The 56,802-nt window shown below is 45.1% G+C and carries 61 protein-coding genes and 3 tRNA genes (1 of these 64 running past the window's edge); 29 read left to right on the forward strand and 35 right to left on the reverse strand.

The features are described 5' to 3' along the window. Nucleotides 1-49 precede the first annotated feature (49 nt). Nucleotides 50-1,507 carry a peptidylprolyl isomerase gene (locus FD975_RS05070; RefSeq protein ID WP_215303629.1) on the forward strand — a complete coding sequence of 486 codons (1,458 nt, stop codon included), beginning with the start codon at nt 50-52 and terminating at the stop codon, nt 1,505-1,507. Nucleotides 1,508-1,509: 2 nt separating this feature from the next. Here the strand turns inward: FD975_RS05070 and FD975_RS05075 are convergent, their stop codons facing one another. Then, the gene (locus FD975_RS05075) at nt 1,510-2,103 is read right to left on the reverse strand and encodes an arylesterase (RefSeq protein ID WP_251371429.1); all 594 of its coding nucleotides are present in this window, start codon (nt 2,101-2,103) and stop codon (nt 1,510-1,512) included. Between the two features lie 81 nt (nt 2,104-2,184). On the opposite strand from FD975_RS05075, the gene FD975_RS05080 reads away from it, so the two are divergent. Genes FD975_RS05080 through FD975_RS05090 form a run of 3 tightly spaced genes read left to right on the forward strand, consistent with a single transcriptional unit; the run spans nt 2,185 to nt 7,701 of the window. Continuing rightward, on the forward strand, nt 2,185-2,865 hold the full coding sequence (locus tag FD975_RS05080; protein ID WP_215303633.1) for an ABC transporter ATP-binding protein: 681 nt from the start codon (nt 2,185-2,187) through the stop codon (nt 2,863-2,865). Nucleotides 2,866-2,886: 21 nt separating this feature from the next. Next, a complete protein-coding gene (gene purL / locus FD975_RS05085) occupies nt 2,887-6,921 on the forward strand; it encodes a phosphoribosylformylglycinamidine synthase (RefSeq protein ID WP_215303635.1) in 4,035 nt (1,344 codons plus the stop codon). Between the two features lie 3 nt (nt 6,922-6,924). Then, the gene (locus FD975_RS05090) at nt 6,925-7,701 is read left to right on the forward strand and encodes a spermidine synthase (protein WP_251371430.1); all 777 of its coding nucleotides are present in this window, start codon (nt 6,925-6,927) and stop codon (nt 7,699-7,701) included. A gap of 72 nt (nt 7,702-7,773) precedes the next feature. On the opposite strand, the gene FD975_RS05095 is transcribed toward FD975_RS05090, so the two are convergent. Further along, nucleotides 7,774-10,359 carry a bifunctional aconitate hydratase 2/2-methylisocitrate dehydratase gene (locus FD975_RS05095; protein ID WP_215303637.1) on the reverse strand — a complete coding sequence of 862 codons (2,586 nt, stop codon included), beginning with the start codon at nt 10,357-10,359 and terminating at the stop codon, nt 7,774-7,776. A 386-nt stretch (nt 10,360-10,745) separates the two neighbouring features. Here FD975_RS05095 and FD975_RS05100 point away from each other — a divergent pair, with 386 nt between their 5' ends. From FD975_RS05100 to ftsB, 4 genes are read left to right on the forward strand one after another with little or no spacing between them, the layout of a single operon-like run. Beyond that, entirely contained in the window at nt 10,746-12,407 is a 1,662-nt protein-coding gene (locus tag FD975_RS05100; RefSeq protein ID WP_215303639.1) for a CTP synthase, read from the forward strand. Nucleotides 12,408-12,416: 9 nt separating this feature from the next. Next, nucleotides 12,417-13,280: a 3-deoxy-8-phosphooctulonate synthase gene (gene kdsA / locus FD975_RS05105; RefSeq protein ID WP_215303641.1), complete on the forward strand. Its 864-nt coding sequence runs from the start codon at nt 12,417-12,419 to the stop codon at nt 13,278-13,280. Nucleotides 13,281-13,314: 34 nt separating this feature from the next. Then, on the forward strand, nt 13,315-14,601 hold the full coding sequence (gene eno, locus FD975_RS05110) for a phosphopyruvate hydratase (protein WP_215303643.1): 1,287 nt from the start codon (nt 13,315-13,317) through the stop codon (nt 14,599-14,601). Between the two features lie 21 nt (nt 14,602-14,622). Then, on the forward strand, nt 14,623-14,949 hold the full coding sequence (gene ftsB / locus FD975_RS05115) for a cell division protein FtsB (protein WP_215303645.1): 327 nt from the start codon (nt 14,623-14,625) through the stop codon (nt 14,947-14,949). A 9-nt stretch (nt 14,950-14,958) separates the two neighbouring features. Here the strand turns inward: ftsB and FD975_RS05120 are convergent, their stop codons facing one another. Further along, nucleotides 14,959-15,924, reverse strand: a complete 966-nt coding sequence (locus FD975_RS05120) for an Hsp33 family molecular chaperone HslO (RefSeq protein WP_215303647.1) — start codon at nt 15,922-15,924, stop codon at nt 14,959-14,961. Nucleotides 15,925-15,991: 67 nt separating this feature from the next. Between FD975_RS05120 and gltX the strand changes: the two genes are divergently transcribed. The 4 genes from gltX (at nt 15,992) to FD975_RS05140 (ending at nt 17,801) form a co-directional block, all read left to right on the forward strand. Then, nucleotides 15,992-17,395, forward strand: a complete 1,404-nt coding sequence (gene gltX, locus FD975_RS05125) for a glutamate--tRNA ligase (RefSeq protein WP_215303649.1) — start codon at nt 15,992-15,994, stop codon at nt 17,393-17,395. An 81-nt stretch (nt 17,396-17,476) separates the two neighbouring features. Further along, nucleotides 17,477-17,552 (forward strand) — tRNA-Ala (locus tag FD975_RS05130). Between the two features lie 40 nt (nt 17,553-17,592). Then, nucleotides 17,593-17,668: transfer RNA gene (locus FD975_RS05135), tRNA-Glu, on the forward strand. Between the two features lie 56 nt (nt 17,669-17,724). Further along, nucleotides 17,725-17,801: transfer RNA gene (locus tag FD975_RS05140), tRNA-Asp, on the forward strand. 47 nt (nt 17,802-17,848) lie between these two features. Here the strand turns inward: FD975_RS05140 and FD975_RS05145 are convergent. The 3 genes from FD975_RS05145 to FD975_RS05155 all read right to left on the reverse strand — a co-directional run bounded on the left by FD975_RS05145 (nt 17,849) and on the right by FD975_RS05155 (nt 20,449). Beyond that, on the reverse strand, nt 17,849-18,907 hold the full coding sequence (locus FD975_RS05145) for a PolC-type DNA polymerase III (RefSeq protein ID WP_215303650.1): 1,059 nt from the start codon (nt 18,905-18,907) through the stop codon (nt 17,849-17,851). Between the two features lie 77 nt (nt 18,908-18,984). Further along, nucleotides 18,985-19,713: a M48 family metallopeptidase gene (locus FD975_RS05150; protein WP_215303656.1), complete on the reverse strand. Its 729-nt coding sequence runs from the start codon at nt 19,711-19,713 to the stop codon at nt 18,985-18,987. Nucleotides 19,714-19,849: 136 nt separating this feature from the next. Continuing rightward, on the reverse strand, nt 19,850-20,449 hold the full coding sequence (locus FD975_RS05155) for a hypothetical protein (protein ID WP_215303658.1): 600 nt from the start codon (nt 20,447-20,449) through the stop codon (nt 19,850-19,852). A gap of 152 nt (nt 20,450-20,601) precedes the next feature. On the opposite strand from FD975_RS05155, the gene hyi reads away from it, so the two are divergent. The 4 genes from hyi (at nt 20,602) to FD975_RS05175 (ending at nt 23,971) form a co-directional block, all read left to right on the forward strand. Then, nucleotides 20,602-21,384: a hydroxypyruvate isomerase gene (gene hyi, locus FD975_RS05160; RefSeq protein WP_215303661.1), complete on the forward strand. Its 783-nt coding sequence runs from the start codon at nt 20,602-20,604 to the stop codon at nt 21,382-21,384. Nucleotides 21,385-21,471: 87 nt separating this feature from the next. After that, a complete protein-coding gene (locus FD975_RS05165; RefSeq protein WP_215303663.1) occupies nt 21,472-22,368 on the forward strand; it encodes a 2-hydroxy-3-oxopropionate reductase in 897 nt (298 codons plus the stop codon). Nucleotides 22,369-22,377: 9 nt separating this feature from the next. Next, on the forward strand, nt 22,378-22,962 hold the full coding sequence (locus tag FD975_RS05170; protein WP_215303665.1) for a YqiA/YcfP family alpha/beta fold hydrolase: 585 nt from the start codon (nt 22,378-22,380) through the stop codon (nt 22,960-22,962). 61 nt (nt 22,963-23,023) lie between these two features. Further along, entirely contained in the window at nt 23,024-23,971 is a 948-nt protein-coding gene (locus tag FD975_RS05175; protein WP_251371431.1) for a DUF3108 domain-containing protein, read from the forward strand. Between the two features lie 29 nt (nt 23,972-24,000). On the opposite strand, the gene FD975_RS05180 is transcribed toward FD975_RS05175, so the two are convergent. The 6 genes from FD975_RS05180 to mltG form a co-directional block, all read right to left on the reverse strand. Next, nucleotides 24,001-24,453 (reverse strand): ion channel, encoded by a 453-nt coding sequence (locus FD975_RS05180; protein ID WP_251371432.1) that lies wholly within the window; start codon nt 24,451-24,453, stop codon nt 24,001-24,003. A 168-nt stretch (nt 24,454-24,621) separates the two neighbouring features. Next, the gene (locus tag FD975_RS05185) at nt 24,622-25,323 is read right to left on the reverse strand and encodes an ankyrin repeat domain-containing protein (RefSeq protein ID WP_215303668.1); all 702 of its coding nucleotides are present in this window, start codon (nt 25,321-25,323) and stop codon (nt 24,622-24,624) included. Next, a complete protein-coding gene (locus FD975_RS05190) occupies nt 25,320-26,108 on the reverse strand; it encodes a TatD family hydrolase (protein ID WP_215303670.1) in 789 nt (262 codons plus the stop codon). The genes FD975_RS05185 and FD975_RS05190 overlap by 4 nt, the downstream gene beginning before the upstream one ends. Nucleotides 26,109-26,119: 11 nt before the next feature. After that, a complete protein-coding gene (locus tag FD975_RS05195) occupies nt 26,120-27,265 on the reverse strand; it encodes a DNA polymerase III subunit delta' (protein WP_251371433.1) in 1,146 nt (381 codons plus the stop codon). After that, nucleotides 27,266-27,904: a dTMP kinase gene (tmk, locus tag FD975_RS05200; RefSeq protein WP_215303672.1), complete on the reverse strand. Its 639-nt coding sequence runs from the start codon at nt 27,902-27,904 to the stop codon at nt 27,266-27,268. Between the two features lie 5 nt (nt 27,905-27,909). Then, nucleotides 27,910-28,986 carry an endolytic transglycosylase MltG gene (gene mltG / locus FD975_RS05205; protein ID WP_215303674.1) on the reverse strand — a complete coding sequence of 359 codons (1,077 nt, stop codon included), beginning with the start codon at nt 28,984-28,986 and terminating at the stop codon, nt 27,910-27,912. 45 nt (nt 28,987-29,031) lie between these two features. Here mltG and FD975_RS05210 point away from each other — a divergent pair, with 45 nt between their 5' ends. Both FD975_RS05210 and FD975_RS05215 read left to right on the forward strand, forming a co-directional pair. Further along, a complete protein-coding gene (locus tag FD975_RS05210; RefSeq protein ID WP_215303676.1) occupies nt 29,032-30,012 on the forward strand; it encodes a folate-binding protein YgfZ in 981 nt (326 codons plus the stop codon). Between the two features lie 27 nt (nt 30,013-30,039). Then, nucleotides 30,040-30,897 (forward strand): NRDE family protein, encoded by an 858-nt coding sequence (locus FD975_RS05215; RefSeq protein WP_215303678.1) that lies wholly within the window; start codon nt 30,040-30,042, stop codon nt 30,895-30,897. Nucleotides 30,898-30,916: 19 nt separating this feature from the next. Here FD975_RS05215 and FD975_RS05220 read toward each other — a convergent pair whose 3' ends face one another. After that, the gene (locus FD975_RS05220; protein WP_215300764.1) at nt 30,917-31,402 is read right to left on the reverse strand and encodes a PaaI family thioesterase; all 486 of its coding nucleotides are present in this window, start codon (nt 31,400-31,402) and stop codon (nt 30,917-30,919) included. Between the two features lie 54 nt (nt 31,403-31,456). Here FD975_RS05220 and FD975_RS05225 point away from each other — a divergent pair, with 54 nt between their 5' ends. The 8 genes from FD975_RS05225 to FD975_RS05260 all read left to right on the forward strand — a co-directional run bounded on the left by FD975_RS05225 (nt 31,457) and on the right by FD975_RS05260 (nt 36,973). After that, nucleotides 31,457-32,923, forward strand: coding sequence for a YdiU family protein (locus FD975_RS05225; RefSeq protein ID WP_215300766.1), 1,467 nt, complete (start codon nt 31,457-31,459; stop codon nt 32,921-32,923). Between the two features lie 18 nt (nt 32,924-32,941). Next, the gene (gene msrB, locus FD975_RS05230; protein WP_215300768.1) at nt 32,942-33,355 is read left to right on the forward strand and encodes a peptide-methionine (R)-S-oxide reductase MsrB; all 414 of its coding nucleotides are present in this window, start codon (nt 32,942-32,944) and stop codon (nt 33,353-33,355) included. Between the two features lie 26 nt (nt 33,356-33,381). After that, a complete protein-coding gene (locus FD975_RS05235; protein ID WP_215300770.1) occupies nt 33,382-33,930 on the forward strand; it encodes a septation protein A in 549 nt (182 codons plus the stop codon). Then, nucleotides 33,927-34,211 carry a BolA family transcriptional regulator gene (locus tag FD975_RS05240; protein WP_215300772.1) on the forward strand — a complete coding sequence of 95 codons (285 nt, stop codon included), beginning with the start codon at nt 33,927-33,929 and terminating at the stop codon, nt 34,209-34,211. Before FD975_RS05235 ends, FD975_RS05240 begins: the two co-directional genes overlap by 4 nt. Before the next feature lie 51 nt (nt 34,212-34,262). Then, a complete protein-coding gene (locus FD975_RS05245) occupies nt 34,263-35,057 on the forward strand; it encodes a peptidylprolyl isomerase (protein ID WP_215300775.1) in 795 nt (264 codons plus the stop codon). A gap of 90 nt (nt 35,058-35,147) precedes the next feature. After that, nucleotides 35,148-35,534 (forward strand): lactoylglutathione lyase, encoded by a 387-nt coding sequence (gene gloA / locus FD975_RS05250; protein WP_215300777.1) that lies wholly within the window; start codon nt 35,148-35,150, stop codon nt 35,532-35,534. Between the two features lie 15 nt (nt 35,535-35,549). Beyond that, complete coding sequence (locus FD975_RS05255; protein ID WP_215300779.1) at nt 35,550-36,722, forward strand: GNAT family N-acetyltransferase; 1,173 nt, start codon at nt 35,550-35,552, stop codon at nt 36,720-36,722. Then, entirely contained in the window at nt 36,719-36,973 is a 255-nt protein-coding gene (locus FD975_RS05260) for a DUF1289 domain-containing protein (RefSeq protein ID WP_215300781.1), read from the forward strand. The genes FD975_RS05255 and FD975_RS05260 overlap by 4 nt, the downstream gene beginning before the upstream one ends. Here FD975_RS05260 and FD975_RS05265 read toward each other — a convergent pair. Further along, nucleotides 36,970-38,577 (reverse strand): ABC-F family ATPase, encoded by a 1,608-nt coding sequence (locus FD975_RS05265; protein ID WP_215303873.1) that lies wholly within the window; start codon nt 38,575-38,577, stop codon nt 36,970-36,972. The genes FD975_RS05260 and FD975_RS05265 overlap by 4 nt on opposite strands. 101 nt (nt 38,578-38,678) lie before the next feature. After that, entirely contained in the window at nt 38,679-39,389 is a 711-nt protein-coding gene (locus tag FD975_RS05270; RefSeq protein WP_215300783.1) for a queuosine precursor transporter, read from the reverse strand. Nucleotides 39,390-39,485: 96 nt separating this feature from the next. On the opposite strand from FD975_RS05270, the gene FD975_RS05275 reads away from it, so the two are divergent. Further along, nucleotides 39,486-40,664, forward strand: coding sequence for an acyl-CoA dehydrogenase (locus tag FD975_RS05275; RefSeq protein WP_215300785.1), 1,179 nt, complete (start codon nt 39,486-39,488; stop codon nt 40,662-40,664). Here the strand turns inward: FD975_RS05275 and mnmH are convergent. The 17 genes from mnmH to FD975_RS05360 form a co-directional block, all read right to left on the reverse strand. Further along, nucleotides 40,661-41,734 carry a tRNA 2-selenouridine(34) synthase MnmH gene (mnmH, locus tag FD975_RS05280; protein ID WP_215300787.1) on the reverse strand — a complete coding sequence of 358 codons (1,074 nt, stop codon included), beginning with the start codon at nt 41,732-41,734 and terminating at the stop codon, nt 40,661-40,663. The two genes, FD975_RS05275 and mnmH, sit on opposite strands and share 4 nt — an antisense overlap. Before the next feature lie 8 nt (nt 41,735-41,742). Further along, the gene (locus tag FD975_RS05285) at nt 41,743-42,162 is read right to left on the reverse strand and encodes a thioesterase family protein (RefSeq protein WP_215300789.1); all 420 of its coding nucleotides are present in this window, start codon (nt 42,160-42,162) and stop codon (nt 41,743-41,745) included. Between the two features lie 27 nt (nt 42,163-42,189). Further along, on the reverse strand, nt 42,190-42,534 hold the full coding sequence (locus tag FD975_RS05290) for a TIGR01244 family sulfur transferase (RefSeq protein WP_215300791.1): 345 nt from the start codon (nt 42,532-42,534) through the stop codon (nt 42,190-42,192). 53 nt (nt 42,535-42,587) lie between these two features. Then, nucleotides 42,588-43,025 (reverse strand): DUF6691 family protein, encoded by a 438-nt coding sequence (locus tag FD975_RS05295; protein ID WP_215300793.1) that lies wholly within the window; start codon nt 43,023-43,025, stop codon nt 42,588-42,590. Between the two features lie 3 nt (nt 43,026-43,028). Then, nucleotides 43,029-43,466, reverse strand: coding sequence for a YeeE/YedE family protein (locus FD975_RS05300; protein ID WP_215300795.1), 438 nt, complete (start codon nt 43,464-43,466; stop codon nt 43,029-43,031). Between the two features lie 22 nt (nt 43,467-43,488). Further along, entirely contained in the window at nt 43,489-44,610 is a 1,122-nt protein-coding gene (locus tag FD975_RS05305; protein WP_215300797.1) for a YeeE/YedE family protein, read from the reverse strand. Between the two features lie 16 nt (nt 44,611-44,626). Beyond that, on the reverse strand, nt 44,627-44,944 hold the full coding sequence (locus FD975_RS05310) for a hypothetical protein (RefSeq protein WP_251371133.1): 318 nt from the start codon (nt 44,942-44,944) through the stop codon (nt 44,627-44,629). A gap of 60 nt (nt 44,945-45,004) precedes the next feature. Further along, nucleotides 45,005-45,976 carry an MBL fold metallo-hydrolase gene (locus tag FD975_RS05315; RefSeq protein WP_215303876.1) on the reverse strand — a complete coding sequence of 324 codons (972 nt, stop codon included), beginning with the start codon at nt 45,974-45,976 and terminating at the stop codon, nt 45,005-45,007. Nucleotides 45,977-45,991: 15 nt separating this feature from the next. After that, a complete protein-coding gene (locus FD975_RS05320) occupies nt 45,992-46,390 on the reverse strand; it encodes a DsrE family protein (RefSeq protein ID WP_251371449.1) in 399 nt (132 codons plus the stop codon). A 51-nt stretch (nt 46,391-46,441) separates the two neighbouring features. Further along, nucleotides 46,442-48,175 (reverse strand): thiosulfohydrolase SoxB, encoded by a 1,734-nt coding sequence (gene soxB, locus FD975_RS05325; protein WP_215300799.1) that lies wholly within the window; start codon nt 48,173-48,175, stop codon nt 46,442-46,444. A 46-nt stretch (nt 48,176-48,221) separates the two neighbouring features. Further along, nucleotides 48,222-48,827: a sulfur oxidation c-type cytochrome SoxX gene (gene soxX, locus FD975_RS05330; RefSeq protein WP_215300801.1), complete on the reverse strand. Its 606-nt coding sequence runs from the start codon at nt 48,825-48,827 to the stop codon at nt 48,222-48,224. An 18-nt stretch (nt 48,828-48,845) separates the two neighbouring features. Then, a complete protein-coding gene (gene soxA / locus FD975_RS05335) occupies nt 48,846-49,688 on the reverse strand; it encodes a sulfur oxidation c-type cytochrome SoxA (protein ID WP_215300803.1) in 843 nt (280 codons plus the stop codon). A 37-nt stretch (nt 49,689-49,725) separates the two neighbouring features. Beyond that, nucleotides 49,726-50,034: a thiosulfate oxidation carrier complex protein SoxZ gene (gene soxZ / locus FD975_RS05340; protein WP_015421154.1), complete on the reverse strand. Its 309-nt coding sequence runs from the start codon at nt 50,032-50,034 to the stop codon at nt 49,726-49,728. 54 nt (nt 50,035-50,088) lie between these two features. Next, on the reverse strand, nt 50,089-50,541 hold the full coding sequence (gene soxY, locus FD975_RS05345) for a thiosulfate oxidation carrier protein SoxY (RefSeq protein WP_215300805.1): 453 nt from the start codon (nt 50,539-50,541) through the stop codon (nt 50,089-50,091). An 85-nt stretch (nt 50,542-50,626) separates the two neighbouring features. Then, the gene (locus FD975_RS05350) at nt 50,627-51,706 is read right to left on the reverse strand and encodes a c-type cytochrome (protein WP_215303880.1); all 1,080 of its coding nucleotides are present in this window, start codon (nt 51,704-51,706) and stop codon (nt 50,627-50,629) included. After that, nucleotides 51,690-53,045: a sulfite dehydrogenase gene (soxC, locus tag FD975_RS05355; protein WP_371743402.1), complete on the reverse strand. Its 1,356-nt coding sequence runs from the start codon at nt 53,043-53,045 to the stop codon at nt 51,690-51,692. The genes FD975_RS05350 and soxC overlap by 17 nt, the downstream gene beginning before the upstream one ends. An 82-nt stretch (nt 53,046-53,127) precedes the next feature. Further along, nucleotides 53,128-53,469, reverse strand: coding sequence for a metalloregulator ArsR/SmtB family transcription factor (locus FD975_RS05360; protein ID WP_215300809.1), 342 nt, complete (start codon nt 53,467-53,469; stop codon nt 53,128-53,130). Nucleotides 53,470-53,570: 101 nt separating this feature from the next. Here FD975_RS05360 and modB point away from each other — a divergent pair, with 101 nt between their 5' ends. Beyond that, entirely contained in the window at nt 53,571-54,221 is a 651-nt protein-coding gene (modB, locus tag FD975_RS05365) for a molybdate ABC transporter permease subunit (RefSeq protein ID WP_215300812.1), read from the forward strand. Further along, nucleotides 54,221-55,330: an ABC transporter ATP-binding protein gene (locus FD975_RS05370; RefSeq protein WP_215300813.1), complete on the forward strand. Its 1,110-nt coding sequence runs from the start codon at nt 54,221-54,223 to the stop codon at nt 55,328-55,330. Before modB ends, FD975_RS05370 begins: the two co-directional genes overlap by 1 nt. Before the next feature lie 70 nt (nt 55,331-55,400). Here FD975_RS05370 and FD975_RS05375 read toward each other — a convergent pair whose 3' ends face one another. The 3 genes in view from FD975_RS05375 to FD975_RS05385 are tightly spaced (at most 48 nt apart) and all read right to left on the reverse strand, a layout consistent with a single transcriptional unit that may run on beyond the window. Beyond that, nucleotides 55,401-55,616, reverse strand: a complete 216-nt coding sequence (locus FD975_RS05375) for a DUF2892 domain-containing protein (protein WP_215300815.1) — start codon at nt 55,614-55,616, stop codon at nt 55,401-55,403. Nucleotides 55,617-55,664: 48 nt separating this feature from the next. Next, a complete protein-coding gene (locus FD975_RS05380; RefSeq protein ID WP_215300817.1) occupies nt 55,665-56,642 on the reverse strand; it encodes a sulfurtransferase in 978 nt (325 codons plus the stop codon). Between the two features lie 13 nt (nt 56,643-56,655). Beyond that, nucleotides 56,656-56,802: the 3' end of a hypothetical protein gene (locus FD975_RS05385; RefSeq protein WP_215300819.1), read on the reverse strand. Its footprint extends 477 nt past the window's final position; the window shows 147 of its 624 coding nt (coding positions 478-624); the start codon falls outside the window, past its right edge; it ends in the stop codon at nt 56,656-56,658.

Genomic DNA, 56,802 nt, shown 5'->3' on the forward strand with positions numbered 1-56,802 from the left:
CCAGCCTAGTACACTCGCGTTATTGACTTTATTTTCGAGCGATTAATCCATGTTTGATTCAGTACGTAAACACCGTAAGATTTTGCAGTTTGTACTCATGCTGTTTATTGTTCCCTCATTCGCATTATTCGGGATCTCAAGTTACTCCGAATTCATGGATAAGGAAACTGACTTAGTTAAAGTGAATGGCAACCCCATTACGCTCCAAGAAGTCGATATGGCGGCAAAGCGTCAAGCAGAGCGCGTTGGTGGAAATCTACAGATTGCTCAAAGCTTACCGTTTCGTCAGGCAATCTTGAACGAATTGCTGCAACAGCGCATCTTGGGATTTGCTGTGAGCGATCTGCGTTTACAGGTAGGAAAACAAGAACTTGTTAATAGCCTACAAATGATTCCGCAGATTCGTGCTTTGTATCGTGAAGACGGAAAATTTGATGATGCTCGTTTTAAACAGTTGCTGGCAAGCAATGGCATGAATGAAGAGCAGTTTTATGCCAGCCAAAGCTTTGACTTAAAAATTCAACAGTTAGTGAATTCGGTTGCACGTACGGAGTTGACTAACCCAAAACTGTCTCAAATTATTTTGTCCTTATATGAGACCGAAAGACAAGTTCAAACTTTGCAGTTCAATGCTAAAGATTATTTGTCCAAAGTAAACCCAAGCCCCGAAGAGTTACAAACCTTTTATGAGGCTAATGCCAAGCTATTCGAGCGCCCTGAATATATCGATGTGGAATACATCGTCCTGAAGGCTGATCCCAAAGAAGATTCGAAAGTGTTTAGCGAAAAGGCAGATCAGTTTGCAAACATCACTTACGACCAAGCTGATAGCCTGAAACCGGCTGCTGATAAATTAAAGCTCAGTATTCAAACTCAGAAGGGCGTAACACGTAGTGGTGCGCCTGGTGTATCCAGTGATCATCCATTGGCTAATCCTAAGGTGGTTCAGTCCCTCTATGGCGATGAGGCTCTTAAGAACAAGCGCAATACTGAGGCCGTCCAAACAGCGCCAGGTGTCTTTGTATCTGCCCGCGTTGTGACGCTACACCCAGCGCAAACTTTGCCTTTTAAAGAAGTTGCGGCTGAAGTGAAGCGCCAAGTTACTCAACGTGCTGCCGAGAAACTAGCCATTGCGGATGCCAGTGAAAAATTTCTTGCACTTGAAAAGGACCCGAAGAATGCTGCTGGTTTTGGAAGCGCTAGCTGGATCTCGAGAAATAAGCCGGGTAGCCTAGTAGGCGCTTCTATGGATGAGATCATGTCTGTTAACGCAAGCAAATTACCTGCCGTAGTTTCAGTGGCAAATCCCGGTGTAGGCACTACTATTTATCGCATTGACCAGGTTCGCCAACCAGCGGTCGTTGATGCTAAGGTGCGTAATGCGCAAGCACAACAGATTCAAGCATTGGCTGCACAGTCAGAATTTGCTGGTTTTATGGCTTACTGGCGCAATAGTGCTGGCGTTAAAGTCATTAACCCGCTCAAACAGGCAAGCTCGGGTAGTTAAATTTAAGGTAGCTTTTTTAGCAAGCTACTGTATGGGGCCATTGAGCCCCATACGTTTTGAAAGATAACGCTTTGTGCTTCAACATTTGGGTGTAAGCGATCCGCTTGAAATAATTCCGGCCTAGTGGCAACGCCTTCCAAGAAGAAGGGCAGCAACTCAATCCGCTCTTGTTTTGCCAGTTGCGCATAAAGCTCTTTAAATTGCATGGTGTAATTTTGACCATAGTTTGGAGGAATCTGTATGCCACAGAGCAAAACCTTGGCACCTGATTTCTTGCTCATCTGAATCATCTTGCGTAGATTCGTTTCTGTTTGATTTACAGGCAAACCACGCAAGGCATCATTTGCTCCGAGCTCTATCAGGACAATTCCCGGTTTCTTTTGATTTAATAGATTAGGGAGACGACTTAGTCCTCCTGAGCTTGTCTCACCGCTAATGCTGGCATTAAATACGCTCCATGGGCTCTTGTCCTTAATAAGCTGCCCTTCTAATAGGGTGACCCATCCACTTCCACGAGGCAGGCCATATTCGGCTGAAAGACTATCTCCTAAAATCAGGACCACCGGCTTGACCTGAGCCCAGGAAGAAATGCTCATTAAGAGGCAAAATAGACCTGTAATGAATTTATTACTAGTTAATAGTTGAATCCGCATTTTTCCATTCTAAGAAATTCCCACATGAACAAACAGTCTAATTCCATTGTTGCTGAGCGCGTGGGCAAGCTAGTAAACACTGCTGATGGCGACTTAGTCATTTTGCATGAACTCAGCTTTCAAATTGAGCAAGGCGAGAGTGTGGCGATTGTAGGTGCCTCAGGGTCTGGAAAAAGCACTTTGTTAAGTCTGCTGGCCGGTCTCGATCTCCCAAGTACAGGTCAGATATACCTAATGGGCCAAAACTTAAATCTACTAGATGAAGATGGTAGGGCCCGTTTGCGCGGCCAATCTGTTGGCTTTGTCTTTCAATCATTTCAGCTATTGCCGCATTTAACCGCCCTAGAGAATGTAATGCTCCCCCTGGAGATTGCTGGCGTTAAGCAATCTGAGGCAAGGCAGGCTGCCGCTGAGTGGCTCGATAAGGTTGGATTAAGTCTAAGATCAAACCATTTTCCAAAGACCCTCTCTGGGGGTGAGCAACAGCGTGTGGCTTTAGCTAGGGCCTTTATCAATAAACCAGCCATCCTATTTGCTGATGAGCCCACTGGGAGCCTTGATGAGGCAAGCGGAAATAGGGTGATTGAGCTCCTTTTTGAGCTGAATCGGGAGAATTCCTCAACCTTGGTTCTGGTGACCCATGATCCTGCCTTGGCCGCACGGTCAGGGCGCCAATTAAGCCTTCAGGGCGGTCGCCTAGCTTAATCAAAACCTTATAATCTTGGCATGTCATCATTCTGTTGCTTGCCCGGGGCAAATGCCCTTTCAGCCTTCCGCCAACAGCGACTTTTAGCTTCGCTCGCAGCCCAGGGAATCCAACTTGAGTCCATAGAGGCTCAATATCTTCATTTCATCTGGTCTGAGTCTGAACTCAATACCAAAGACAAAGAGGTGCTCGAAAGTCTTCTGACTTACGGACAAACTTTTGTGTCGCTAATCAAGGGTTCTGGTTCCTTATTTAGTAAAGCATCTGAGAAGCAATCTGCTATTGCCATACCGCGCTTTGGAACTGTATCTCCGTGGGCTAGTAAAGCAACCGATATTGCCCGCCAATGCGGTCTAGATGTTTTGCGCATTGAGCGTGGCGTTCAATTTGCATGGCAAAGTAAAAAATCCCTCAATGCACAAGAGGAACAATTGGTATTGGCAGCGCTTCATGATCGAATGACAGAGGCTGTGATTTCTGATGTGAATGAAGCCAGTGCCTTATATCAATCTCTGCCGGATCAACCTTTTGTACGCATCCCAGTTCTAACCGAGGGCAGATCTGCCTTAGATAGGGCGAACCAAGAGTTAGGCTTAGCGCTTTCTGAAGATGAAGTACTTTATCTTGTTGAGAATTTCATTCGCCTAGAGCGAAATCCAAGCGATGTTGAATTGATTATGTTTGCGCAGGCAAATAGCGAACATTGCCGCCATAAGATTTTTAATTCAAGCTGGACGATTGATGGCGATGATCAAGAGAAATCTCTATTTGCGATGATTCGCAATACGCATCAGCTTCAACCCGAGGGCACTATCGTTGCTTACTCCGATAACTCAGCAGTAATGGTCGGAGCTGAGTCAGAAACTTGGTCGCCAAAAGGTCAAGAACGTCGATATGAAAAAGACACGCGTCTAGTTCATACCTTAATGAAGGTTGAGACACACAATCACCCAACAGCAATCGCGCCATTCCCTGGAGCTTCTACAGGTGCTGGTGGTGAGATTCGCGATGAAGGTGCGACTGGTATTGGTGGGCGACCTAAAGCAGGTCTCACTGGTTTTTCTGTGTCCAACCTCAATATTCCTGGAACTGATTTGCCATGGGAATCAGAAAAGTACGGAAAACCTGAACGTATTGCTACGCCACTTCAAATCATGATTGATGGGCCATTGGGTGGCGCTGCATTTAATAATGAATTCGGTCGACCAATATTGGGTGGCTACTTCCGCGTTTTTGAACAAACTTTAGAAGGTGTTCGTCGCGGATATCACAAGCCAATCATGATTGCAGGTGGTATCGGTAACATTGATTCAATTCATACAGCAAAGAAGCAAATTAAAGCAGGCCACTTGTTTATTCAATTGGGTGGTCCTGGTATGCGCATTGGTATGGGTGGAGCAACCGGCAGTTCAGTTGCGACTGGTACTAACACTGCAGATTTAGATTTCGACTCCGTTCAGAGGGGTAATCCTGAAATGGAGCGCCGTGCACAAGAGGTAATTAACTCTTGTATTGCTATGGGTCAGAGTAATCCGATTGTTTCTATTCATGATGTGGGTGCTGGCGGTATCTCTAATGCATTTCCAGAGCTAGCAGATGGTGCTGGCTTAGGTGCACAATTTCAATTACGCAAAGTCCCACTTGAAGAGAGTGGTATGAGCCCAGCAGAGATCTGGTGTAATGAATCTCAAGAGCGCTATGTTCTCGCCATCGAAGCTAAAGATCTAGAGTTGTTTAAATCACTCTGTGAGCGTGAGCGTTGTCCATTTGCAGTAGTTGGTGAAGCAACAACTGAGCGTCAACTCCAGCTAAGTGATAGCAATGAAGTTTCTGGTAGTGATGCAGCGATGCCGATTGATATGCCGATGGAAGTATTGCTTGGCAAGCCGCCCCGTATGCATCGCGATGTGACGCGTATTCCGCAAGAGTTTGATGAGTTAAATGTCACTGACGCTGATCTTGCCCAATGCATTGCATGGGTTCTTCAACAGCCAACGGTAGCTAGCAAGTCATTCTTAATCACGATCGGAGATCGTACTGTTGGCGGCCTTAACGCCCGTGACCCATTTGTGGGGCCATGGCAAGTTCCTGTTGCAGACTGCGCAGTTACCTTGATGGATTACAAAGGCTATCGCGGTGAAGTGATGACGATGGGTGAACGCACTCCACTAGCCGTCATTGATGCACCAGCCGCAGCCAAGATGGCGGTAGGTGAGGCTATTACTAACTTATTAGCAGCAGATATTCACCGATTGGAAGACGTCAAACTTTCCGCTAACTGGATGGCCGCTTGTGGTGCGCCCGGCGAGGATGCCAAGTTGTATGACTCAGTTCAAGCGATTGGTATGGATTTATGCCCAGCACTGGGTATTTCCATTCCAGTTGGTAAAGACTCTTTATCTATGGCAACTTCATGGCAAGATGGTGATCAAGCCAAGAAAGTGGTTTCTCCAGTCTCACTCATTATTTCGGCATTTGCTGCAGTTCAGGACGTTCGCAAAACTACAACACCTTTACTAAAACTCAAAGATGAGTCTGGAGCAGCTCTAGAAACTGAATTAATTTTGATTGACTTAGGTCGCGGTAAGAACCGCATGGCTGGAAGTATCTTGGCTCAAGTTCTTAATCAATCCGGTAAGTCGGCTCCAAATGTAGATCATCCTGAAGATCTGCAGGCACTTGCTAATGCAATCATTGAGCTGCGTAAAGCAGATCAACTACTGGCATATCACGATCGTTCTGATGGTGGTTTATTTGCTTGTATTGCAGAAATGGCTTTTGCATCACACATTGGCATATCCCTCAATGTTGACATGATTGCAGTAGATATTGGTCAAGAAGCAGATTGGGGTGATGCTAAGAACTGGGCACAACAAGTTTCTGGTCGTCGCCATGAGCAAACCATGCGCGCATTATTTAATGAAGAGCTTGGTGCTGTAATTCAGATTCGTAAGTCTGATCGTGATGCGGTATTTGCGGTTTTGCGTAAATTAAATCTGAGTGCTTACAGTCATGTGATCGCTAAGCCTAATACCAATGGTCGTATTGAAATTTGGCGCGACGCTAAAAATATCTTTGCAGAGCCGCGTGAAGTTCTCCAGAAAATGTGGACAAATACCAGCTATCAGATTGCGCGCTTACGCGATAACCCAGATTGCGCAGATAGTGAGTTTGCACAACTCGATAACGTTGCCGATACTGGAATGTTACCAAAGCTGACATTTGATATTGCGGACGATATTGCAGCACCATTCATAAACAAGAATGCTGGACCTAAAGTTGCCATCTTGCGTGAGCAGGGTGTTAACTCCCACGTTGAAATGGCTTACGCCATGAACTGGGCTGGTTTTGATACCTATGACGTGCACATGTCAGATTTGCTTTCCGGTAAATCCAAGCTAGATGATTTCCGTGGGCTGATTGCTTGTGGAGGCTTTAGCTATGGAGACGTATTGGGAGCTGGTGAGGGTTGGGCAAAAACTATTCTCTTTAATGCTCAATTACGCGATCAATTCACCTCATTCTTTAATCGCCAAGATAGCTTTGCTTTAGGCGTCTGCAATGGCTGCCAAATGATGAGCAATCTCTCTGGAATTATTCCAGGTGCAGAGGCTTGGCCTAAATTTACCCGTAATCAGTCTGAACAATATGAAGCTCGCCTTGTGATGGCTGAGGTAATGGCATCGCCTTCTATCTTTACGCAGGGCATGAGCGGCAGTCAATTGCCGATAGCTATTGCCCATGGCGAGGGCTTCGCTAACTTTAGTCAACAAGGCAATCTAGAAGCTCTTCAAAAGCAGGGCTTGGCTACTTTACGGTTTGTGGATCACCAAGGCAAGTCAACTGAAACTTATCCAATGAACCCGAATGGTTCACCTGGTGGTTTAACCGGTGTCACTACACCCGATGGTCGTTTCACCGTAATGATGCCGCATCCTGAGCGTGTCTTTAGGGCTGTGCAGATGAGTTGGGCGCCAAAGGAATGGTTGGATACACCCGATGGTGCGAGCCCTTGGATGCGCTTATTCCGCAACGCTCGAGTCTGGGCAAAATAGTTCGTGTCAGATTTATCTATGGCGATGGAGCCGGTGACATTTTCTGAGAGCGGTGGGGTACGCTATTTACACTTTGGTAGCGAATTAATTCAGGGTGCGATGCGTATCCGTGATCCGGATGAAATCTATCTGGAATACAACCAGCAAATGATGGCTTGGCTACTCTTTTTGGAAACTAAGCCAGGAATGCGTATTGCTCAACTAGGCTTGGGTACTGGTGCTCTCACAAAGTTTACGCATCGCTATTGCCCAGCAGTTAAAACTACTGTTGTTGAACTTAATCCAGCCGTGATTGTTTCTGCTAGAAGCATGTTTTTCACGCCAGATGATGATCGCCGCTTAGAAACTTTGCAAGCTGATGCAAAAGCTTTTGTACAGAGCGCCAAGCATCAGGGTCACTTCGATGCAGTACAAGTGGATCTTTATGATGCGATTTGTGATGGCCCGGCAGCTAGCTCTCTCGACTTTTATAAGGGCTGTTACGACATCCTGAAATCGCCTGGCGTGCTAACTGTGAATTTATTCTCCCGCCATAAGAGTTTCGATATTAACTTGAACAATATTTGTGAGGCATTCGATAATCGTGTGCTGCTCTTTCCAGAGTCTCATGATTGCAATGTAGTTGCGATTGCTTTCAAAGGCCCGCAATTAGATGTTGAGTGGAAGGAAGTCTCCAAGCGTGCCAAATTGATTATGGAAAAAACAGGTTTACCTACCAATACATGGGCATCTGGCTTAAACCGTGAAAATGCCAATCAAGAGAATAAACTCCGTATTTAATAAAACCAGAATAAGAAAAAGGCGATCAACCGATCGCCTTTTTTATTGCCCCAACTTCAGGGCTGCTAATGCTTAAATTGTTACTGTGTCAGCAACATCGCTGAATGACTTAATCTTGTCAAAGTTCATGTACTTATAGACTTCACCAGATTTAGCGTTCAATGACTCAACTTGCTCGAAATATTCCTGTGGAGTTGGCAGGCGACCTAAGAGTGCAGCAACGGCTGAAAGTTCAGCAGAAGCTAAGTACACGCGTGTATCGATACCTAAGCGGTTCGGGAAGTTACGAGTTGAAGTAGAGACTGCTGTGGAGCCTTTACGGATCTGCGCCTGGTTACCCATACAGAGTGAGCAACCTGGAGTTTCCATGCGAGCACCTGTAGCGCCCAGAATGCCGTAATAGCCTTCTTCGGTCAAAATCATCTGGTCCATCTTAGTTGGAGGCGCCACCCATAAGCGGGTAGGCATATCCTTCTTGCCCTGAAGAACTTGTCCAGCTGCACGGAAGTGACCAATGTTGGTCATGCAAGAGCCGATAAATACCTCATCGATTTTCTCACCAGATACTTCAGATAAGAACTTCACATCATCCGGATCATTAGGGCAGGCCAAGATTGGCTCTTTAATTTCGCTCATATCGATTTCGATCACTTCGGCATAGTCTGCATCTGCATCAGCCTTAAGCAAATCCGGTTTAGCAATCCAAGCTTCCATCGCCTTGATGCGACGACCTAGAGTGCGCTTATCTTCATAGCCATTTGCAATCATCCACTTCATCAAAGTGATGTTGGAGCGCATGTACTCAATGATTGGTTCTTTACTTAACTGAATAGCGCAACCAGCGGCAGAGCGCTCAGCAGAAGCATCAGACAATTCAAAAGCTTGCTCAACTTTGAGATCAGGCAAACCTTCAATTTCTAAAATACGGCCAGAGAAAATATTCTTCTTGCCTTGTTTTTCAACAGTAAGCAAACCTTTTTTAATTGCATACAAGGGGATTGCATTAACCATATCGCGCAAAGTGATGCCAGGCTGCATTTTTCCTTTGAAGCGAACCAAGACTGATTCAGGCATATCCAATGGCATAACACCGGTAGCTGCAGCAAATGCAACTAAACCAGAGCCAGCAGGGAAGGAGATACCGATTGGGAAGCGAGTATGACTATCGCCACCAGTGCCGCAGGTATCAGGTAGAAGTAAACGATTCAACCAGCTATGAATCACGCCATCACCTGGACGTAATGCAACACCACCGCGGTTAGTCATAAACGCTGGCAACTCATGGTGTGTACGAATATCAACTGGTTTTGGATAAGCGGATGTATGGCAGAAGGACTGCATGACTAGGTCAGCAGAGAAGCCTAAGCAAGCCAAGTCCTTTAATTCATCACGGGTCATAGGGCCAGTCGTATCTTGGGAGCCGACTGTAGTCATGTGTGGCTCGCAATAAGTGTCTGGGCGTACGCCTTGACCTTCTGGCAATCCACAGGCACGGCCAACCATCTTTTGAGCCAAGCTGAAGCCTTTTTTATTATCGGGCGGGCTAACAGGGATACGGAATTCTGTAGAAGCTGGCAAGCCAAGCGCAGCGCGCGCTTTAGCTGTGAGGCCGCGGCCGACGATCAAAGGAATGCGACCACCTGCACGAACTTCATCCAAAATGACTGGGGACTTGAGTGAGAAAGAAGCGATTTCTTTACCATTCTTAAATGCTTTACCTTCGTATGGACGTAATTCAATTTCATCGCCCATATTCATATCTGAAACATCGAGCTCAATTGGCAATGCACCAGCATCTTCCATGGTATTGAAGAAAATTGGAGCAATCTTGGTGCCTAAGCAAACACCACCAAAGCGTTTGTTCGGTACAAATGGAATATCTTGACCCGTCCACCACAATACGGAATTGGTAGCAGATTTACGTGAAGATCCTGTGCCAACAACGTCTCCAACGTAAGCAATTTGGTTGCCTTTTTTCTGGAGAGCTTCAATTTGCTTCATTGGGCCGCGAACACCTGCCTCGTCTGGCTCAATGCCTGGACGTGGGTTCTTCAACATAATGGTTGCATGCAGTGGGATGTCTGGACGACTCCATGCATCAGGGGCTGGAGATAGGTCGTCGGTATTAGTTTCACCAGTGACTTTGAATACGGTGAGCTTCATGCTCTCTGGGACGGCAGGGCGGCTTGTAAACCATTCTGCATTTGCCCAGCTTTGTAGCACTTCTTTGGCTTGTGCATTGCCTTTTTCTGCTAATTCCTGAACATCATGGAAATAGTCGAACATCAATAAGGTTTTTTTCAAGGCCGCTGCTGCAGTAGCTGCACACTCAGAGTCAGAGAGCAATTCCACTAAAGGCTTGATGTTGTAGCCACCAAGCATTGTTCCCAGGAGCTCTGTTGCCTTGATGCGAGAAATCAAAGGAGTTTTCTCGGTGCCCTTAGCAACAGCATCCAAAAACTCTGCCTTTACTTTAGCTGCCTCATCAACACCTGCAGGCACGCGATTCGTAATGAGCTCAACTAACTCAGCCTCTTTTCCCTTAGGAGGATTTTTCAGTAAGCCAACGAGTTCGGCTGTTTGATCTTTAGTTAGTGGGAGGGCTGGAATTCCAAGGGCTGCGCGTTCGGCAACTTGGGCATTGTAGGCTTCTAGCATCGTGTTTCCTATTGGGTAAGAGTTATCAACAGTAAGGCTAAGCAGGGCTTGTTTCCCTTTACATCTATTGTAATTGCTAATTCATGTCTTATATAAGACTTAATTATCAAAATTCATCAAAATGCTCAAAAAACAGGCAAATTACGATATGTATGATGGATTGCAAAAGATTTAAGCAATTTTCCTGATGTTGTAAGGGGTTATTAGGAGTTGTTTAGAGAGATTTGAAATCACAAATAAATGCCCAATAGGAAGAAAAATGGGCTCAAAAACTATCTAAAAATTGAATAGCAAGCTCTGGAGCTTGGATGCAGTTGGATGAGGAAAGAATTTATGCCTACAGAGTAGCTATCGTTATAATTACTGTTTCCAACAGAGCTTAAGCGATGACCAAATACGTTTTTGTCACTGGTGGTGTGGTTTCTTCTTTAGGGAAAGGAATCGCAGCTGCCTCGCTTGCCGCGATTCTTGAATCCCGCGGCCTGAAAGTCACCCTCCTAAAATTAGACCCTTATATCAACGTTGACCCTGGGACCATGAGCCCACTTCAACACGGTGAAGTCTTCGTAACCGAAGATGGCGCTGAAACTGACCTCGATCTTGGGCACTATGAGCGCTTTGTCTCTGCAAAGATGCGCAAGAGTAATAACTTCACGACTGGCCAGATTTATGAGTCCGTGATCAGTAAAGAGCGTCGTGGCGAATATCTTGGTAAAACCGTCCAGGTAATTCCTCACATTACGAATGAGATTCAAGCATTCGTAGAGCGTGGCGCAAAAGCGAGCCATGATGGCAATGCTGATATTGCGATCTGTGAAATCGGCGGAACGGTAGGCGACATTGAGTCTTTGCCGTTTCTTGAGGCAGCGCGCCAGATGAGCATTCGTCTGCCAAGACACAGTTGCGCCTTTGTACACCTCACTTTGGTCCCTTACATTGCTAGTGCCGGGGAGTTAAAAACAAAACCTACTCAGCACTCGGTACAAAAGTTACGAGAAATCGGCATCATGCCGACCGTACTGTTATGCCGTGCGGATCGTCCCATCCCAGAAGACGAGCGCTCTAAGATTTCCCTGTTCTCTAACGTGCGTGAAGAGGCTGTGATTTCAGTATGGGACGTTGATACCATTTACAAGATTCCCGAGATGCTTCAAGCGCAGGGAATGGATGATTTAATTTGTCGCGAACTTGATATTGAAGCTAAGCCTGCGGACTTATCCGTTTGGGCAAACTTGGTTTATGAGTTAGCCAACCCACAGCACGAAGTAACTATTGGCATGGTTGGCAAGTACGTTGAGTTAACCGAATCTTACAAGTCTCTTATTGAAGCTTTGCGTCATGCAGGCATCCACAATCACACACGCGTCAATATTAACTATATTGATTCCGAAGTCATTGAAAAAGATGGCGTAGATTGTCTGCAGAATTTAGATGCTATTTTGGTCCCAGGCGGTTTTGGTAAACGCGGCACCGAAGGTAAGATCGCTGCCATTCGTTATGCCAGGGAGAATAGCGTTCCGTACCTTGGTATTTGTTTAGGTATGCAGTTGGCTGTGATCGAGTTTGCTCGCCATGTTGCCAATATTGCTCAGGCTAACAGTACTGAGTTTGACCCAGATACTGAGAGTCCAGTAGTTGCTTTAATTACTGAGTGGGTTGACCGTGAAGGTCGTGTTGAGAAGCGTACTAACGATTCTGATCTAGGTGGAACTATGCGCTTAGGTTCCCAACGTTGCCCTGTAAAAGCCGGTACCTTGGCACATGAAATCTACGGTCCTGAGGTAAATGAGCGTCATCGTCACCGCTATGAAGTAAATAATCTTTATGTACCGCGCTTAGAAAAGTCTGGCTTGATTATTTCTGCTAGAACACCAAACGAGTCTTTGCCTGAAATGATGGAGTTACCAAACTCTATTCATCCGTGGTTTTTTGGCGTGCAATTCCACCCTGAATTCACTTCAACACCGCGCGACGGCCATCCATTATTTTCTGCGTTTATTAAGGCGTCCTTAATTCATCAAGCCGCTGCTCAAGAGCAGGCAGCCTAGGAGATCGTCATGAGTGCATTTAAGTTATGCGGTTTCGATGTTGGTTTAAATCAGCGCTTCTTTTTGATTGCTGGACCTTGCGTCATTGAGTCAGAGCAATCTGCCTTAGATATTGCTGGCGAGCTTAAAGAAATTACCACCTCGCTAGGCATCCCATTTATCTACAAATCTTCTTTTGATAAAGCCAACCGTTCATCTGGAACCTCTTTTAGAGGTTTAGGCATGGAGAAGGGTCTTGAGATTCTAGCCCGTGTGAAGCGAGAAATTGGTGTGCCAGTATTGACCGACATTCATGACATTAGCGAAATTGCGCCGGTTTCAAAAGTGGTTGATGTGCTTCAGACGCCAGCTTTTCTATGCAGGCAAACTGATTTCATTCGTGCCTGTGCTCAAAGTGGTAAGCCAGTGAATTTCAAGAAGGGTCAATTTTTATCCCCTCATGAAATGTTGAATGTCATTGATAAAGCTCGTGCAGCTGCAGTAGAAGCAAATCTTCCAGATCAATTTATGGTCTGTGAGCGTGGTGCCTCATTTGGCTACAACAACTTAGTTTCTGATATGCGTAGCTTAGCCATTTTGCGTGAAGCAAAGGCTCCAGTTGTGTTTGACGCTACCCATTCAGTTCAATTACCTGGTGGTCAAGGCAATGCCAGTGGTGGGCAACGCGAGTTTGTGCCAGTGCTGGCCCGTGCCGCCGTTGCAGTTGGCATTAGTGGCTTATTTATGGAGACACATCCAGATCCAGCTAAAGCGCTTTCAGATGGTCCGAATGCCGTACCACTCAATCGTATGAAAGAGTTGCTTGAGTCTTTGGTGGCGATTGATTCGGTTGTTAAGAAGCCTGGATTATTTTTAGAAGATAGTTTCAAGTAACACCCCAAATTCATTTTTACTTAGGAGAAGGTGCATGAGCGCCATTGTTGACATTATCGGTAGAGAAGTTTTAGATTCACGTGGAAATCCCACGGTTGAGTGCGATGTCTTGCTTGAGTCTGGTGTTATGGGGCGTGCAGCAGTTCCTTCAGGCGCTTCAACTGGTTCACGTGAAGCCATTGAGCTTCGCGATGGAGATAAAGAGCGTTACTTAGGCAAAGGCGTTCTTAAGGCCGTTCAGAATATTAATATTGAGATTGCTGAATCAATCTTAGGTCTTGATGCAAGTGAGCAAGCATTTCTTGATCACACCTTAAATGAATTAGACGGGACTCATAACAAGGCCCGCTTAGGTGCTAACGCGACTTTAGCTGTTTCTATGGCGGTAGCACGTGCAGCCGCAGAAGAAGCTGGCTTGCCTTTGTATCGTTATTTTGGCGGATCAGGCGGTATGCAGTTACCAGTCCCAATGATGAATATCGTCAATGGTGGTGCGCATGCAAATAACAGCTTGGATATCCAAGAGTTTATGGTGATGCCTGTCGGCGCTCAAAGTTTCCGCGAAGCCCTTCGTTGTGGCGCTGAAATCTTTCATGAATTGAAGAAAATCATCGGCGCACAAGGTATGCCAACCACCGTTGGTGACGAGGGTGGCTTCGCTCCGAACTTTAAGAGCAATCAAGAGTGCCTGCAGACGATCATGAAGGCCATTGAAGGCGCCGGCTATCAAGCAGGTGAGGATGTCTTATTGGCATTGGATTGTGCTGCTAGTGAGTTCTATAAAGATGGCAAGTACCACTTATCTGGCGAAGGTTTACAGTTAAGTTCGAGCGAATTCTCAGACTACCTCGGCAACCTTGCTGATCAATTCCCAATCGTGTCGATTGAGGATGGTATGCATGAGAGTGACTGGGATGGATGGGCTGACATCACTCAAAAATTGGGTAAGAAAATCCAATTAGTTGGTGATGATCTCTTTGTTACCAACACGCGCATTCTTAGAGAGGGTATTGAGAAGGGTATTGCCAACTCCATCCTCATTAAGATTAATCAGATTGGTACATTGACTGAGACCTTTGCTGCAATTGAAATGGCAAAGCGTGCTAATTACACTGCAGTGATTTCTCATCGCTCCGGTGAAACAGAAGACAGCACAATTGCTGATATTGCTGTTGGCACCAATGCTGGCCAGATCAAGACTGGTTCTTTGTCTCGATCTGATCGTATTGCCAAGTACAACCAGTTATTGCGTATTGAAGAAGACTTGGGTGATGTTGCAAGCTACCCAGGAAAATCAGTTTTCTACAATCTCAAGCGCTGATCATTGGCTAGCTTTTAGTCTATGCGTATCGCCATCTACTCAATGCTGTTATTGCTGATTGCAATACAGTACCCACTCTGGTTGGGAAAGGGTGGATGGCTCAAGGTTTACGAAATGGAGAGGCAACTCGATTTGCAGAGGGCTAAGAATAGCCTACTCAGCTTGCGCAATGCCAAACTCACTGGTGATGTTAAGGATTTAAAAGAGGGCACTCGGGCAATTGAAGAGCGTGCTCGCGTTGAACATGGCATGATCAAGGAAGGCGAGTTTTTTGTACAAATTTTGCCAACTGAAAAACCCACTACAAATGATGCGGATGGCGTAAAGCCAACAAGTGCTAAACGCTAGTCCTGCATCCTAATGTCCGCTTGATGGCGGTCTTGTTGCGTCTGCTAATAAATCCGTCTTAAAAACTTGTCTGCAATCTACGGCGTCAAAGCGATAGGCTTTAGAGCAGAAATCACACTCGGTCTCTACAGCACCTTGCTCTGCAAGAATGCTTTCAACTTCCTCTTCGCCCAGCATTCTGAGGACATCAGCCACCTTGGCCCGAGAACAACGGCAACCAAAGCGAACAGGGCGAACTGGGAAACTCCGAACACCACTTTCTGTAGACTCTTCTAAAAAGAGACGGCGTAAGATGGTTTCGGGTGAAAGAGTTAGCAATTCTTCATTAGTGATGGTCTCACCAAGAGTCTGAATTCTGGTCCAACCTTCAGCGGCAAGTTGCGGGTCTAGGTGGGCATGACCTCCGGAGTCAGGCAAGCGCTGCAAAAGTAATCCACCGACATGGGTGTCGTTTGAAGCTAGCCAAATACGGGTGTCTAGCTGCTCTGAATTCTGCATGTACAAAGCGATGGCTTCAGCAGCGCTCGTAACAGGCTTAATAATCGTGCCACGATGTTCCTGGAGTGCCACAATGCCTTGATAGGGAGCTTGACCAGGCTGGCGATCAGAAGGGTCAAGAGTAATCACCAGGCGCCCAGTATTGTCAGCATCCAGCAATTCACCTAGTGTGGCGTTGGGGTCAATACTATCCGCCTCTACGGAGAGCTTTACTGTAGCGCGCATAGTCAAATCAGACTTACATTCAACCACGAGAAGCTGAATTGGACCTTTACTCTGAGCTTGAATAATCAAGGTCCCATCAAATTTAAGGCTGGCGCTTAAGAGGGTTGCTGCACCCACGAAGTCACCTAGCATTCGTCTAATAACAGGCGGATCATTCCGACGCTCCAAAACAGCCTGCCAGGCACTGCTTATGGAAACAATTTCCCCGCGGACTGGGGCGCCATCACACATAAATACAAGTAATTCGTTCATAGGTGAAAGTATCCACTTTTTTCAGAATTGAGTCCTAAATGGCAAATTTCTAGGCTGACCTGAGATAATGTCATTTATGCAAATACGTACACGATTCGCCCCTAGTCCAACGGGCTTTATTCACTTGGGCAACCTCCGCAGCGCTTTGTATCCGTGGGCTTTTGCACGCCACAACAAAGGCGACTTCATTTTACGCATTGAGGATACGGATTTAGAGCGCTCCACACAGGAAGCAGTCGATGTCATTATTGAAGGTATGGCGTGGCTTGGTCTGGATCTAGATGAGGGTCCGATTTATCAAATGCAACGCATTGATCGTTATCGTGAAGTTGTTAAGCAGATGTTAGAGGCTGGGCTTGCCTATCCTTGCTATATGAGCGAAGAAGAGCTCAATAAACTACGCGATCAACAGATGGCTAATAAAGAAAAGCCTCGCTATAACGGTCAATGGCGCCCGGAGCCAGGAAAAATTCTGCCAGCAATACCCGAAGGTATTTTGCCGGTTATTCGCTTTAAGAATCCCATAGGTGGATCCGTTATCTGGGAGGATGCCGTCAAAGGCAAAATCGAAATTAGCAACGATGAGTTAGATGATCTGGTGATAGCCCGACCGGACGGGACGCCGACCTATAACTTCTGCGTTGTTGTAGACGATCTCGATATGAATATCACTCACGTGATTCGTGGTGATGATCACGTCAACAACACACCGCGCCAAATTAATATCATGAAGGCGCTGGGCGGAACGCCCCCGGTATATGCCCATTTGCCGACAGTTCTCAATGACTCTGGTGAAAAAATGAGTAAGCGTAATGGCGCTATGAGTGTGCGTGATTACCAAAAAGCAGGGTATTTGCCTGAAGCCATTCTGAATTACCTCGCAAGGTTAGGGTGGTCTCATGGTGATGCGGAGATCTTTACTAAAGAGCAGTTTGTGAATTGGTTTGATCTAGACAGTCTTGGTCGCTCACCTGCACAACATAACCCTGAAAAATTACTTTGGCTTAATCATCAATATATTCAGAATACTGATCCTGCTATCTTGGCAGAGGCGACCAAGCCATTCGCTCATGAGTTAGGCATTGATACAGAAAAGGGTCCAGACTTTGTGCAGGTAGTGGGGCTTCTTAAAGATCGTGCGAATACGCTCATCGAAATCGCAGAAGGCGCTAAGCTTTTTTACCTGCCTGCACCAGCTCATAGTGCAGAACAAATTGCCGCAAATATCCCTTCTGAAATTATCCCCGCGCTAAAAGATTTGATCGAAGCAGTTAAATCAGCGGAGCACACAAAAGCGGCTTATGGACTGGCTTTTAAAGAAGTTTTAGCTAAACATCAGATCAAAATGCCAGCCTTAGCAATGCCTGTCCGCTATGCTTTATTTGCGACAACGCAGACCCCGGCGATTGATTCTGTCATGGTTGTTTTGGGCAAGGATGAGGTCGTACAAAGGCTTTCCAAGGTCGTCTAGAGCAGAATTTGCTCCCTCCTACAAAAATAGGATAAAATCTTGGATTGTTTTGAGTGTCTTGTAGATTTTTAGCGAGATTACGGGGGTATAGCTCAGCTGGGAGAGCGCTTGCATGGCATGCAAGAGGTCAGCGGTTCGATCCCGCTTATCTCCACCAAGCATTTAAAATAGCAGTATTAGTTTTTGCAGTAGTCCAGGTCCCCATCGTCTAGAGGCCTAGGACATCACCCTTTCACGGTGAGTACGGGGGTTCGAATCCCCCTGGGGACGCCAAATTTTTTGGCTAGTTGTGGGTAGTAAGTAGTGACACAAGTAGCACTCGCTGTATTGGAGCGGTAGTTCAGTTGGTTAGAATATCGGCCTGTCACGCCGAGGGTCGCGGGTTCGAGTCCCGTCCGCTCCGCCAATAACAATAACTAAGGGCCTTTGGCCCTTTTTTATTTTTTACTCCTATTAGTAAGAAAGTCTTGCATAGGTTGTTTTCTTCGAAGCTTCAATCGCTTGGCCTAGAGTAATAATCCCACGCTCTTCTAACAGAGGAACTAGTTTCAAAAATACTTGCGCTGTAGCGACTGCATCAGAGCATGCATTGTGACGGTGCTCAATTTGCACGCCTAAGAGCGCCATACTGGATTCTAGGCTGTGAAGAGGCTGATTTGGGTAGGCTACTGCTGAAAGTAACAGGGTATCAATAACAGGTTGCTTAAATACAATGTGGGTTGATTGTTCTTTTAACTGCAAAAACCGCATATCAAATGCAACGTTATGACCGAGCAATACGCTACCCTCGCAAAACTTATAAAAAATAGGTAGCACCTGATCAATCGTGGGCTTTCCCTCCACTTCTGCTTGGCTTATCCCATGAATCTTGATGCTCTCTGAAGAAATTGATCTCCTCGGGTCAATGAGGGCCTCAAAGGTTTCATTCGTATGAATGTTTCCATTGGAAACTTTAAGTGCGCCAATTTGAATGATTTCATCACCATGACTTGGTTGTAAGCCCGTTGTTTCAGTATCAAACGCAGTGTAAATAAGGCTTGCCAATGGTCTATCCAAAAGCGAGGCATCTGCAGATCTATCGCATAGCGATTGATAGATGGAAATCTGCTCCTTAATCTTTTCTTCAATCTCGTCAATCTTATGATCCCGTTGATCGGCCAAGCGATTCATGGCATGAATGACTTCACGTAATTCTGGTGGACCTTGAAGATCGAGGCGTAGCTCTCGATTGCTGCTGAGCATCACTTTAAGACGCTCAGAAGTGGCAGCAATGCCACTAACATAGGTATTAAACAGTCGATTGAGCACAACAAAACCTAATATCAATGCACCTAAGGTGAGCGCAACTCCTAGAGGAAAAAGCTGCTGAAAGTACTGAAGAAAAATGGTGCGGTGTTCTTCGACCCCTTCAAACCAGGCATACAAGCCAAGTGTGAGAAAGGGGCCCGCCATGAGTACTGCCATGCCAATAGCAGCGATTAAATAACGCTGCCGAGCTGTTAGTTTTTCCAAGCATTACTCCTTGATATATTGCGCTACTTGCAGGAACAGAACCGATCTAGCGCATTTAAATGTACACCATTGAAGTGTTATATCTTTTTTTGATTGCTTGAAGGTGGCTTTGGTGCCGCTTTATAGATAGGTTCAACCGCAGGCATTAGAGCTGTCAATTGCTCAATTCGGGTTTCACCAGAAGGGTGGGTGGATAAAAATTCTGGAGAGTTTTTATCTTTAGTGGCCTTTAGCATCTTTTGCCAAACACTAATCGCACCCATAGGGTTATAGCCTGCTCTTGCAGCAAGCTCCAATCCAATGGCATCTGCTTCGGACTCATTTTCTCGTGAGTTGGGTAAAACAATTGCGTAGTGAGCCACTTGATTGGCGGCGCTGACTGCAGAGCCATAGGGGCCAGCTAGAGCCGTTGCAATATTTACTAATACATTTTGTGCTGCTGCTTGAGATACACGCTCTCTACCGTGCTCCCTTAAGGCATGAGCAATCTCATGGCCCATGATGGCAGCTATTTCATCGTCATTTAGATTGAGCTGCTCAATGATGCCAGTGTAAAAAGTAATCTTTCCACCAGGCGCACAAGTAGCGTTGAGTGTTGGGGCATTAATGAGAGTTAACTGCCAATCCCATTGTCTGGTGTCATCCCTAAATACCTCAGTCTGTGGAATCAGTCTATTCGCAATCAGCCTCAAGCGATCGTAAGTAGGTCCTGAGGTGACCAGTATATTTTTCTCTTTTGCTTTTTGGTTTTGCTCACTGTAACTCGCAGCAGAAAGACGATTTACATCTTCTGTTGAAGCCATCATGAATTGTGATCTGTTTATGCCTACTGCTCCTGGGCGAGTAGTGCTAGCACATGCCGAGAGTAGGGCAACAAGCGCAAGGACCCAATAGATACGAATGCTCAAATCAGATCCCTGCGTTTATTCAATACTGTTCACCTTACTTCTTTTTCGGTGTAGTGATAGATGCAGCCATTGCATCAAAATAAACTACCTTAACTTGCTCACCAACATTGACGTCAGCTAGCAACTGCGGGTTCTTTACCGTTACCATGGTAACTTTGCCACTAGGACCCTTAACGGAAACCAGTTTCTTGGGGCGATCGACGGCAATAATGTCAGCAATGATGGTGGTGGTGTTGGTAATCGTGCGAGTTGGTTTTTCACCTGGCTTCGAGGTCACCTCAGATGAGGTTTCCACTTTGCTACGAATGCCGTCACTCTTAGTCTTAATGAGTTCAATTGCAACAGCGAGTTCATAGGTAACGTTCAGGCGGTCACCTTTTTTGATCTGGTCAAAGTTCTTAATCTCAGGACCAGCAACGAACTTTGATTCACCTTCATTATTTTTAAAGAAAATTGTACGAGTCTTCTTGTCAATCTTAGTAACAGTACCCTCATATAACCGATAAATATTGTCAGTTATGGCTGCATCAACTACAACTGCATTTGGTGCACTTGGGGCTTGAGCCATCGTGAGTGCTGGGCCCGCCAAAAGAGCAGCGGCTAGCAGGGTACTTGGGGCGAATTTGATCTTCATATCTTTCCTTAATAATGTGTATTTCTACAGTGATATTAGCGTATTTTTACCCTCAATTTCACTTAAAGCGCCATCCTAAGGTGCTCAAGGAAATTTATAGGCTTCTTTGATAACATCAGTCCTTTCAGAGTGATTCAAGCTAAAGGAACTTCATGCCCCGATTTGCCGCCAACCTCACAATGCTATTTAATGAAGTGCCGTTCATGGAGCGTTTTGCGCTCGCCAAAACCGGCGGATTTAAGGCTGTTGAATTTCTATTTCCTTACGCCTTTGATGCTCAAGCGATTAAGCTGGCTTTGGATCACAACGCCCTCAAGCTCGCACTCCATAACCTACCTGCAGGTGATTGGGATGCTGGAGAGCGTGGAATTGCTTGCTTACCTGATCGGGTTGCTGAATTTCGTTCTGGTGTTGCAAAAGCAATTGAATATGCCTCGATTCTCGGCGTACCTCAGCTCAATTGCCTTGCTGGTAAGGTCCCAGCAGGATCTGATCCAAAGGTGCTGCACGATACCTTTGTCAATAATTTGCAATATGCCGCTGGTGAGCTCAAGAAAGCCGGCTTAAAGCTTTTGATTGAACCTATCAATACCTTTGATATGCCAGGCTTTTACTTGTCAAAGACAGAGCAGGGCATTGCCATTTTGGATGCCGTTGGAGCAGATAACGCTTTTTTACAATACGACATCTATCATGCCCAGCGCATGGAAGGCGAGCTTGGAAATACGATCCAAAAGTACTTTAGTCGCATTGCCCACATTCAGTTGGCCGACAATCCGGGTCGTAATGAGCCCGGTACCGGTGAAATCAACTACGACTATCTCTTTGGCTTATTAGATCGTCTGGGATATACCGGCTATATTGGTTGCGAGTACAAACCTCTCAAATCAACTGAAGCGGGCCTAGGATGGATGGGTCGGTATGAGCAGGAATGATGCAGCTCAGTTACAAGTTAGTGAATCAATAATGAAGTAAAGCGGAAAAATCAGTAAGTTAAATAATTAATAACTAAGGATGACATTATGAGTAAGTTAAAGCTAGGTTTTGTTGGTTTGGGAATTATGGGTGCTCCGATGGCGGGCCATTTAGTGGCTGCTGGCCACGAGGTATTCATCAATACCCGTAGCAAGATTCCGGAAGAGTTAGCCAATAGCGCTGCAATCCCTTGCTCTAGCCCCGCAGAAGTTGCCAGCAAAGCAGACATCATCATCACCATGGTGCCAGATACTCCTGATGTGGAAAAAGTTCTCTTTGGGGATCACGGCATTGCCCAAGGCTTAACAGCTGGCAAGATCGTCGTTGATATGAGTTCGATTTCTCCAATAGCAACCCAAGAGTTTGCTAAACGTATTAATGCTTTGGGCTGTGAATATGTCGACGCTCCAGTCTCAGGCGGTCAAGTAGGCGCAAAGGCAGCGAGCCTAACTATTATGGTGGGTGCAAGTGAATCTACCTTTGCAAAGGTAAAGCCTGTCTTTGAGTTGATGGGCAAAAATATCACCCTAGTTGGTGGCAATGGCGCCGGTCAAATTACAAAAGTAGCTAATCAAATTATTGTTGCCTTAAATATCGAAGCAGTTGCTGAAGCCTTAGTATTTGCTGCTAAAGCAGGCGCTGATCCCGCTAAGGTACGTGAGGCACTGATGGGAGGTTTTGCCAGCTCCAAGATTTTAGAAGTTCATGGTGAGCGCATGATCAAACGCACTTTTGACCCTGGCTTCAGAATCGAATTACATCAAAAAGATTTAAGCCTCGCACTCAGTAGCGCTAAGGCTTTAGGCGTATCACTACCAAATACTGCTACAGCCCAAGAATTATTGAACTCTTGCACTGCCCATGGCGGTAAGGCTTGGGATCACTCTGCTATGGTCAAGGCACTAGAAAAAATGGCGAACTTTGAAATTGGTCAAAAGGCTTAAGGCGCGCTGATGAGAACTTTGTTGGTTTACCTTCATGGCTTTCGTTCTTCACCCAACTCCACCAAGGCACTAATGACTGGTGAAGCGGTGAGGGCGCTTTCAAATACAGAAAATAGCTATGAATGGTATTGCCCACAATTGCTAGCATCACCAAAAGAAAGCATGGATATGGTGATCAAACGCATTGATCAATCTCAAGCTGATCGCATAGTCATTATCGGATCGTCTTTAGGTGGCTTTTATACAAATTACCTTGCAGAAAAATATCAATGCAAAGCGATTGCACTAAATCCTGCTGTATATGCGGCAAGGGAATTAGAGCCGCATGTCGGCATGATGACGGCATATGACAGCGAAGAGCCTTTCGATTTTAAGGCTGAGTACATTGATCAATTGCGTGCTTTGCAAGTTGAATCTATTTCCAATCCAGAGCGATATTTTTTAATTGCTGCTAAAGGGGATGAGTTACTCGATTGGAAAGAAATGGTTGCTTTTTACCCAGGTGCTAAACAGCTTATTCTTGAGGGAAGTGATCATGGGATTGCTGACTATGCCACCCATCTTCCAGCAGTGATCGAATTTATCGAGCATTAATGTCTTGATAGATCTATTTGGCGATCTGCTTTCATTCATTCGCAGAAAATCCCTGTGGATTTTGATTGCCGCAATTTTTTTATCCATTGCTGGCCACCTCATTTTATTTTTTGGACTCCCATTTATTTCTTTCGGCGCCCCGCCACCTATTGCTGAAGATCTGATTATCAAAACAGATCTTCGTGTTGATCCTCCAAAGAAGATTCAGATGGTCAGTACACCCAAGAAAAAAACTACGCCTAAGCAAACAAATGCAGTCTCAGCTGACCCATTGTCAGATCAGGGCAAAGGAGAGCAGGGCGCAGTTGGTAATCAATCAGGGCAAGCATTTCGTCTGCCTGAGTCTGGCACTTATTATTTTGATGCCTATGTTGATGGACAGCTTTATCAAACAGCACAGCTTGACTGGATAACAGAAGGCAATAACTATCGCCTATATATCAACATACCTTATGCCGTAGTTGGCCCCTTTGTTTTTGAATCACGTGGCTCTGTTGATGCTTATGGAATAGCACCATCCATTTATTGGACCCAGCGCGGCACTAAACCACCGCGCTACTCCCGCTTTGATCGTGATCAAAATGGAGCAGGGAAGATGTACTTCTCTGAAAAGCCGGAGTTCACCCCCGATCTTCTCCCCGGGACTCAGGATCGATTTAGCCTCATGTTCCAATTTGCCTCGCTTCTAAACGGTAGCGACAAAATCGATGAAGCGGGGAGTATTCGTGCACTTCCCGTAGTTGACTACAACACGTTGGAGATGTGGCAATTTAAGAGCTACGGTGAAGTTGAGTCCGAAGACGTTCCGAGTTTGGGTAAATCTATAAATAGGCATTACGCCCTCATGCAACGCGAGAACGATCCATACAAGCGGCAGGTAGATATTTGGTTGGCGAGGGACCTAGATTGGCTTCCAGGAAGAATGCGCTCTCTAGAGTCCAATGGTCGGGTCCTTGAGCTTGTTTTTAAGCAAAGAGAACCAATAGATAAGTCCAAGTTGGTTAATTAAACCAAAAAACCTTCTTTTAAGGATGCCGCTTAGAAACCGGAGCCTGATTTTTGATTTTGATTGGATCTACCTAATAATGCGCCCATCATGGAATACAAGGCGGCCCCAGACATCGAGACGGCAAAGATTCCGGAGAATGAAATGATGATGGGCAAGATTCTCCATTGCTCAGACAAGTTATAAGTGCCAAATCCCACCGTGGTGTACATCTCGCCGGCAAAATAGAAGGTCTGCGGATTAGTTGGAAATACTTGCAAAGCTACACAGAGATAAGCCCAAGCAACGATTTCTGATAAATGACTGGCAATAATCAACAAAATTGCGATGAAATACGACAGGAAATTAGCCCCATATACCCGTTTGTTCTCCAGCTTTTGATCTAGCCAATGGAATGCGCCTGCAATCATCAGAACGGCCACGCCATGAAATGTCAGCATGAGGCATGCCAGCACCAACACAAACCAAATCTGGCTGTTTCCCATATCTGTATTGATCTCAGCGAATAGGGTATTGAAACTCGGTAGATTGTGAAAGCCAGGGAGTTTGGCTATTTGCTCTAGTAGGTCCATATTGTTTTTGCTTCTGTCTTTATTTACTTTAATATCTTATTTGACATAATAATGATTATACGCAACAAGCGATAATGTCAATTATGTAGGTGACTTCTTAGGTCCGCCTGGATAAGGCTCTTTATAAAGCTTTACCCATCTTGATTTCAAGCCATCACGAATGTCATCCTTACCAAATAACTGGGCAATATCAATCGCGGTATAGCCTTCATGATTCCTCAAACTCAAGTCGGCGCCATTGTCTAAAAGGTATTTAATCAGCTGTTCATTGCCAGATCCTATAGCCATCATCAGAGGCGTTGTTTCGCTGGGACTAAAGGCATTAACTCTAGCTCCGTGAGCCATCAAGAATTCGACAATTTGAAGATGCCCGTTAGTAGCCGCATAGTGAATTGGCGCCCAGCCTTGCTTGTTCACAGATGCCTTCTTATCTAAAACCAGCATCTTAACTGTTGGGAGGTCTCCATCGAATGCCGCCATCATCAGTGCATTTTCACCACTCTTATTAGCCAAATTCACGTTAGTGGCAGGATTTGCAAGGAGTAAATCCGTCACTTTCTTAGATTTATCGCGGATGGCGACTATTAACATTGGATTACCCTTGGGATCTAAGGTATTTGGGCTAATGCCAGCCTTCAAGAGCGATTGAACCTCAGAAACATCATCAAACTTAGCGGCCTTAGTAAAGTCATCAATTTGATCGGCCGATTGCGCAAATAAGCTACTGGAAAGGCACAATGTAACTGCATTTACAGCGAAAATGAATTTAAATGAATCTCTCATGAAGTTGCTCTATTTATTTGAAAACATTGGAAAAAATTACTAGAAGTTCGCTCGGCTATCTCATCAACAGAGACGCCTTTGAGATTGGCTACAAACTCACCAACCTTAGAGACCCAGGCAGGCTCATTGGTCTTGCCGCGATAAGGAATTGGGGCTAAATAAGGCGAATCCGTTTCAATCAACATGCGATCCAGCGGGACATATTTGCAAGTCTCCTGAAGATCTTTGGCGCTCTTAAAGGTCACAATGCCTGAAAACGAGATATAAAAGCCCATATCCATAGCTGCCTTGGCTACCTCAGTCGTTTCTGTAAAGCAGTGCATAACCCCGCCAATCTGATCAGCGCCCTCTTTTTTTAGGATTTTGAGCGTATCTACTGAAGACGAGCGTGTATGAATGATGAGAGGCTTTTTCGAGGCTACGGCAGCTCTAATATGAGTCCTAAATCGATCTCTTTGCCATTCCATGGATTCGTAGCTACGATCACCCATGCGGTAATAGTCCAAACCAGTCTCACCTATAGCAACGATTTTGGGGTGTTTAGCCTCTTCAATCAAAAACTCAAAGCTAGGTTCTGGGGTGTCTTCATAGTCTGGATGAACTCCGACAGAGGCATATAAATGAGCATGATCCTCAGCAAGTTTCCGCACTTTCGGAAAATCTGGGATATCAACCGAAATACAAAGTGCGTGAGTAACCTTGCAGGCAGCCATATTGGCTAAAACCTCAGGAAGTCTGGCTTGAAATTCTGGGAAATCGAGATGGCAGTGTGAGTCTATAAACATGACTCACCATTTTAATCTTCAAATACCTGCTGGTATTGGGAAAGTAAGGCTTCCAATTGAATGCGTGTAGCCAGGGGGTGATTTTCATGACGCCGCGCCTGTGTCAAAGATTTCCAGAAACGAAGCAACTTTGGCAGGCGGACTTGTTTGGCTAGAGCCTTAATTGAGTCCTTATGCTTTGGGTAATAACGGGGTGAGCCTAATTGCGCGCAACTCTGCAGGTCTGAGACCCAGCGCTGCATTGTGGTCAGCAAAACTGAATAGCGTGCCTTTTGCGTCTTGTCGGCAGCATCCAACCAATTTATGCGAGCACCCTGCGACATCGCTTGCAATAAATATCGTGATGCCTGAATGACTATAGTGAGCTCATCTTTTTCATCCTGGTTGTGGCGCGCAATTAAGGAATCTAAAACTGCATATGGTGCCCCGCCCTGTTCATCATAGATAGACTCAATATCGGCATCGCTCATTTTTAGGCCAGGCACTTTATTGAGCTGATTACGCAACCAGCTTAGTCCAGTTAATCGATCTGGTCGTGGTGCAGAAAGTAGGCGACAGCGTGAGCGAATTGTAGGCAAAACACGATCTAGGCGATCGGCAAGCAAAATAAAGATCGTATTTTTGGGCGGCTCTTCGAGAGACTTCAATAAAGTATTCGCAGAGTCCGGTCTCAACATTTCTAGTGGATAAACCAAAATTACTCGATTGCCACCACGGTGAGATCCAATAGATAGCGCTTCAATTGCACTCCGAGCATCTTCAATGGCAATGGTCTTTTTCTCCTTCTTCTCGGGTCCATCCCCATCGCTATCGGCTTGGGCGGCCTTAGATTTTTTAGGAGAGTCAACTTCAGAATCAAAATCACCATGAGGCAACAGTTTGCGATGTGTCTCGGGCACCAGGGCAACAAAATCGGGGTGGTTACCAGAGTCAAACCACCGGCAAGCCTCGCATTGGTTGCAGGGCTTCACCTCGGATGATGATTCACATAAAAGCGCTTTAGCTAATTCAATGGAAAACTCAAACTTGCCAATACCTGATTGACCATGAATCAATACCGCGTTCGGAAATACAGTTAGATCAAGGCCAGCCCAAATGGACTCTAGCCAGGGCGCTATTTTCTTTTCCGACTCAATTGGGAACATCAGGTCACTCATTTAGAGTTTGATCTCGAGTGACTCAAGTTCATTCCAAATTGCATCTGGTGTTCTAGTGGCATCTACAAGATAAAAGCGTTTGGGATCTGCTTTTGCTCTACGCAAATACTCTTGACGAACCTTCTCAAAAAAATCTAGATCCATCTTTTCAAATTTATCAGGCGCCCTCACCTTTGATCTTCTAGTTTCGGCAATTGAGCCGGGCAAATCAAACAGAAAAGTTAGATTCGGTTGAAGTAATGTGCCATCTGGACGCCCTTGCACCCAACGCTCTAAATCATTTAGCTTGCTCAGGCTTAAGCCCCGCCCCCCACCTTGATAAGCAAAGCTAGCATCGGTAAAGCGATCGGAAATAACAATCTTCCCGGCCTGTAATGCAGGCTCTATTACTTGAGCAATATGTTCTCGACGAGCCGCGAACATCAGCAAGGCTTCCGTTTCTAAGTTCATGGGGGCATCGAGTAATAAGGCACGCAGCTGCTCACCTAACTGGGTGCCGCCTGGCTCTCGAGTCATGACAACTTCACGGTCTGGATAGCGCTGTTTTAATAACTGGCTAAAAGACTCGATATGCGTACTCTTGCCGGCACCATCAATACCCTCAAAACTAATGAAATAACCTGGAAATTGAGTTGCCATAAGAATTATTGTGAATTTGATTTAGCTGGGGCATTACGTTTGCGTTGAAATTGATCAACAGCACTTTCATGCTCTTTCAATGTTTTGGAAAAATGACTGCTGCCATCACCACGCGCCACAAAATAGATTGCATCACTTTTTTCCGGATTGATCACGGCCTGGAGAGACTCCTTACTTGGCATTGCTATCGGAGTGGGTGGTAAACCTTTGCGCATATAAGTATTGTAGGGACTGTCTTTACGTAAATCTGCTTTTCGAAGATTACCGTCAAATTGAGGGCCAATGCCGTAAATCACCGTTGGATCTGTCTGTAATGGCATATTCAAATTCAGTCGATTGACAAATACTGCGGCAACTAAGGATCGGTCACTAGAGCGCCCAGTCTCCTTTTCTACTATTGAACCAAGGATGAGAAGCTCATAAGGTGTTTTAAGTGGCAAGGCCTCATCTTTTTGTCCCCAAACAGCATTAAGCTGCTTTTGCATTGCCTGAGAAGCCCTTCTGTAAATTGAGATATCTGAGTCATCTGGGTCAAAAATATAGGTATCCGGATAGAAAAGTCCCTCATCTCCCGGATAGAAGAGGCCAAGAGCTTGCAACAGCTCCTTAGAGCTCATGCCCTTGGTTTGATGAATCAGAGCTGGGTGATTGTCAATTAAAGCTCTCAGCTGCCATATAGTCATGCCAGGAATAATCGCGATGCTTTCTCGTACCCGATCACCACGCGCGATTTGTAACAAAATATTGCCTAAGCTAGCGCGAGTAGGTAGTTGGTAGGTTCCCGGCTTTAGCTTTGAGCTAAGAAATAGCGCTCTTGCGGCAATCTGAAAGGTCAGTACATTTGACGATATGCCTTGAGCCGCTAACTGCTTAGAAATCGACGATAGGCCAGATTGAGGGGCAATCTTAATTCTGTAGGCGGAGCCCTCAGGAATATTGGATGCGGAAGGCACGACAGGCCATAAAAAGATGGCAGCGTATATAAGAATTAGAATGCCAATTAGGGACAATACAAAGGATTTCCAGCCCCCAAACTTGGAATGCTTGATGAAAAGAGTTCTTCTCTGAAATTTTCTGCTCATCAAGCTATGATAAAAGCACATGACCCTCAGCCCTAAAAACCCCCAATGCCAATGACCTTTTTGAACCATGGATCCACCCTTCTTCCCAATTGGGGTTTAATTCTGGTCGAAGGCCCTGATGCAGCTACCCTCCTTCAAAGTCAGCTCAGTAATTCAGTGTTGGGCTTGAAGCGCACTGTTTCAGGAGAGATCGCCCAAGGACTTGGTTCGGTTCGCCTGGTGGGATATTGCAGTCCTAAAGGGCGTCTCTTAGCTAGTGCGTGGCTTGGCTTATTTCCAGAATCTCCCGACTCAGAAGATCGCTTTGCACTTTTTGTCTCTAAAGATATTGCCGCTAGTATTGCCAAACGACTGTCGATGTATGTTCTGCGGTCAAAAGTAAAAGTTGTTGACGCCTCAAATGATTGGGAAATTCTTGGTGCATATCGAGATGATCACAATCTTGAATCAGCCAATCAACTGAATAACTCTCTTGTCTTGCGGATGCCAGATGTTTCAATTTCCAATCACACATTTGAGCGCTTACTCATTGCCAAAAGAAAATCTGAATCCAGCGAATCGATCATCGAGGTTGATGCTCTAGCGCAATGGGATCGCCTCGAGGTATTAAGTGGTATCCCTCGGATTGTCTTAGCAACCCAAGAGCAATTTGTCCCGCAAATGGTCAATTTTGAATCTGTAGCAGGCGTTGATTTTAAAAAAGGTTGTTACCCTGGGCAAGAGATTGTTGCTAGAAGCCAATACCGTGGTGCAGTTAAGCGTAGGTTACAACTTGCCAGTAGCAATTTAAGTGCATCTGCGCTGGATTTTGCTAAACCAGGTGTAGAGCTATTTCACGAAAGCGATTCCACTCAGCCTTGCGGTATGGTGGTACTTGCAGCGACTAAGCCAGAAAATGCAGATCAAATGGATTTTCAGATTGAATGCAAGCTAGATGCTCTTGAGGCTGGGGAAATCCATCTAGGCATGCCTACCGGCCCTGTGTTAAAAATAGGCACACTACCCTATCCTTTATTAGAAATTTAATTTCATTATTAGCCCCACTTATCCCATATGTGCTTAATTCTCTTTGCCTGGAAGTCACATCCAGACTACCCTTTGGTAGTAGCGGCAAATCGAGATGAGTTTTATGAGCGTGACACTGACCCCCTGGGTTGGTGGGAAGAACACCCTCATGTTTTAGCTGGAAAAGATCGAGCTGATGTATTGGGTAGCCCAGGAACTTGGCTGGGCTTTACTAAAACAGGTCGCTTTGCTGCGCTAACTAATGTCAGGGCACCTAGTGAAAAAAATCCAGATGCCAGAACACGCGGAGAGCTCAGCCTTCGCTACCTGACAGGTCAGCATAAGCCACATGCTTATGTTCAAGAAAACGCAAAGCGATTTGATCAATACAATGGCTTTAATCTACTCATGGCAGATCTCAGTGATCCTGAGAATGCTGAGATGCATTGGGTAAGCAATCGCCTGATGATGGGTCAAAATATTCGCCCAAGAAAAGTGTTTCCTGAGCAAGCTCTTAGTCCTGGTGTCTATGGTCTATCGAATGCCATGCTCGACACACCATGGCCCAAAGTGAACCATCGAGTTGCAGCATTTGCTCAAACATTGGCAATGGATAGTGGCCAACTGAAGAACGCAGATCACTACTTACGCGTATTGGCCGATACCCATGAAGCTAGTCCACAGGAGCTGCCTAGTACTGGTGTGAACCCAGATTGGGAAAGAGCCCTATCAGCAGCATTTATCAAGACACCATCTTACGGAACGCGTTCTAGTACCATTTTGCGCGTTCGCAATGATGGTCAGTTCGAAATGGTGGAAAGACGTTTTGATGCCAATGGCACTGTAGGCCACGATGTTGTCACTGGAGAGCTCAGCTCTGCCCCCGGATCAAACCTATCGGTATAGCCTACCGATCAAGGCAGAGTTATTTCTGCTGACGCGAATCCTCATTGATGACTCGTTCGCCATTTGCATCTTTAGTGGCGAGTCTTTTTAGAAACTGAAAGGTTCCTGTTGCCATGCAACAGATCTCACCCTGATCGTTATAGAGCTTTGCCTCACAAAAAGCCATTGTGGCAGTTCGACGAACAGTATCGGCCTTCACACGCAAGATGCCATTAGCTGCCTGCATAAAGTTATTTTTCATCTCCACTGTCACAACACTGCGATCGCCTGGATCACTGGATCGAGCGGCAACAGCCATAGCAACATCCATCAGCGTGAGCAATACACCACCATGGGCTACATCCCAGGTATTGGTATGCTCGGGCTTGAGGGCAAGCAGTATTTCACCTTTACCCATTTCAGCGCTGATAAGACGAACGCCAAGCAATTTTAAAAAGGGGACGTTGAGCTCTTCACCCAGATTGGCAAGCTGAGTTGCCGCATTCAGTTGTACTTTATTTGTCATAGGGTCATTTTAGAGGCTTCTGCGGTACTTGTGAATTACCCATAGAATACAAATATGCCTTTTACCCTCCGTGGCGATGATGTATGCCAAGCAACCCCACCTACCCCACTGCCCAATCTCTACTGGGTTGCATTCTCACCAGCTGTCGCAAAGCTAATCGATTTGGAGATTGGAAATGATGGATTGCCTAAAGATCCCGAATGGCTGGAGGTACTGGGGGGAAATCAGCTGAATGTAGGTGCGCATAGATTTTCTAATCCGATTTCAACGGCATATAGCGGACATCAATTTGGAACATGGGCAGGCCAATTAGGCGATGGTCGCGCAATCCTACTGGGTGATATCAATCATTTAGAGCTACAGTTAAAAGGTGCCGGTAGAACGCACTACTCCAGAATGGGTGACGGAAGAGCAGTCTTAAGATCGTCTATTCGAGAATTTCTGTGTAGCGAAGCAATGCATGCGCTTGGTATACCTACTAGCCGCGCTCTTTCCGTGGTTGGATCTAAACAGGCAGTTAGACGTGAAACCATGGAAACAGCTGCGGTATGTTCGCGCATTGCCCCAAGCTTTATTCGTATTGGCCACTTTGAACACTTTGCTTCACTTCAAAATATTGTGCGCTTGAAGGAGTTGGCGGATCTGCTTATTTCAGAATTTTATCCAGAGTGTGTATCCACACAGGATCCCTATTTAAACTTATTTAAAGAGATTAGCGCCCGCAATGCGAAATTAGTTGCTCAGTGGCAGTCAGTAGGATTTTGTCATGGCGTTTTAAATAGTGACAACATTAGCGCTCTAGGCCTGACTATTGACTATGGCCCTTTTGGGTTTTTAGATCATTTTGAAATCGACCATATCTGTAATCATAGTGATCATGGAGGTAGATATGCATATCATCGTCAGCCCCAAATCATGCATTGGAATATGGCCTGCCTTGCGAGTGCAATGCTTCCCCTGTTAGAGCTGGAGCATTCTGCGGAAGAGTCGCAAGACCTCTTGCGCTCCGCCCTAGAAGAATTTCCATTGATTTATGCAAAAGAGTGGCAACAAGCATTTCGACTAAAACTAGGATTGCAATCAGAACAGGATGGCGACATAGAGTTAATTGAACGTCTACTCCAGGCCATGCATGATTCAAAAGTGGATTTCACGAATTTCTTTCGAAATCTGAGCAATCTCAAAAAAGAATCCAAGCTAACAGAGATCTTGCAAAGGGATGAATTTGTCGATCGTGAACATATTGATCAATGGTTTGCCGACTACATCAATAGACTTCAATCCGAGACTAAATCTGATGATGATAGAAAAAAATTGATGGATGCAGTCAACCCCAAATATATTCTGAGGAATCACTTAGCTCAAGCTGCAATTGAAAAAGCTCAGCAAGATGATTTTTCTGAAGTAGATGTCTTATTCAGAATATTGAGTAAGCCATTCGATGAGCAGTTAGCATTGCATCATTATTCAAAACCACCGCCACTGGATCTGCAGCGAGTCGCAGTCAGTTGCTCTTCTTAATCAAACAAATTCATTGCCATGACAAAGAAAACGGATCAGGAATACAGAAATACATTGAGTGACACTCAATACCGGGTAACGCGTGAGGCTGCAACAGAGAGGCCTTTTACCGGTAAGTATTGGGATCACTGGGAAAATGGTCAATATCGCTGCATTTGCTGCGATACCCCACTATTTCAATCATCGACCAAGTTCGATGCAGGTTGCGGTTGGCCTAGCTATAACGCACCTGAGAACGCTACAGCGATTACCGAAGTTAAGGATATGTCCCATGGGATGATTCGAACTGAGGTCCGCTGCACCCATTGTGATGCGCATTTGGGACACGTATTTGAAGATGGCCCTCAGCCTACAGGACTTCGCTACTGTATTAACTCAGCATCCTTAAGATTTGAACCTTCTGAGAATGCCGCTGCCACGAAAACTGAATAATTCTGAAATAGCTGGATAATCAACGCATGAAATTTCTATTTGACCTCTTTCCGATCATCCTCTTTTTTATTGCATTTAAATTTGCAGACATTTACACCGCAACTATCGTAGCTATGGTTGCCACCATTGGGCAAATCCTCTGGGTTTACTATCGACATCGTAAGATCGATGCGATGCAATGGGTCAGCCTGGTCATGATTCTGGTTTTTGGTAGCCTGACTATATTCCTGCACGATAAGACTTTTATTCAACTCAAACCAACGGCTTTGTATTGGCTATTTGCAAGCGCTTTATTTATTAGCGCTCAGTTTTTTCAAAAGAACTGGATACAAGTTTTGATGGGCAAGCAAATCACCCTAAAAGAGCACAGCTCTAAATCGGTTTGGCATCAAGTAAACATGGCTTGGGCATTCTTTTTCTTCTTGATGGGTGCGCTCAATCTTTATATTGCTTTTGAGTTCTCTGAAGAAACGTGGGTTAACTTCAAGTTATTTGGTAGTACAGCTCTGCTTGTAGCCTTCGTCATTGCTCAAGGCATTTGGCTCAGTCGCCACATGGAGCATCCTACAGAATGAGTATTAATCAAGATCGCATTGCCTTATTTGAGTCAGACTTAAGGGCTGCATTTCAGGCAAGCCATTTAATAATCGAAGATGAAAGCCACCTTCATGCTGGTCATGCTGGAGCAGCTTCTGGAGGTGGGCACTTCAAGCTCACAATCGTAGCCCCAGAATTTCAGGGTATGAACAAGCTAGCTAGGCACAGATCTGTTTATGCGGCCCTCAACAAGCATTTTCCTGATGCGATCCATGCCCTCACCATTCTGGCCTTCACCCCTAGTGAAAGCACAAATTAGTCGCAGATTGCTTTAAGATTCTCTTTTATCTCTATTTATATTTTCTAGCCCATGTTGAACATACGCCCAATTTTGACCATTAGTGCCATTAGCTTTGCACTTCTCTCTTCAGCAGCTCATGCACAAAATGCTGCCATCGTGAATGGCAAGCCCATTCCTAAAGCGCAATTAGACAAATTAATTCAAAAATCAAATCAGCCAGATAGCCCTCAAGTTCGCGATCAAGGTAGAGAAATGCTGGTGACGCGTGAACTGATCTTGCAAGAGGCAAATAATCGCGGCATCACACAGAAGGAGTCTGTTCGTGAGCAATTAGAACAGTCTAAGATGGGGGTGTTAATTGCAGCTGTATTTGAGGACTTCGTTGAAAGAGAAGGTGTCACTGAAGCCGAGCTAAAAGCTGCTTATGAGCAAGTCAAAGGACAGTACACCGGCACCGAATATCACGTTGAACATATCCTTGTTGAAAAAGAAGCTGATGCAAAAGCGATTACCGCGCAAATTAAGGCTGGCGGTAACTTTGAACAAATTGCCAAAGAAAAGTCCAAAGATCCTGGCTCCGCACCAAATGGTGGAGATCTTGGCTGGGTGAGTGATAAATCACTCGTACCGGAGTTCTCCAAGGCAATGGTGCAGCTCAAAAAAGGTCAGGTTACCGATAAGCCGGTAAAGACTCAATATGGCTGGCATATCATCAAGTTAGATGATGTACGTGATGTCAAAGCACCTAGCATGGAGGAAATCAAAGATCAGCTAAAGCAGATGATCACAGCAGACCAGAACTGGCAAAAAGCGAAGTTCTCTGAATTAATGCAAAAGCTGCGCGCTAAGGCGAAGATTCAATAAGGTCTGACTGCCCCAACCCATAAGCCCAGGCTAATCCCCTGGGTTTTTTCTTGCTCAACAGAAAACGACATTTAGCTTTATATTTAAACAATGATGATCCTACATACCATGCTGAGAGTCGGCAATATGACTCGCTCAATTGATTTCTATACCAAAGTTCTAGGCATGAACTTGCTTCGTACAACCGAACGTCCAGAACAAAAATATTCACTGGCATTTGTAGGTTTTGGAAAAGGGAATGCAGATGGTCAGTCTGAGATCGAACTCACCTACAACCATGGTGTCGATAAATACAATCTTGGCGATGCCTATGGGCATATTGCCATCAGCGTTCCTGACGCCTATGCAGCCTGTGAAAGAATCAAAGCCGCTGGTGGCAATGTCACTCGTGAAGCAGGCCCTGTAATGGGTGGGAATACCATCATTGCATTTGTTACGGATCCTGATGGCTACAAGATTGAGTTAATTCAACACTGAATCCTATACCTTTAGTTGAAACAGGAAGCTATCCAACTTCGCATAATCGATGCACTTTCAGATATCGCTGAGGGTGATTGGAACGCCCTACTAGCGTCTAATTCTGGTCCCTTCCTCAAGTACGCCTTTCTTAATGCACTGGAAAAAACTGGCTGTGTAGGCGGCAATACTGGGTGGCAATTTGCCCACCTCATAGTTGAGGACTCTAACTCTGGATTGCTTGGTGCAATGCCGCTTTACCTTAAGCAACACTCCTACGGGGAGTTTGTCTTTGATTGGGCATGGGCTCAGGCATATGAGCAGAATGGGATGTCTTACTATCCAAAGGCACTATCGGCTATTCCGTTTACTCCCGTTCGTGGTCCAAGGCTACTTGTATCCCCTCAAGCGGATAAAGGGGCAATACAAGAAATCCTTATCTCTGGTTTAAAAACACTGGTAACTCAAAACGGGCTTTCCTCTGCCCACGTACTCTTTCCAGAGAACGGTGAATTGGGTGTACTCAAGCAACAAGGTTTTATGCTGCGCGACTCAGTGCAGTTTCATTGGCATAACCAGGGCTATCAAGATTTTGAACATTATCTTGCCAACTTAACAATGAAGCGTCGCAAGAATATTCGTCGAGAACGTGCTGCCGTGGAAAGTCAAATCATCAGCTACAGACATATTTCGGGTGAGATTGCTACGGCAAGTGATTGGAACTTCTTTTATCGTTGCTATGAAAACACCTATATAGAGCACCGGTCTTCACCTTATTTAACTGAGGATTGCATTCAAATACTAGGCAGCAGCATGCCTGAGAATTTTCATCTGATTATTGCGACACAGAATGAGAGGCCGATAGCCTCATCTTTGCTCGTAGTTGATAAACCAAATGCAAAAGCATATGGACGCTATTGGGGTGCGATTGAACATATCCCTTGTTTACATTTTGAGTTGGCTTACTACCAAGCAATTGAGTATTGCATCAAGGAGGGCATTCAAGTATTTGAGGGTGGCGCTCAAGGCGAGCACAAAATGGCCCGGGGATTTATACCAACCACTCTGCAGTCCGCTCACTGGATTGAAGATGCAGGCTTTGCGAATGCAGTGAAACGTTTCTTAGATCGCGAGCACGAAGGTATGGCAGCTTATGTTGATGAGCTCGAGCAACACATTCCCCTGAAATCGTCTAAAGTACTGTCATGACTTCTTCCGATAACCTACCAGAGCAAGCTGGAGCCAATTCTTTAGGGGTTGGTGATGATGCTTCTGACTCACCCTGTATCGGAGTCTGCACCACCCTCTATGACGAAATCTGCCAGGGATGCGGTCGTACTCTAGGCGAGGTTAGTAATTGGGTCTTCTTTAGTCAGGAAGAAAAGGATGCTGTGTGGAAGCGCATCCGTGCCGATGGCACTGCAATGCGATTCCAACGTCAATCCAAAGAAAGTACTTAACCAGCTAGAGCTTGGCTGCGTAAATATTCTTCGTAGGTTCCAGAGTAATCCACGACGGTACCGTCCATCTTGACTTCTAAGATGCGGTTGGCCAAAGCAGAAACAAACTCGCGGTCATGAGAAACAAATATCAAAGTGCCGTCAAATTTCTCAAGCGCAATTTGCAAGCTTTCAATAGATTCCATATCCATATGATTGGTTGGCTCATCCATTGCAAGGACGTTATATTTTTGAAGCATTAATTTGCCCCAAATCATTCTGCCCTTCTCACCACCAGATAATACTTTGACAGACTTACCAATATCATCGCCTGAGAATAGTAAGCGGCCCAATGTGCCACGAATCACTTGATCATCGTCGCCTGTATTGCGCCAGTTGTTCATCCAATCCATGAGCAATTCATCTTTTGCAAACATCTCGGTATTGTCTTGAGGCATCACGCCCACGTTGGCGTTTTCAGCCCATTTCACATCACCGCTATCCGCAGGAATTCCTTCGAAGCGTTTACTTAAGATGGTTTTCAATAATGTTGTCTTACCTGCACCATTTTGACCAATGATGGCGATCTTTTCCCCAGCACGAATCCCAATCTTGAAGTTCTTAAAAATTGGACGGTCGTAAGCCTTAGTCAGTGCATTGCACTCCACGGCCATGTTGTGAAGTTTTTTCTCAGCGTCAAAACGAATAAAAGGATTCTGACGTGAAGAAGGTTTCACTTCAACAATCTCAATCTTCTCCAACTGACGTTGACGTGAAGTCGCTTGACGTGCCTTCGATGCATTGGCTGAGAATCGGGCCACGAAGGCTGCTAATTCAGCGATTTTTTCTTTGGCTTTGACGTTATTGCTCAGTTGTTGCGATCTTGCCTGTACTGAAGCCAGCATGTAAGAGTCGTAGTTGCCTGGATAGACCTTGAGTGTTCCATAGTCCATGTCTGCCATATGCGTGCACACTTCATTGAGGAAGTGGCGATCGTGGGAAATAATGACAATCGTGCTCTTAATCTGATTGAGAATATCTTCAAGCCAGTGAATGGAATGAATATCTAAGTTATTGGTTGGCTCATCGAGTAAGAGAACATCTGGATCAGAGAACAAAGCTTGCGCTAGTAATACGCGCAACTTCCAGCCTGGAGCCACATTGCTCATTGGGCCATTGTGCTGCTCAATAGGAATACCGATACCTAACAACAACTCCCCTGCTTTTGCCTCTGCGGTATAGCCGCCGTACTCGGCATACTTGCCCTCGAGCTCAGCTGCCTTCATGTAATCTTCGTCAGTGGCATCTGGGTTGGCATAGATGGCATCCCGTTCGGCTGCAGCCTTCCACATCTCCTCATGACCCATCATCACTACATCAAGTACGCGTACATCTTCATACGCAAACTGGTCTTGGCGCAATTTACCTAAGCGAATGCCCGGATCTAAGCTTACATTTCCGCTAGTAGGCTCTAACTCCCCACCTAGAATCTTCATAAAGGTAGATTTACCGCAACCGTTGGCACCAATTAGGCCATAGCGATTACCGCCACCAAATTTAACGGAAATATTTTCAAACAGGGGTTTTGCCCCAAACTGCATAGTGATATTAGATGCGGACAGCACGGATGTATTCTTACTTTCTGATAGGTCAATACTAGGGTGCAGATGCAAGTTTTGCATCAAAGACCGTTATTTTAACGGCTTGCGCTCAAAAAAGCCGTAATTTAGACTTTCAGCTTAAATGGCGTGAAATTCGTATGAATATCGAAGTGGTCTTGGTTTTCCTTGCGTTTCAGAAAACCAACCACCCAGTAGGTTAAAGGTGTTGCCAGAACCTCCCAGGCGGTCTTCAGAACGTATTGAGAGATCGCGACAGCCAAGACCTCATTTAGAGACCAGAGACCGTAAAAAGCCAGCATATAGAACAAGGCGGAGTCCACAAACTCCCCGCAAGCTGTAGAGCCTATCGTGCGCATCCAAAGATGACGACCCTGCGTCAAGATCTTCATTTTGGCCAAGGTATAACTATTAACAAAACTGCCGCACCAAAATGCGACCATAGAGGCAAGAGCAACCCTCCAAGAATTGCCAAATACCGTCTCCATACCTTGCTGGTAGTTAGCCATATAAGAGCCTGGGGCAACTGGCAAAGCAATTACCGCTTGAGCCATGATTGCGGCAAAAGCTAGAGCAGTAAAACCAGCCCATACTGCCCGGCGATCATAGGCATAGCCATAGACCTCGGTGAGTATGTCGCCAAAAAAATAAGCAATCGGAAAAAAGAGGATTCCAGCCCCAAATGTCACACTACCGAAATACGGCAGATCCAATGTAGCAGCCTTCCCTGCACCAATAAAGTTGGAGCACAGCAGGACTACGACAAAGGCTGTCAGTATGAGGTCGTAGTAGCGGTGGTGGCGTCTGGGTGCGTCCATCAAACAAGAAAAAAATGGATAATGGAAAGAGAATATCTGCAATCAAGGAATTTCACAGAGTGCAGATTAAAAACCAAGATAGGACAACAAAGAACCATGAGCAAAGCTAGTTTTAATTGGGCAGACCCCCTACTCCTCGATACACAATTAAGCGAAGATGAGCGCATGGTGCGTGACGCTGCTGCTGAATATGCTCAGGGCCGTTTAATGCCGCGTATTCATGATGCCTATCGTAATGAAACTACTGATCCAGCCATCTTCCGTGAAATGGGTGAGCTTGGTCTTTTAGGCATCACCATTCCCGAAGAATATGGTGGCGCAAATCTCAATTACGTTTCTTATGGATTAATCGCGCGTGAAATTGAACGTGTGGACTCTGGATATCGTTCCATGATGAGCGTGCAATCATCCTTAGTCATGGTTCCTATTAATGAGTTTGGTAGTGAGGCTCAAAAGCAAAAATATTTGCCCAAGCTCGCTACTGGTGAATGGATTGGTTGCTTTGGATTAACTGAGCCAAATTTTGGCTCGGATGCGGGCGGCATGATCACGAGAGCTAAGAAAGTTCCTGGGGGCTTCTCACTTACTGGCTCCAAGATGTGGATTTCTAACTCCCCTATTGCAGATGTATTTGTGGTGTGGGCTAAAAATGATGAAGGCTTGATTAGAGGCTTCATTTTAGAAAAAGGCATGAAGGGCTTATCTGCCCCGAAGATCAGCGGCAAGATGGGTCTACGCGCTTCTATTACTGGCGAAATCGTGATGGATGAAGTATTTGTCCCGGCTGAAAATGAATTCCCAGAAATTACTGGCCTCAAAGGTCCATTTACCTGCCTGAACTCAGCACGTTACGGCATTGCTTGGGGCACTCTTGGCGCTGCTGAGTGGTGTTGGTATGCCGCACGCCAATACACTATGGATCGCAAGCAGTTTGATCGCCCACTTGCAGCCAATCAGCTCATTCAAAAGAAACTGGCCGACATGCAAACTGAAATCACGCTCGCTCTTCAAGGTTGCTTACGCTTAGGTCGCATGAAGGATGAAGGTATTGCGGCTCCAGAAATCACCTCCATGATGAAACGTAATTCCTGCGGTAAATCTTTGGATGTAGCTCGTTTGGCTAGAGATATGCATGGTGGAAACGGCATCTCAGATGAGTATGGCGTAGTGCGTCATATGCTCAATCTAGAAGTCGTCAATACCTATGAAGGTACGCACGATATTCACGCCCTTATCTTGGGTCGTGCACAAACCGGAATTCAGGCTTTTAGTTAAAGGCCAGTCTTGGTGATGAGGTCTTTTGCAGTTTTTGTAAAGGCTTCATCACTGTCATTTCCAAGCTCTACGAAATGATCTTCGCGATAGCTTGGAAAGTTACGAACAATAGAAGATTGGTAGGATGGGTCGTAATGCATCACCAATAATTCTTCCACCAGACTCTCAAAATCTCCTGTATCAATTGCCTCATGCCATTTGGCAATTTGATCCCTGCCATAACGCGATGTCAGTAAGCCCAATTTTTGCTTAAAGCTCTCGGGATTGGATAAAAAATGTCGGTACTCACGTAGAAGCCAAGAAACGCGCGTAGCAGTACTTGATCGAAGCTCAATACATTTGCCTGCGCGGATGCGCTCCATCAATGGATCCGGAATATGTAAGCCACCCACCTTTTTGCTTTCTGACTCAACAAAAACAATCTTGGATGGATCCAGTGAATTAAATGCATTCCACAGATTCGTCTCAAAGCCTTTTTGGGATGGCTGATCAATATTCGGCTCATTACCCAATACTGAGCCACGGTGAATAGCCAAGCCCTCAAGGTCAATTATCTGCTGACCCAAGGAGCCAATCTCCTGAAGAATGCGAGTCTTGCCGCTACCAGTCATACCAGCAATCACCTGAAAAGAAAAATCTTTAGCAGCTTGATCCAAACCATCAATCACAACACGTCGAAAGCCTTGATAGCCATTCTGCAATTGCAAAGCTTTCCAGCCAATACGATTGAGGATATGGGTGAAGGCACCACTGCGCTCACCACCCCGCCAGCAATAAATTAAAGGACGCCATTCTCTTGGAAAGTCGATGAGAGAGTTTTCTAAATGATTGACAATATTACGGGAGACATAGGCAGCACCTAATTTCTTTGCAGCAAATGGTGATACTTGCTTGTACAAGGTGCCGATCTCAATGCGCTCATCATTACTTAGGACCGGAAGATTAATGGCGCCAGGAATATGATCCAAAGCAAATTCAGCTGGTGACCTGACATCAATGATGGCATCAAACTGATTTAAAGATGATGCAAGCTGTTCAATGCTAAAAATATGTGGATTGCTGGGTTGCAAACAATATCCTATCGTAGCTTACTGATCACATCATCAGGCCAAGGCGCGGATTTACCAGACTTTAGATCGACCCACACCATGGTTGCTCCACCGACTGCTGCCATCGTATCAGGCTCAGTAGTTAAAGCCATCGTAGTAAAGACATCCAAACTGGAACGACCGATATTTCCGATATAGGTTTTTAAAATCAAATCGCCTGGGTAAGAAAGCTGTTGATAGAAGTTGCAAAAGCCATTCATCATCAGCATAGACTCGTCACCAGGTGCGACGTTGTAACCAAGAGAAGTAATCCACTCTACCCTAGCCTGTTCCATGTAACGAAAGTACACCGTGTTATTGACATGGCCATATGCATCCATATCGCCCCAACGAATCGGCATATTCATCTCATGAACAAACTTTTTCTCCTCTGGGATCTCTATGCGCATAAATTCTCGCTGGCAATCAAAGATGAATCAACGAACTTGTAGCGCCATTTGGTACAGATTCGTAGAGCGAGCACCAGAACGGCAAAATGCCAATATGGGGCCAGGCATTGTTTTGAGTAAACGCGCCATTTCAATAACTTGATCCTGCGTAAACGCACCAGGGATGACAGGCAAAAAGGCATAGTTCAAGCCTAAAGCTTCAGCTTGAGCTTGAATTTGAGCATTCGTGGGTTGATCTGGTCCACCTTCAAAATCTGGACGATTGTTGATTACGCTTTTATAGCCCTGTTTAACAATCTCAGCCAAATGGCTTGGATCAATTTGACCCAGCGTACCGAATTGATCAGTATGGCAAGCAATAGGAAGGCTCATCTAAACCTCAAAATGTAATGTGAATTTAAAAAAGGAATGGCTTAGATTTTAAATCAGACTTGCTTTTTATGGCCTGTAAAGAAGCGATTGCATATCCACATACCAGCAAGCATTGCTAATATAAAGACAAAAGCCTTGAGATGACCTGCTCCGAGGGCAACAATTGCTGGACCTGGGCAGAAGCCTGCAATACCCCACCCTGCTCCAAAAATTAGACTACCAATCACAAGTGGCTTAGAGACATCTCTTCTAGTGGGAATATGGAGAGCGCCACCGAAAAAAGCCTCAGTACGCTTGGAGACTAAATAAAAGCCACCCAAACCAACAAGAATTGCCCCACCCATCACAAACATCAGGGATGGATCCCAGTTACCAGCAAGATCCAGAAAATTGAGAATCTTTTGAGGATTGCTCATACCGGAAATGATTAAACCAATTCCGAATAAAACACCGATCAAATACTGGCTATAAAAATTGAAATGTCTTCTCATAATTTATAGGCCTAACAGATGGCGAATAACAAAAACAGTCAAAAACCCAGCACTCATAAAAGACAAAGTCGCCACTAGAGATCTTGGTGACAAGCGAGATAAGCCGCAAACACCATGGCCACTAGTACATCCCGAGCCATAACTAGAACCAAAACCGACTAATAAGCCAGCAATAATGATTGCAATCCAATCTGCATCTATCACTGTAATTGTGTGAAGATCAAAAAATAAACTCCCCAAAAATGGTGCGCTCAATAAGCCTAAAACAAGGCTCAGGCGCCAAATAACATCACCATTTTTAGGGGTGAGTAATCCGGAAACGATGCCACTAATGCCCAGAATACGACCGTGCAGAATTACATACAAAGCAGCTGCAACTCCCAATAGGATTCCACCTAAAAAAGCGGGTACAGGGGAAAAAGCCAACCAATCTATCTGCATATTATTTAATCTAACCTAAGAGTTAACTACAAGGATTGGGTGCATTACGCGACTCCAAATAACGCAGGGCTAAGTAAGCGCCAAAGATAAAACCTGGTAAAGCAAGTATTGAGCCTAAGGCTAATGTAGAGATGCCACTCAAGCCCTGACCAACAGTGCAACCGAGCGCTGTTACACCACCGAATCCCATCAAAGTCGCACCAACGAGATGATTCGCGGTATCTTCAGTATCACGAAAGCTCTCCCAACGAAATGACTTAGTAATGAGGGACACGCAAGCAGACCCAGAAATCATTCCAGCAACGGCAGCAATACCTAAAGTAATGATTTTTGAGGTATCGCTATAAAGCATTAACCAATCCAATGAAAAGGCGTAAGGCGCAACAAATGAAAGACTCTCCATGCGTCCAGAGTTGGTCACCAAAAAAACCTCTTCCAAGGTATTGGGATCTTCAGCAACAAATCCTAAGTTTCCAGAAATGAACCAGATTGCGCAAATAGCAAGGCCAACAAAGATTCCAGAAAACAGATTTTCTGCAGTCCAAAAGGCCTTATTTGCAAGAGCATATGCAATGAAAGCAAAGCCAATAATCAAACCCAGGGCAAGATGTAAGTTGCCCCTAGCAATGCCAATAATGGGGCTCAAAATACTTGGCAAATCTTGAGGTGTATTTAGGGTGATAAACACCGAGTCCAAGGTATTGATGCGAATAACACCAAGAAAGCCCCTCATGGTCATGTAGGCAGTTAAACCAAGAACAATAAACACAATGATGGACTTAAGATTGCCACCGCCAATGCGAACCAGAGTCTTACTTCCGCAACCTGATGCAAGCACCATGCCGAATCCAAATAGCGTACTACCTACGATGGTTGAGAGCCATAGAAGCTTACTGCTGGTATAGATGCTCTTAAGTGGATCAATAAGGCCTAGGTAGGACATGAAGGCAAATCCAACAATCGCTACGCCAATGGCCAGAAACCATTGCTTTAGACGACCCCAGCTAGACATAATATAAATATCTGAAACTGCACCCATGCTGCAAAAACCAGTTTTTTGCATTACGGCGCCAAGCAAAAAAGTAATGGCAAAGGTCGACCATAGAACTACCTTGCTGATACTGCTGATATCTACTGCTTCCATATTGAAAATTCTTTAATTATTTTTTGAATTTATAAAACTGTTGATTGAGGAAAGCGGTGACATCAGCTTCATCCTCAGGAAAAAGATCGAGACGTAGCTCTGTATTACACATGGCGACCATCGACTTTAAATTCTGCAGGCTTTTAACCTTACTATCGCTACGGGTGTAGATCATATCGCCATTACCAAAGCCGGATTTCTTGGCATGACATGCGTAGCATTTTTGTTCATCAATCTTTTTGCCGTTCGCAATATCTGGGCTGGCATTTGCTGACAGCAGCGTCCCAAAGGCGAAAAAGAAGGTAACTACAGGCTTTAATATTGGCAATTTCATTTGAAATCAGTCATTTAGCGAAGTAAACGACTATTTTAAAGCCCAGATGACAAATCTGTCTTATTCCGCCTGAATTGAGAGGTAGACGTTATAGGCATTCATGCGGTTTGCAGCCCTAAATAAGGGCATTCCGTCGTATTCTGACCAATCCGTCTTGGCATAAGCCTCATCGAAAGGATCCAGGTTGAGGGCTGATGGCTCCATAGATTCACGTAAATAGCGCAAATAATCCCTAGTAAAGCGGATATCTTCTATAGGATTAATGGATTGAGGCCCATGACCGGGTATTACTACCTTAGGGTTAAATTTCTCAAACTGATCTAAAGCTTTCAACCACCCTTTGCTATCAGCATTACCCACAAATGGGATTCGACCGCGGAAAACTAGATCACCCGCAAAAAGCACGCCTTCAGATGGAATATAGACCAATAGATCTTCTGGGGCATGGGCTGGGCCAACCCGGCTAATCAGAAACTCCACTCCACCAATATTCAACTTTAATTGTTTGTCTATCCAAGTATCCGCAGCAATTAGTTTGGTTTGATCATTAACCCAGGGTGCAAAATCAACCCTTGATGCAATAAGCCGCTGCTTTGCAGTTTCTGAGGAAATATAGCTTCTACCCTCCCCTTGAGCGTAGATCTTTGCGCCAATTTTCTTAAACTCTTGAAGTCCATATACATGATCTGCGTGATAGTGAGTTACTACAACAGCAATAATTTTTTGCTTAGTAACTTTTGAAATCTCTTTAATCAACTTTTGCGCAAGGGTTGGAGAACCCAAGGCATCTATGACAACGACCCCCTTAGGAGTAACGACAAAACCTGCATTAGAAATAAAGTTTTGATTCTCGCTACTACCTAATTCAGCTCTACCTTGAACGAAGTAAGTATGCGGCGCAACTTTAATGGGCTTTAGCAATACACCTACCGGATCATTTATGACCGGACTGCTTTGAGCAAAGCAGAAGCCAAAAAAAATAGCATTAATCAATAATGCTATTTTTAGATGGTGAATACCGCGCAGGAGCATGTTCACCGAATGAGATTATGGTTTGATGTAAGCAAAATGATCTTTAAATTGAAGATCGCCAATTCTTGCTACGCCAGACGGTGTGAAGTCAGTATCCAGAATAAACTGATCCTTCTTTAGATTTCTATTTTTTAAAGTAATCTCACAAACCTCAAACCGAACGCCACGCGACTTCAGGGCCCCAACTAAAGGAGCATATTCAATATTGTTCTTCTTATCCTTCGCGCCTTCCATCATGATGTCAACCCCATTAGCGTGGGTGACAACGATGATTTTGGTGTCTGGTGCTACATCCATATGATTGCGCACATTTCTCAAGCCTTTAATGCCTTGAGTATCAGCATCATCAATGTGATAAACAACGCTTGAGCCCGCAGCAAACACCTGCTGAGATACTAGTGCGGTAAAACCAATAAAAAAAGATGCTATCAGGGGGAAATATTTTTTCACGAAAGTCCTTCTTTCTTATTTAAGGGCAACCATGCCAGGATTGTTTGTAACGCCTTTAATGATTGGTTCATTAAGCTGGACTGCTTTGACCACCTTGACATCACGAAGATGGCGCTCAATAACGTCCCAAATCGCCTCTCCACCAGCATTCTTCGCCTCTTCGCTCACAGGAGCCCAGCCGGCAACTTTATAAGTCTTGCTTGGATCGATGTCCTTGCCATTGAGACGCATATCGCTAATGCGCTTGCCGGCAGATGCAGCTGGATCAATGGTGTATTGCATGCCGCCGACACGAACCATATCACCACCCTGCTGATAATACGGATCAGGATTAAAGAGGTTATCCGCTACATCCTCAAGAATCGTCTTGATCATTTCACCGGTCATGTTCGTAACCGTGGTGTATGGATAAGTAATAGCCGTTTGATCCAATAAGTTTTCACGGGTAATTGCTTGACCTGGCAGCAAGCTAGTTCCCCAACGGAAACCTGGTGAGAATGCAATCTCCGCATTCTTCTGAGCCATGAGACCATCCAAGATCAGTTGGTCAAAGCTACCATTAAAGTTTCCACGGCGATACAAGAGACCTTCTGTTGTAGCCAATTTTTCGTTGAGCTTAGCTTCATACGGCGCTCTAATTTTTTGAATCAGCTTATTCATTGCAGGATCAGCTGGGATCATGTTGGAGAAGATTGGGAAGAGTTTGTACCGGAAATCAACCGCTTTGCCGCCCTTCACATCAAAGTCCAATACGCCTAAGAATTTAGTATTCGAGCCAGCATTGGTAACTAAAGTTACGCCACCAGAATTCTTAACCTTGACTGGAATTGGAACGCCATCGTGAGTATGGCCACCCATAATCGCATCCAAACCAGTGACGCGGGATGCCATTTTTAAGTCAACGTCCATACCGTTATGAGAGAGCAACACAACTACTTTTGCACCCTTAGCCTTGACCTCATTAATTGTCTTCTGCAGATTTTCTTCTTGGATACCAAACGTCCAATCTGGGGTGAAGTAACGTGGGTTAGCAATTGGGGTGTACGGAAAGGCTTGGCCAATCACCGCTACCTGAATGCCATTCTGCACCTTCATGACGTAAGGATTAAATACTGAATCTCCGAAGTCTGCAGTCTTAATATTTTGGGCTACAAAGGACACCTTGCCTTTGAAGTCGCCATTCACAATTTCCATAACGCGCTTCTCACCAAGAGTCATCTCCCAGTGTGGAGTCATGACGTCAACGCCTAAGAGGAGCGCTGCATCAACCATGTCCTGACCGTTAGTCCATAGAGAAGTGCCTGAGCCTTGCCAAGTATCACCACCATCTAACAAGAGTGCCCCTGGGCGACTTGCCTTGATTTGCTTGATAAGGGTTGCCATGTGAGCAAAGCCACCAACCTTGCCATAGTTTTGAGCTGCCGCTACGTAATCAAGATATGTGAATGCATGTGCATCACGTGTTCCTGGCTTAATACCATTCGCCTTTAAAAAATATTCGCCGACCAAATGAGGTGTTTTGCCTTCTTGAGCGCCAATACCAAGGTTGACATTAGGCTCACGGAAATAGATTGGCAGAAGTTGTGCGTGGCAGTCAGTGAAGTGCAGGAAATGCACATTACCAAACTTCGGCAAATCATAGAATTTTTGCGCAGTAGTTTGCGCGCTTGCAAAATTAGATTGCAAACTCATGCCGCCCGCTGAGGCGATGGCTAATGCTTGCAAAAATTCACGACGATTTAAAGACATAGTATTTTCCTAAAGAAAACAGGCCTTTCGGCCTGTTTATTTTTTATTACTTGTTAACAGGCGACTCTGGATCTAGGAGCAATGCCATGACATCCTGCATTTGCTTCTCATTTAAGAGCTTGAAGTGCCCGAAACGAGGCATATTGCTACATACGTTATAGGCCTTGGAATTATTAATACGATTCCAAGTGTAGGTAACAATCTCCTGCGTGTAACCCCTTAACTTTCCATAATTCCATAAAGAGGGGCCAATGTTTCCATAAGAGACTTCTTTGATATTGATTTGATGACAGTTATAGCAACCACCACCATTTGCCGATCCAGCTTTATCAGACCAGGTAGCGCCTCGACCACTTTGAGCAATTTTTTCACCGCTCTTCCAGTCGCCAATGTATTTACCATCGGATGGCTGCTTGATCATAGCCATGTTTTCGTTTTGAATCTTTTCGCGAACCTTGGGATCTCCACCGCCATCGAGATTTACAGGGTTCGAACAAAACTTTTGCGCTGCATCTTGATCCAAACGATCTAAACCAGCCTGCCCCTTAGCTTGAAAGCTGCTAGACATCATTTTTTCGAAAGGAGTAGCAGCGCTCGCAGCACCAGCTACAGCTAAAAGCGTAAACGCCAAAATTGATAATTTGATTTTCATATTATTTATCTCCAGCGATTAACGCTTCAGTCCTGGTGCATTCATAGTTCCGCCCTTAGCAGTCACAGCCATATACATGGAGACTGCAATAGTATCTTCAGAAATGTAGATAGGCTCTGGGAAGCGTTGTTGACGATAGCAATCGTTTAAGCGACGTTGCATGGTCCAGAAAGTACCGCTAGATACACGGTATGCAGGCCAGTAACCCCAACCTAAAGCAGCCCCCTTCTCAACAGTTAAATTAGGCAGGTCCTGTAAGCGGATTCGCTTGCCATTAGACGCGTGGCATGATGCACAGGAGAAATCCATTGGGCCACCTTGGTAAAAGAATGATTCTTTACCCAGTTGGTAAGCCAGCTTTTCCTTAGGATGCTTTGCAACGACATTAATCGGCATACCCTTAGATTCAGCCACTACATAAGCAACTACAGCCTCAAGATCTTTACGCTTGCCTTTGCTAAAGCCGGCCTTAATGATCTCATTTGCGTCGTATCCCTGCAGCTTGCTCATACAGGTTACAAGACGAGACTCTAGATCTTGAACTTGATTAGTATCTTTAAAATACTTTGGTAACTGCGTATAAGCCCCTTTAACTACGCCAGGACCCATACCCAAATCACATTTTTGTAAAGAGACATTCTTAGGCCCCATGGGCTTTTTCCAAATGTCTTCACCAGCAGCTTCATATAAATCAGCAGGGTTACCATCGGCAATCATTGCACGATATTTTTCAATCTCATCAGTTGGAGCCCCTCCAGTAGGAGTGGCGGCTGTAGAAGCCTCATTTTTTGCAGAACTAGAACAGCCCTGCAATACCGCAAACAAGCCAATAATAACGCCATATAAAATGCGTGTTTTCATGGTAACCCTTTTATAGTTTTAATTATGCGTACTAATATTAAGAAGCCGTAGCTTCATCAGTACGTTTGTCGCCTTTGCTATCGTTCCAAGTCACAACAATCTTGTCGCCCTTAGCACCCTTGTACTTAAAGTTCAAGAATGGATCTTTGGATACTGCTGGGCCAAATTGACCATTAAATACATCTTTGCCATTGGCTTTGACATTGATAGTGCTGATAAACCATGCTGGAATAGTTTTGCCAGAAGCGTCTTTACGCTGACCAGATTCCATATCATGCTTCATCAAAATTTTTACATCTACAGTACCGCCATTTTCAGCAGCTCTTACGCGCATTGGATCAGCCATTTTGGTTCCTCTTTTATTCTATGTATGAATTGTGTTTATTAATATGCTTCGGAATTAACCGCCGCAACCACCAAGCGTTACTTTGACTTCTTTAACAGTCATTAGCCACTTGCCATCAGCTTTTACCAAGCCGTATACATTGGATGTTTGACCCATTTTGATACGTGTTGTCACAAATGAATCTGTGCCAGCAGGAATAAAGAATTGAGCTGCTAGTGAGCTTGGGTTCTTTTCAACCAAGATAGCCATTTGCTCTGCCTTAAGCGTAGAAGTGATTCCAACAGGAACAACTGCACCGTTTTCAGCGATATCTGGGGCATTCAAAGTCACTGCAGATGATTTATCTGGACTATCAGCACCCAAGATCTTGAATACATCATCGATACCTTTGCCTTCAAAAGCGGCTTTGTTCCACTCTTGAGCTTGAGCAGTGCTGATAAGGCCTGCAGAAGCCATTAGGCCAAATACTGCTGAATACTTCATCAAACTGCGTCGCTGCTGATTCATAAAAACTCCTTTATTAATCTTAACTTCTGTTAATTTATTGCTTATTTTGCATTAAAACATTGAGGTTACTACCTAATTGGCTATTTTATTTGCCACCAGAGAGTATCCACGTCACTAAAGTCTTGCGATCCTCATCAGAAAGCTGGGCCTGTGGCGGCATTGGAATGGAGCCCCATACACCCGCCCCGCCGGCCTTAACCTTTGCCATGAGTTTATCGACCGCACCACTCTGCCCATCGTATTTCTTGGCAATATCGGCTATTGATGGGCCAACCAACTTCGCATTAGGCGCATGACAGGCTGAGCAGTTCTCATTTTTAAAGAGTGCTGCTGGTCCTTTTGCTGCAGAAGAATGGGTATCTGCTGCATGAGCCAAGCCCTGACCAGAAGCTCCAGGCAATTGCTTAATTGGAGGCTTGGTTGTATCCACGCCTCTATAAGGGCCATACATGCGGTTTTGCTCGGCAATATTGTTGTGGGCATTACGAGCAAAATCAGGCAATGTTGAGCCAATTTGAACAAATGGAACGCAGTTATGCATGCAAGAACTTCCATTGACATCCGGCTTGTCTTTAACATTCCAGAAACCATGTTTGGTCGTCATACCATTTCGGTTTGGCATTTTGACCTCAGCAATATTTTTATCGCTCAACACAAAATCATCAGGAACAATTTCACCAAGACTGAGAATGAAAGCAACAACCGCATAGGTATCGTCAGGCGTTAAAGATCTTGGGGCATTCCACGGCATTGCACGGTAAATGTAGTCCCACAATGTAGATACCGTTGGCACCTTCATTAAGGTTGTTCTTTGCGGCTGCTTCATATCTTTTAATGAGGCAACCTTACCTGTCTTCACATCATCCTTGGTGGTGCCACCAGCGATAGGTGTAAAGATTTCATTTGACTCACCGAAGGTGCCATGACAACTTGCGCATTTAGCCTCCCAAATGGCTTGACCTTTTTCAACAGAGCCAGATCCTTTTGGGAGACCCTTGAAATCTGGACGAACATCAATATCCCAAGCCGCTACTTCAGCCATCGTTGCATGACGACCAATACCTGGATATTTAGCAGAATCCGATTGTGCAACCGCACTGTGAGCACTTAAAACTAAAAGCGCTGCAAAACCAATACGAGCAGTTAATTTATCCAACTTGTACATTGCTGACCTCGCCATTTGAATCTAATTTCCAGGATTGAATTGCATTGTTGTGATAGATCGATCTTGTACCGCGCACATCACGCAATTTTTTAATGGTTGGCTGAATATAGCCTGTATCGTCCATCGCTCTCGACTGCAAAATGGCAGGTGAGCCATCCCACACCCAGTCAATATTAAAGCGGGTAATAGACTTATCTAGGATTGGTGTTTCTAGACGAGCAGTGCGCCAGTTATTTCCACCATCGAATGAAACATCAACACGCCGGATCTTGCCGCGACCAGACCAAGCCATACCGCTGACGTTGTAGAAACCTTTATCCAGCAACTGCTGACCACCAGATGGTGTTGTGATGACCGATTTACATTCTTGAATCGATGCATATTGACGGTGCGATCCATCCGGCATCAATTCAATATAGTGAACTGCCTCATCCTTCGCATTCCATGGCATATCACCTACTTCAAGGCGACGCAACCATTTCACCCAACTTACTCCTTGAACACCAGGAACCACTAAACGTAATGGAAAACCATTTTCAGGGCGTAACATCTCACCGTTCATCGCCCAAGCCACGATAGTGTCGTTTAAACAGCTTTCCAAGTTAATCGTGCGAGTCATGCCAGAACCATCACCACCTTCAGCAAGCATGAACTTGCCTTTTTTGAGGTCAGCGCCACATTCTTCAAGCAATACTTTTAAAGGAACGCCAGTGAACTCACAGCAAGAAAGCATGCCGTGCGTGTACTGAACAGTAGGTACGGCAACATTACCCCACTCAAGACCAGTATTAGCACCACACTCAATAAAGTGCGTACGAGATACCGAAGGCATTCTCATCAAATCATTCATTGTGAAAACGCGTGGGTTTTTCACTAAGCCATTCACCATCAGGCGATGAGTCTCAGGATTGAGGTTGTACCAACCTTGATGGTGACGCTCAAAATGCAATCCGTTAGGAGTGATTGTTCCAAACAAACCTTGAAGCGGAGTAAAGGCAACTGAGGCTGCTGATACTCGAGTTAAGCCTGGAGACTCTCGACGAATCAAGTTTGACTCGTAAATAGATGGCATACCGTAAGGCATAGTTGCTACATTCTTACCAAGGGTAGTTTGCCATTCCTGCTTCTCCAGAATCGCAGGATCGCCCTCACCAGCAGCCATTGCTAGCGGAGCTGTTAGCCCTGCCGCCGCGCCACCTAGAGCAGACATGAAACCCTTGCGCAAGAAGCCGCGACGGTTTTCATCCAAGCCATTGGCGTTGATGTCAGCAATCAGTTCCTGAGAAATAAAATGCTCAGGAGCCTTAACCAGACGAGCACGGTTAGCCGGCTTTTCGATAGCGCTGATATCTTGCGCACTGATCTCTATTTGTTTTTTGGTCATGTGTTCTCTACTTTGATGAATAGATTCTTAAAAAAAATTAATGCAAACTCTCGGCAATTTTTGCGCAGACTGTCTGACACATTTCTACGGTTGCGTTATCAGCGATAGAGTAAAAAACGGTTGTACCTTCTTTACGCCTAAGTACAATTCCTGCTTTATGTAGGGCTGCAAGATGACGAGAGACATTCGCCTGACTGGAGCCGCACAACTCAACAACCTCAGAAACAGACTTCTCCCCACTGCAAACCGCATACATGATGCGCAGGCGTGATGGCTCCGAAAGAACGCTGAAATATTCAGCAACATTAGCAAATACCTTTTCCATCACTTGTGGAGAAAGATCTTTGGTGGCTTTTTTAACTTTTACTTTGATATTCACAGGGTGAGATTATATATGCGTATACATGCATATTGGACACCGAAGCCGCAAACACTCATATAGTGGGATACCCTAGCCTCAAAGGCAATACAATCAAAAAAATGGATATTGATGCAATTCTGCTATCCCTAAAGCTTGCTTTTTGGACTATGGCCCTAATTCTGCCATTTGGGATCTGGGTTGCCCATAAGCTGCTTAAACTCAATAAAAGTCGACCATGGTTTGAAGCTGCCCTGGCACTCCCCCTAGTCCTCCCACCCACCGTTTTGGGCTATTACTTTCTCGTTTCTTTTGGCAATACTAGTATTTTTGGCTCCCCAATAGTATTTTCATTCATAGGCATTCTGATTGCCTCATTAATTGTCAATATCCCCTTCGCCATTCAGCCTATCCAGAGAGCATTTGAGGCTATTAATCCTGAAATCAGAGAAGCCGCTCAGGTGAGCGGTTTGAGTGATTGGCAAATCTTTCGGTTGATCGAGTTGCCGCTATCTTGGCGAGGCATTACCGGTGCCGCCGCCCTCACCTTTGCCCACACCCTTGGTGAATTCGGCGTTGTCCTCATGGTCGGCGGCGCCATACCTGGGGAGACCAAAACAGCCTCCATTGCGATTTATGACAAGGTTCAGAGCTTTGATTCCGCTGGCGCTGGCGCTATCGCGCTTGTGCTCCTTGGCACATCTCTTGTTTGTATAGCGCTTTCATATGGGGTATTTGGGCAGAATCGTGGTCGCCGCGGGAGCTTGAGCTAATGCTAAAAATCAAGATTAGCCAAACCTATCCGAATCCACTGCAAATCAATCTTGAATGTGCGCCAGGTGAGTTGCATGCTTTAGTTGGCCCCTCCGGGAGCGGCAAAACTTCAGTTCTCAGAACCATTGCCGGCCTAAACAAGCCTGCTACCGGAGTTATTCAGTGTGAAGGGATGATCTGGTTTGAAGGTAACGACCTGAATCCTAAAGCGCTTCACCTAGCGCCCGCACAACGGTCATGTGGATTCTTATTTCAACAATATGCCCTCTTTCCGCATTTGAATGCCTTAGATAACGTATCGATTCCATTGCAAAACTCTAATCTTGCCGCAAGTGAACGCAAGATTATCAGCATGGATTTATTGGATCGAATGGGTATTTCTAATTTAGCTGAACGAATGCCGCATCAGCTTTCTGGCGGCCAGCAACAACGGGTTGCACTTGCAAGGGCTCTAGCACGCCAGCCAAAGGTATTGCTGCTGGATGAACCCTTCTCAGCAATTGATGCCCCAACCCGCCAGGGTTTGTATAAAACTCTGGCAGATCTTAGAAAAGATCTGAATATCCCAATCCTATTGGTCACTCATGATTTACGTGAGGCAGACTTACTTGCAGACCAGATTACTGTTATAGACAAAGGCATAAGCCTGCAAACTGCCGCGCCGCAGGTCTTATTTCAAAGACCAAGAAATTCTCGCGTTGCTGAATTAGTTGGCATTAGCAATATGTTTCATGGTGTGTTCGATGCGGGTAACTTAAGCTGGGATGGTTGCAATCAACTCTTTAGGGTTGCCGACAAAGGCAAAATTCCACCTAAAGTGCGCGTGGCTTGGGTTATCCCCCAGAGCGGCCTCAGCGTTCACGTCACCCCAACCATGACTAGCGTACCAACAGTAGTGGAGAAGATGAGCAGCCTTGGTCAGATCGCCGTAATTCAGTTGCGAATTGAAGGTAGTGAAAATGCCGTTGAATGGGAGGCATCTTCTGCAGAAGTGAGAAGGTTGTGTATGGAGGTCGGCAGCCAAATGCATCTTGAGCTGGATGGAAATCAAATTCATATCATGCCATTGCGACCCATCAATGATCCGCGACGCTTTGTTGATCACTAGATCCCCGCTTTATTAAAGACAAAAACGCTTGTTAGACGTTGGCCTAACAAGCGATCTAGTTAAAGCAGTATTACTTACCGGAACTGCTATCGCTACATGAATCTTTAGCACCAGTATTAATACCCAATAATGGATAGGCCGGGCAAAATTTAAACACTCCAGTGGCTAGTGGAATAACACCAATCCAAGCCCAGGCTCCAGTTGTTCCTGTGACAGCCAAGCCAATCAATACTAGGCCAGCAACAATACGTAAGATACGGTCGATACCACCAACATTGCATTTCATATTAAATCCTTGTTTAAATTTATTACTGAAGAAAAACTGAACTACTATTTAATTAAGCGGAACACCAACCAGTGGACGACCTTCTAGAGTCCAGAGATACAAAGAGCCGTCATAAAGCTTGGTTGATTTATTGCCAACTAATTCAGACATAACAAACCAACCACCAGCCGCCAAGTGACCACTATTGCAATAGCTAATTGCCGGTGTCTTCGGGTTGATACCGTTTGAAGTGAATAATGCGTTGTAAGTATTCTTATCCCAGAAATACAGAGCCCCTTTTGCAGGCTTTGCTAATAACTCAGGAGCCAATTCCTTTGCACCCGCAATGTGACCGTAAGCACCTACATAGTCACGCTTATTTAAACCAAAAAACTGAACAGGTTGACGTGCGTCGATCAAAGTAGATTTACCAGTTCTAGAAGCTAATGCTACCTGCTCTGAGTTAGCAATCAACTCTTTGCGCTCAGCTTTGCCAACCCATGTTCCATTAGTTTTAATCGATGGGGCAACAGAAAAATCGCGTCCTTCAGAAAGCCAGCCCGCCATGCCACCATCTAATACGGCGATATTGTCCTCACCGTAAACCTTAAATTGCCAATACGCACGCAAAGCTTCATCAATATCGGAAATATCTTGGGCAATTGGAACTAAAACAATTGGCTTGTCAGAATTGATGCCCACTGACTGAATAATTTTTTCAAAGTCAGCCTTTTCAGGAATCAGATACTTGATCTTTTTCCCGTCAATCATGCGATCAACCCTGACCTTTTTAAAGTCAAGCAATGTGGAATCCGGAATATGGCCACCTACCTCAACTAAAAACTTCTTCCCTGTTTTTTTATCAATTTCGAATTCAGGGGCACGGGTATAGCTGGCTACATCGCCACGAACCTCTAAGATCTGAACCTCTGATTGATTAGCAGCAAGCCACTCTGCGCTGACTAATGGACCCGGCAAACTTACCGCGTTCACTAATCCAATAAAACTTGTAATAGCAACAGCTAGTCCTATTCGAATTTTTTTCATTTGAACTCCTTGATTAATTTACAGGTAATAAATATTGTGAAAGTCGATCTAATAAATCAATCTTGCTTTCAGTTAATACGTGGTACTTCCTTGAATTGAGAGCGGACATCAGGTCACCACAGTCAATTTCTAGCTGAGTAATTTTGCGATCCCGTTCAAC

Source organism: Polynucleobacter sp. AP-Jannik-300A-C4 (genome assembly GCF_018688335.1).
Lineage (GTDB): Bacteria > Pseudomonadota > Gammaproteobacteria > Burkholderiales > Burkholderiaceae > Polynucleobacter.

Bases quoted from the DNA above. Each gene is read 5' to 3' on its own strand.
- FD975_RS05380 (WP_215300817.1), bottom strand. From the start codon at position 56,642: ATGAAAAAAATTCGAATAGGACTAGCTGTTGCTATTACAAGTTTTATT.
- hyi (WP_215303661.1), top strand. From the start codon at position 20,602: ATGCCCCGATTTGCCGCCAACCTCACAATGCTATTTAATGAAGTGCCG.
- eno (WP_215303643.1), top strand. From the start codon at position 13,315: ATGAGCGCCATTGTTGACATTATCGGTAGAGAAGTTTTAGATTCACGT.
- FD975_RS05100 (WP_215303639.1), top strand. From the start codon at position 10,746: ATGACCAAATACGTTTTTGTCACTGGTGGTGTGGTTTCTTCTTTAGGG.
- FD975_RS05235 (WP_215300770.1), top strand. From the start codon at position 33,382: ATGAAATTTCTATTTGACCTCTTTCCGATCATCCTCTTTTTTATTGCA.
- FD975_RS05095 (WP_215303637.1), bottom strand. From the start codon at position 10,359: ATGCTAGAAGCCTACAATGCCCAAGTTGCCGAACGCGCAGCCCTTGGA.
- gltX (WP_215303649.1), top strand. From the start codon at position 15,992: ATGTCATTTATGCAAATACGTACACGATTCGCCCCTAGTCCAACGGGC.
- soxA (WP_215300803.1), bottom strand. From the start codon at position 49,688: ATGAAAACACGCATTTTATATGGCGTTATTATTGGCTTGTTTGCGGTA.
- FD975_RS05080 (WP_215303633.1), top strand. From the start codon at position 2,185: ATGAACAAACAGTCTAATTCCATTGTTGCTGAGCGCGTGGGCAAGCTA.
- FD975_RS05275 (WP_215300785.1), top strand. From the start codon at position 39,486: ATGAGCAAAGCTAGTTTTAATTGGGCAGACCCCCTACTCCTCGATACA.
- modB (WP_215300812.1), top strand. From the start codon at position 53,571: ATGGATATTGATGCAATTCTGCTATCCCTAAAGCTTGCTTTTTGGACT.
- FD975_RS05295 (WP_215300793.1), bottom strand. From the start codon at position 43,025: ATGAGAAGACATTTCAATTTTTATAGCCAGTATTTGATCGGTGTTTTA.
- FD975_RS05220 (WP_215300764.1), bottom strand. From the start codon at position 31,402: ATGACAAATAAAGTACAACTGAATGCGGCAACTCAGCTTGCCAATCTG.
- FD975_RS05155 (WP_215303658.1), bottom strand. From the start codon at position 20,449: ATGAAGATCAAATTCGCCCCAAGTACCCTGCTAGCCGCTGCTCTTTTG.
- FD975_RS05150 (WP_215303656.1), bottom strand. From the start codon at position 19,713: ATGATGGCTTCAACAGAAGATGTAAATCGTCTTTCTGCTGCGAGTTAC.
- FD975_RS05120 (WP_215303647.1), bottom strand. From the start codon at position 15,924: ATGAACGAATTACTTGTATTTATGTGTGATGGCGCCCCAGTCCGCGGG.
- FD975_RS05270 (WP_215300783.1), bottom strand. From the start codon at position 39,389: ATGGACGCACCCAGACGCCACCACCGCTACTACGACCTCATACTGACA.
- FD975_RS05305 (WP_215300797.1), bottom strand. From the start codon at position 44,610: ATGGAAGCAGTAGATATCAGCAGTATCAGCAAGGTAGTTCTATGGTCG.
- soxX (WP_215300801.1), bottom strand. From the start codon at position 48,827: ATGAAAATCAAATTATCAATTTTGGCGTTTACGCTTTTAGCTGTAGCT.
- FD975_RS05310 (WP_251371133.1), bottom strand. From the start codon at position 44,944: ATGAAATTGCCAATATTAAAGCCTGTAGTTACCTTCTTTTTCGCCTTT.
- mltG (WP_215303674.1), bottom strand. From the start codon at position 28,986: ATGAGCAGAAAATTTCAGAGAAGAACTCTTTTCATCAAGCATTCCAAG.
- soxB (WP_215300799.1), bottom strand. From the start codon at position 48,175: ATGTCTTTAAATCGTCGTGAATTTTTGCAAGCATTAGCCATCGCCTCA.
- msrB (WP_215300768.1), top strand. From the start codon at position 32,942: ATGACAAAGAAAACGGATCAGGAATACAGAAATACATTGAGTGACACT.
- FD975_RS05350 (WP_215303880.1), bottom strand. From the start codon at position 51,706: ATGTACAAGTTGGATAAATTAACTGCTCGTATTGGTTTTGCAGCGCTT.
- FD975_RS05245 (WP_215300775.1), top strand. From the start codon at position 34,263: ATGTTGAACATACGCCCAATTTTGACCATTAGTGCCATTAGCTTTGCA.
- FD975_RS05375 (WP_215300815.1), bottom strand. From the start codon at position 55,616: ATGAAATGCAATGTTGGTGGTATCGACCGTATCTTACGTATTGTTGCT.
- FD975_RS05285 (WP_215300789.1), bottom strand. From the start codon at position 42,162: ATGCGCATAGAGATCCCAGAGGAGAAAAAGTTTGTTCATGAGATGAAT.
- FD975_RS05370 (WP_215300813.1), top strand. From the start codon at position 54,221: ATGCTAAAAATCAAGATTAGCCAAACCTATCCGAATCCACTGCAAATC.
- FD975_RS05075 (WP_251371429.1), bottom strand. From the start codon at position 2,103: ATGAGCATTTCTTCCTGGGCTCAGGTCAAGCCGGTGGTCCTGATTTTA.
- FD975_RS05290 (WP_215300791.1), bottom strand. From the start codon at position 42,534: ATGAGCCTTCCTATTGCTTGCCATACTGATCAATTCGGTACGCTGGGT.
- FD975_RS05070 (WP_215303629.1), top strand. From the start codon at position 50: ATGTTTGATTCAGTACGTAAACACCGTAAGATTTTGCAGTTTGTACTC.
- FD975_RS05195 (WP_251371433.1), bottom strand. From the start codon at position 27,265: ATGAGTGACCTGATGTTCCCAATTGAGTCGGAAAAGAAAATAGCGCCC.
- FD975_RS05240 (WP_215300772.1), top strand. From the start codon at position 33,927: ATGAGTATTAATCAAGATCGCATTGCCTTATTTGAGTCAGACTTAAGG.
- FD975_RS05215 (WP_215303678.1), top strand. From the start codon at position 30,040: ATGTGCTTAATTCTCTTTGCCTGGAAGTCACATCCAGACTACCCTTTG.
- gloA (WP_215300777.1), top strand. From the start codon at position 35,148: ATGATGATCCTACATACCATGCTGAGAGTCGGCAATATGACTCGCTCA.
- soxY (WP_215300805.1), bottom strand. From the start codon at position 50,541: ATGAATCAGCAGCGACGCAGTTTGATGAAGTATTCAGCAGTATTTGGC.
- FD975_RS05260 (WP_215300781.1), top strand. From the start codon at position 36,719: ATGACTTCTTCCGATAACCTACCAGAGCAAGCTGGAGCCAATTCTTTA.
- FD975_RS05180 (WP_251371432.1), bottom strand. From the start codon at position 24,453: ATGGGAAACAGCCAGATTTGGTTTGTGTTGGTGCTGGCATGCCTCATG.
- ftsB (WP_215303645.1), top strand. From the start codon at position 14,623: ATGCGTATCGCCATCTACTCAATGCTGTTATTGCTGATTGCAATACAG.
- FD975_RS05165 (WP_215303663.1), top strand. From the start codon at position 21,472: ATGAGTAAGTTAAAGCTAGGTTTTGTTGGTTTGGGAATTATGGGTGCT.
- FD975_RS05185 (WP_215303668.1), bottom strand. From the start codon at position 25,323: ATGAGAGATTCATTTAAATTCATTTTCGCTGTAAATGCAGTTACATTG.
- tmk (WP_215303672.1), bottom strand. From the start codon at position 27,904: ATGGCAACTCAATTTCCAGGTTATTTCATTAGTTTTGAGGGTATTGAT.
- FD975_RS05225 (WP_215300766.1), top strand. From the start codon at position 31,457: ATGCCTTTTACCCTCCGTGGCGATGATGTATGCCAAGCAACCCCACCT.
- FD975_RS05300 (WP_215300795.1), bottom strand. From the start codon at position 43,466: ATGCAGATAGATTGGTTGGCTTTTTCCCCTGTACCCGCTTTTTTAGGT.
- FD975_RS05190 (WP_215303670.1), bottom strand. From the start codon at position 26,108: ATGTTTATAGACTCACACTGCCATCTCGATTTCCCAGAATTTCAAGCC.
- FD975_RS05170 (WP_215303665.1), top strand. From the start codon at position 22,378: ATGAGAACTTTGTTGGTTTACCTTCATGGCTTTCGTTCTTCACCCAAC.
- FD975_RS05210 (WP_215303676.1), top strand. From the start codon at position 29,032: ATGCCAATGACCTTTTTGAACCATGGATCCACCCTTCTTCCCAATTGG.
- kdsA (WP_215303641.1), top strand. From the start codon at position 12,417: ATGAGTGCATTTAAGTTATGCGGTTTCGATGTTGGTTTAAATCAGCGC.
- soxZ (WP_015421154.1), bottom strand. From the start codon at position 50,034: ATGGCTGATCCAATGCGCGTAAGAGCTGCTGAAAATGGCGGTACTGTA.
- FD975_RS05315 (WP_215303876.1), bottom strand. From the start codon at position 45,976: ATGCTCCTGCGCGGTATTCACCATCTAAAAATAGCATTATTGATTAAT.
- purL (WP_215303635.1), top strand. From the start codon at position 2,887: ATGTCATCATTCTGTTGCTTGCCCGGGGCAAATGCCCTTTCAGCCTTC.